The organism is Kitasatospora sp. NPDC054768, assembly GCF_053612025.1.
Genome location: NZ_JBSHBN010000024.1, coordinates 26,714 through 74,623, shown reverse-complemented (window position 1 = coordinate 74,623; position 47,910 = coordinate 26,714). Strand labels below are relative to the sequence as shown.

General features: G+C 74.2%; 37 protein-coding genes and 1 tRNA gene. 29 read left to right on the top strand and 9 right to left on the bottom strand.

Annotation, left to right across the window (positions count from 1 at the left end; genetic code table 11):
* Positions 1 to 67 precede the first annotated feature (67 nt).
* Positions 68 to 1,438, bottom strand: a complete 1,371-nt coding sequence (locus ACWGKU_RS10410; protein WP_401049386.1) for a DUF1015 family protein — start codon at positions 1,436 to 1,438, stop codon at positions 68 to 70.
* A 92-nt stretch (positions 1,439 to 1,530) separates the two neighbouring features.
* Here ACWGKU_RS10410 and ACWGKU_RS10405 point away from each other — a divergent pair, with 92 nt between their 5' ends.
* Both ACWGKU_RS10405 and ACWGKU_RS10400 read left to right on the top strand, forming a co-directional pair.
* Entirely contained in the window at positions 1,531 to 2,244 is a 714-nt protein-coding gene (locus ACWGKU_RS10405) for a tetratricopeptide repeat protein (protein ID WP_452180571.1), read from the top strand.
* 203 nt (positions 2,245 to 2,447) lie between these two features.
* Positions 2,448 to 3,485 carry an HAD-IIA family hydrolase gene (locus ACWGKU_RS10400; protein WP_359899179.1) on the top strand — a complete coding sequence of 346 codons (1,038 nt, stop codon included), beginning with the start codon at positions 2,448 to 2,450 and terminating at the stop codon, positions 3,483 to 3,485.
* A gap of 127 nt (positions 3,486 to 3,612) precedes the next feature.
* Here ACWGKU_RS10400 and ACWGKU_RS10395 read toward each other — a convergent pair whose 3' ends face one another.
* Entirely contained in the window at positions 3,613 to 3,960 is a 348-nt protein-coding gene (locus ACWGKU_RS10395) for an SCP2 sterol-binding domain-containing protein (RefSeq protein ID WP_359899181.1), read from the bottom strand.
* Between the two features lie 199 nt (positions 3,961 to 4,159).
* Between ACWGKU_RS10395 and ACWGKU_RS10390 the strand changes: the two genes are divergently transcribed.
* From ACWGKU_RS10390 to ACWGKU_RS10375, 4 genes are all read left to right on the top strand, one after another.
* Positions 4,160 to 5,059, top strand: coding sequence for a hypothetical protein (locus tag ACWGKU_RS10390; protein WP_452180572.1), 900 nt, complete (start codon positions 4,160 to 4,162; stop codon positions 5,057 to 5,059).
* Entirely contained in the window at positions 5,043 to 5,276 is a 234-nt protein-coding gene (locus tag ACWGKU_RS10385) for a hypothetical protein (protein ID WP_359899185.1), read from the top strand. The genes ACWGKU_RS10390 and ACWGKU_RS10385 overlap by 17 nt, the downstream gene beginning before the upstream one ends.
* Before the next feature lie 35 nt (positions 5,277 to 5,311).
* Positions 5,312 to 6,118 (top strand): TlyA family RNA methyltransferase, encoded by an 807-nt coding sequence (locus ACWGKU_RS10380; protein WP_359899304.1) that lies wholly within the window; start codon positions 5,312 to 5,314, stop codon positions 6,116 to 6,118.
* A 93-nt stretch (positions 6,119 to 6,211) separates the two neighbouring features.
* Positions 6,212 to 7,117 (top strand): NAD kinase, encoded by a 906-nt coding sequence (locus ACWGKU_RS10375; RefSeq protein WP_401048625.1) that lies wholly within the window; start codon positions 6,212 to 6,214, stop codon positions 7,115 to 7,117.
* Between the two features lie 145 nt (positions 7,118 to 7,262).
* Here the strand turns inward: ACWGKU_RS10375 and yczR are convergent, their stop codons facing one another.
* Positions 7,263 to 8,762, bottom strand: a complete 1,500-nt coding sequence (gene yczR, locus ACWGKU_RS10370; protein WP_401048627.1) for a MocR-like transcription factor YczR — start codon at positions 8,760 to 8,762, stop codon at positions 7,263 to 7,265.
* Between the two features lie 210 nt (positions 8,763 to 8,972).
* On the opposite strand from yczR, the gene yczE reads away from it, so the two are divergent.
* From yczE to ACWGKU_RS10355, 3 genes are all read left to right on the top strand, one after another.
* Positions 8,973 to 9,593 (top strand): membrane protein YczE, encoded by a 621-nt coding sequence (gene yczE / locus ACWGKU_RS10365; protein ID WP_452180575.1) that lies wholly within the window; start codon positions 8,973 to 8,975, stop codon positions 9,591 to 9,593.
* Positions 9,594 to 9,681: 88 nt separating this feature from the next.
* Positions 9,682 to 11,415, top strand: coding sequence for a DNA repair protein RecN (recN, locus tag ACWGKU_RS10360; RefSeq protein ID WP_452180576.1), 1,734 nt, complete (start codon positions 9,682 to 9,684; stop codon positions 11,413 to 11,415).
* Between the two features lie 165 nt (positions 11,416 to 11,580).
* The gene (locus ACWGKU_RS10355; RefSeq protein ID WP_452180573.1) at positions 11,581 to 12,759 is read left to right on the top strand and encodes a glycosyltransferase family 4 protein; all 1,179 of its coding nucleotides are present in this window, start codon (positions 11,581 to 11,583) and stop codon (positions 12,757 to 12,759) included.
* A gap of 23 nt (positions 12,760 to 12,782) precedes the next feature.
* Here ACWGKU_RS10355 and ACWGKU_RS10350 read toward each other — a convergent pair whose 3' ends face one another.
* Positions 12,783 to 14,783, bottom strand: coding sequence for a glycoside hydrolase family 15 protein (locus ACWGKU_RS10350; RefSeq protein WP_452180574.1), 2,001 nt, complete (start codon positions 14,781 to 14,783; stop codon positions 12,783 to 12,785).
* 718 nt (positions 14,784 to 15,501) lie between these two features.
* Between ACWGKU_RS10350 and ACWGKU_RS10345 the strand changes: the two genes are divergently transcribed.
* From ACWGKU_RS10345 to ACWGKU_RS10300, 10 genes are all read left to right on the top strand, one after another.
* Complete coding sequence (locus tag ACWGKU_RS10345) at positions 15,502 to 17,181, top strand: CTP synthase (RefSeq protein WP_359899194.1); 1,680 nt, start codon at positions 15,502 to 15,504, stop codon at positions 17,179 to 17,181.
* Between the two features lie 134 nt (positions 17,182 to 17,315).
* Positions 17,316 to 17,963 (top strand): NUDIX domain-containing protein, encoded by a 648-nt coding sequence (locus ACWGKU_RS10340; protein WP_380546813.1) that lies wholly within the window; start codon positions 17,316 to 17,318, stop codon positions 17,961 to 17,963.
* A gap of 320 nt (positions 17,964 to 18,283) precedes the next feature.
* The gene (locus ACWGKU_RS10335) at positions 18,284 to 20,587 is read left to right on the top strand and encodes an AAA family ATPase (protein ID WP_452191401.1); all 2,304 of its coding nucleotides are present in this window, start codon (positions 18,284 to 18,286) and stop codon (positions 20,585 to 20,587) included.
* 260 nt (positions 20,588 to 20,847) lie between these two features.
* Entirely contained in the window at positions 20,848 to 21,963 is a 1,116-nt protein-coding gene (gene ald, locus ACWGKU_RS10330) for an alanine dehydrogenase (protein WP_359899199.1), read from the top strand.
* Between the two features lie 426 nt (positions 21,964 to 22,389).
* The gene (locus ACWGKU_RS10325; protein WP_030245868.1) at positions 22,390 to 23,457 is read left to right on the top strand and encodes a ParA family protein; all 1,068 of its coding nucleotides are present in this window, start codon (positions 22,390 to 22,392) and stop codon (positions 23,455 to 23,457) included.
* A gap of 41 nt (positions 23,458 to 23,498) precedes the next feature.
* The gene (locus ACWGKU_RS10320; protein ID WP_401053129.1) at positions 23,499 to 24,083 is read left to right on the top strand and encodes a hypothetical protein; all 585 of its coding nucleotides are present in this window, start codon (positions 23,499 to 23,501) and stop codon (positions 24,081 to 24,083) included.
* 563 nt (positions 24,084 to 24,646) lie between these two features.
* Positions 24,647 to 25,525, top strand: a complete 879-nt coding sequence (locus ACWGKU_RS10315; RefSeq protein WP_452179665.1) for a segregation and condensation protein A — start codon at positions 24,647 to 24,649, stop codon at positions 25,523 to 25,525.
* Positions 25,526 to 25,911: 386 nt separating this feature from the next.
* On the top strand, positions 25,912 to 26,505 hold the full coding sequence (gene scpB / locus ACWGKU_RS10310; protein WP_452179675.1) for an SMC-Scp complex subunit ScpB: 594 nt from the start codon (positions 25,912 to 25,914) through the stop codon (positions 26,503 to 26,505).
* A gap of 62 nt (positions 26,506 to 26,567) precedes the next feature.
* Positions 26,568 to 27,872, top strand: coding sequence for a pseudouridine synthase (locus ACWGKU_RS10305; protein ID WP_452179666.1), 1,305 nt, complete (start codon positions 26,568 to 26,570; stop codon positions 27,870 to 27,872).
* A 339-nt stretch (positions 27,873 to 28,211) separates the two neighbouring features.
* Positions 28,212 to 29,219: a helix-turn-helix domain-containing protein gene (locus ACWGKU_RS10300; protein WP_401048054.1), complete on the top strand. Its 1,008-nt coding sequence runs from the start codon at positions 28,212 to 28,214 to the stop codon at positions 29,217 to 29,219.
* A gap of 276 nt (positions 29,220 to 29,495) precedes the next feature.
* Here the strand turns inward: ACWGKU_RS10300 and ACWGKU_RS10295 are convergent, their stop codons facing one another.
* The 3 genes from ACWGKU_RS10295 to ACWGKU_RS10285 form a co-directional block, all read right to left on the bottom strand.
* The gene (locus tag ACWGKU_RS10295; protein ID WP_359899209.1) at positions 29,496 to 29,858 is read right to left on the bottom strand and encodes a DUF952 domain-containing protein; all 363 of its coding nucleotides are present in this window, start codon (positions 29,856 to 29,858) and stop codon (positions 29,496 to 29,498) included.
* Between the two features lie 84 nt (positions 29,859 to 29,942).
* Positions 29,943 to 31,490, bottom strand: coding sequence for a mucoidy inhibitor MuiA family protein (locus tag ACWGKU_RS10290; RefSeq protein ID WP_401048052.1), 1,548 nt, complete (start codon positions 31,488 to 31,490; stop codon positions 29,943 to 29,945).
* Between the two features lie 3 nt (positions 31,491 to 31,493).
* Positions 31,494 to 33,761 carry a DUF4139 domain-containing protein gene (locus tag ACWGKU_RS10285; RefSeq protein ID WP_452179667.1) on the bottom strand — a complete coding sequence of 756 codons (2,268 nt, stop codon included), beginning with the start codon at positions 33,759 to 33,761 and terminating at the stop codon, positions 31,494 to 31,496.
* Positions 33,762 to 34,267: 506 nt separating this feature from the next.
* Between ACWGKU_RS10285 and ACWGKU_RS10280 the strand changes: the two genes are divergently transcribed.
* From ACWGKU_RS10280 to der, 3 genes are all read left to right on the top strand, one after another.
* Positions 34,268 to 35,353, top strand: coding sequence for a prephenate dehydrogenase (locus ACWGKU_RS10280; protein ID WP_380546829.1), 1,086 nt, complete (start codon positions 34,268 to 34,270; stop codon positions 35,351 to 35,353).
* 345 nt (positions 35,354 to 35,698) lie between these two features.
* The gene (cmk, locus tag ACWGKU_RS10275) at positions 35,699 to 36,412 is read left to right on the top strand and encodes a (d)CMP kinase (protein ID WP_452179668.1); all 714 of its coding nucleotides are present in this window, start codon (positions 35,699 to 35,701) and stop codon (positions 36,410 to 36,412) included.
* Positions 36,413 to 36,588: 176 nt separating this feature from the next.
* Positions 36,589 to 38,043, top strand: a complete 1,455-nt coding sequence (gene der / locus ACWGKU_RS10270) for a ribosome biogenesis GTPase Der (RefSeq protein ID WP_401054988.1) — start codon at positions 36,589 to 36,591, stop codon at positions 38,041 to 38,043.
* Between the two features lie 107 nt (positions 38,044 to 38,150).
* Here der and ACWGKU_RS10265 read toward each other — a convergent pair whose 3' ends face one another.
* Complete coding sequence (locus tag ACWGKU_RS10265; protein ID WP_452179669.1) at positions 38,151 to 39,023, bottom strand: hypothetical protein; 873 nt, start codon at positions 39,021 to 39,023, stop codon at positions 38,151 to 38,153.
* A 275-nt stretch (positions 39,024 to 39,298) separates the two neighbouring features.
* Positions 39,299 to 40,177, bottom strand: a complete 879-nt coding sequence (locus ACWGKU_RS10260; protein ID WP_452179670.1) for a hypothetical protein — start codon at positions 40,175 to 40,177, stop codon at positions 39,299 to 39,301.
* 589 nt (positions 40,178 to 40,766) lie between these two features.
* Here ACWGKU_RS10260 and ACWGKU_RS10255 point away from each other — a divergent pair.
* From ACWGKU_RS10255 to ACWGKU_RS10225, 7 genes are all read left to right on the top strand, one after another.
* A complete protein-coding gene (locus ACWGKU_RS10255; RefSeq protein ID WP_452179671.1) occupies positions 40,767 to 41,567 on the top strand; it encodes a transglycosylase family protein in 801 nt (266 codons plus the stop codon).
* A 327-nt stretch (positions 41,568 to 41,894) separates the two neighbouring features.
* Positions 41,895 to 42,584, top strand: coding sequence for an alpha-ketoglutarate-dependent dioxygenase AlkB family protein (locus ACWGKU_RS10250; protein WP_452179676.1), 690 nt, complete (start codon positions 41,895 to 41,897; stop codon positions 42,582 to 42,584).
* 140 nt (positions 42,585 to 42,724) lie between these two features.
* On the top strand, positions 42,725 to 43,594 hold the full coding sequence (locus ACWGKU_RS10245) for an acyl-CoA thioesterase (RefSeq protein WP_359899227.1): 870 nt from the start codon (positions 42,725 to 42,727) through the stop codon (positions 43,592 to 43,594).
* 194 nt (positions 43,595 to 43,788) lie between these two features.
* Complete coding sequence (locus ACWGKU_RS10240; protein ID WP_401052213.1) at positions 43,789 to 44,580, top strand: DUF1684 domain-containing protein; 792 nt, start codon at positions 43,789 to 43,791, stop codon at positions 44,578 to 44,580.
* 154 nt (positions 44,581 to 44,734) lie between these two features.
* Complete coding sequence (locus tag ACWGKU_RS10235; RefSeq protein WP_452179672.1) at positions 44,735 to 46,165, top strand: MFS transporter; 1,431 nt, start codon at positions 44,735 to 44,737, stop codon at positions 46,163 to 46,165.
* Positions 46,166 to 46,300: 135 nt separating this feature from the next.
* Positions 46,301 to 46,374: transfer RNA gene (locus ACWGKU_RS10230), tRNA-Pro, on the top strand.
* 892 nt (positions 46,375 to 47,266) lie between these two features.
* On the top strand, positions 47,267 to 47,797 hold the full coding sequence (locus ACWGKU_RS10225) for a hypothetical protein (RefSeq protein WP_452179673.1): 531 nt from the start codon (positions 47,267 to 47,269) through the stop codon (positions 47,795 to 47,797).
* The last annotated feature ends 113 nt before the right edge of the window (positions 47,798 to 47,910 follow it).

Sequence of the window (47,910 nt, the reverse complement as noted above, 5' to 3'; positions counted from 1 at the left end):
CCCTGGAATCCCAGGGAACGGCAGGGCCTCACGGCGTTCCGGCCCGGTGTCCGGCCCGGCGTCGTCGTCAGCCCAGCGCGAGGTTGCGCAGCACCAGCCCAGTGGCCGGCTTCGGCCCGAAGGAGGTGGACTTGCGCGGCATGGTGACGCCCTGTTCGGCCAGCCGTCTCACCACCGACTCCCGGACCGGGTGCAGCAGGACGGCGGTGCCGCCGGTGCGCGCGGCCTCCTGCTCGGCGGCCACGGCGGTGTGCAGGTAGCCGATGTCGTCCGGGCCGTCGGGGACGTGCCAGGTGTGGTCCAGCAGGGTGGCGTGCAGGACGGTGGCATCCAGGTGGCGCCACTCCTCGGGCCGGCCCTGCGGCACGGTGGCGTCGAGCAGGGACTCCTCGGGCTCGCCGAGCAGCCAGTAGACGCCGTCGCCGCCGGTGAGGACGAAGCCGTTGCCGCCGTGCCGCTTCTGCTCGGCGAGGGCCTGGAGCGCGGCGGACAGCGGCCCGGGTACCTCCTTGACCTTCCACTGGTCGCCGAGCCGCTCCAGTGCCTCGGCCATCGGCAGCCGGTACAGCACGCGGTGGATGGCGCGGACCCGCAGCGGGTAGCGGGCGGTGTCCACCAGGAGCACCAGGCCGCGGTCCCAGGGGCTGCGCGGCAGGTGGCGGTGCTCGCGCTGGAGGCGCAGGTACATCTCCCAGCGGTGGTGGCCGTCGGCGATCAGCGCCCGGCAGGTGGCGAGGTCGCGGCTGATCCCGGCGATCTCGGCGGGGTCGGTGACCGCCCACAGCCGGTGGTGGGTGCCGTCGCTGGTGGCGGTGGAGAGCAGCGGCTCGCGCTCGACCGTCCGTTCGATCACGCCGGAGGCGCCGCCGTTGCCCCGGTAGGTGAGCAGCAGCGGTTCCAGGTTGGCCCGGGTGGTGCGCATCAGGCCGACCCGGTCGGCGACCGGCCGCGGCATCACGTCCTCGTGCGGGAGCACCACGCCGCCCTCGCGGCCGCTCACCGCGAGGGCGCCGATCAGGCCGCGCTGGAGCAGTTCGGGGGAGTCGTCGGTGGCCGGCACCCGTTGCTCGTAGACGTAGAGCGCGGGCTCGGGGTCGGCGGCCAGGATGCCCTCGCGTTGCCAGGCGGCCAGGAGCCGGGCGGCGTGCCGGTAGCGGGTGTCGCGGTCGGGGCGGTCGCCGGCGTCCTCGGGTTCGGGCCTGGGAAGGATCAGCCGGACCACGTTGTGCGGGTCGGCGGTCTCCAGGTCGAGCCGGCGGCCCGGATCCACGACGTCGTACGGCGGGGACATCACCGCGGCCAGGGCGCCGACCCGGTCGGGGACGTAGCGCAGGCCGCGGAAGGGGGACAGGGACAGGCCGGCGGTGGCGACGTGCCCGGGATCACCGGGGCCGCCCTCGGGAGTCTCGACTCCGTCTTCTGCACTGGGTGTGCTCATTCTGGGCATCGTAACCGGGTACGCGTTGTTGAGAGATCGGAATGCCCGTGCCGAGTCGTGGGCCGGGTGTGCGACCGAGGGCGAGGTACGGCATGGACGACGGGCAGGAACGGGTGGACGGCGGCGGCCCGGTCGAGTCGGGCGGACCGGTCGGGCCGGTCGGTGCCACCCGCGGGGATGCTCCGGCCGGCGGCGTGCCGGTCCGTGCACCGGGCGACGAAGCACCGGGCGGCGGCGCAGGGGTCGGCAGCGCGGGGGTCGACGGTACCGGGGTCGGAGGGGTGCCGCGGCAGAGCCGTTCCGGGGAGCCCGCCGGGGACGTGTACGACTGGTTCCGAAGGGGTGCCCAGCTGCTGGCCCAGGGGCATCCGGCGGCCGCCGAGCAGCTGCTCGCCCGGGCGGTGGCGGCCGAGCCGCAATCGCGCAGCATCCGGGAGGCGTTGGCGCGGGCCCAGTTCGACGCGGGCTCGTACGCGGCGGCCCTGGGGAACTTCCGTGCCGTGGCGCTCGCGGACCCGGCGGACGACTACGCTCAGTTCGGGTGGGGTGTCGCGGCGGCCCGGCTGGGCGATTTCGAGACTTCCGCCGAGCACCTGGCGCTGGCCGTGGCGATGCGGCCGGAGAGCGACCACTACCGGCAGGCGCTGCGGCAGACCCGCGCGACCCTGGCGGCCCGGGCCGGGGCGTACGGCCCGCTGCTGCCGGGAGCACCCGGGTACGCGGCGCCCCCGGCGGGTGCCGAGGGCCCGGCCGGAGGGTCGGCGGGCGACGCCGGCGCGGGCAACGGTGCCGACGACGGCGCCTGACCGGTCGGCGCGAGGACCGGCCGTACACCGTGACGGACTCCGCGACGGAGACCGTGGCGGACCAGTGACGGAAACCGTGGCGGACCAGTGACGGACGCCGTGACAGGCTCCGCCACGCACGAGTGACGGAAGCCGCGCCGCACGAGGACGTGCGGCGCGGACGACGCAGTGAACGACGACGCAGTGAATGAGGTAGCGCAGCCATGACCGAGACGGCCACCCCCGTGCGACGGACCGCCCCCGGCGGCAGCGAGCGGCCGCTGACCGACGCGTACGACACCGCGCTGCTGGACCTGGACGGCGTGGTCTACGCGGGCGCGCACGCGATCGAGCACGCGGTGGACGCGCTGGACGCCGCCCGCACGGCCGGGATGCGGCTCGCCTACGTGACCAACAACGCCTCCCGCCCGCCGCGGGTGGTGGCGGAGCACCTGACCGAGCTGGGCGTCCCGGCCGAGCCGGCCGACGTGATCAACTCGGCCCAGGCCGCCGCCCGGCTGGTCGCCGAGAAGGTGCCGGCCGGCTCGAAGGTGCTGGTCGTGGGCGGGCTCGGACTGGAGGAGGCGCTGGCCGAGCTGGGGCTGGTCGCGGTCCGCTCGTTGGCCGACGGTCCGCTCGCGGTGGTCCAGGGCTTCGACCCCTCGGTGGGGTGGACGGACCTGGCGGAGGCCTCGTACGCCGTGCAGAGCGGTCTGCCGTGGGTGGCGTCCAACCTGGACCTGACGGTGCCGAGGGCCCGTGGCATCGCGCCCGGCAACGGCACCCTGGTGGCGGCGGTGCGGGCGGCGACCGGGGTGGAGCCGGAGGTGGCGGGCAAGCCGCTGCCGCCGATGCACCGGGAGACCGTGCTGCGTACCGGTGCGGAGCGTCCGCTGGTGGTCGGGGACCGGCTGGACACCGACATCGAGGGCGCGTTCAACGGCGGGGTGGACAGCCTGCTGGTGTTCACCGGGGTGACCACGCCGGAGCTGCTGCTGGCGGCCCCGGTCGAGCACCGGCCGACCTACCTGGCCGCCGACCTGCGCGGACTGCTCGTCCCCCACCCCGCGGTGGCGGCCGTGGACGGCGGCTTCGGGTGCGGCGGCTGGGTCGCGGGCGTCGAGGCCGGTGTGCTGCGGCTGTCCGGGGCGGGGGACCGCTGGGACGGCCTGCGGGCGCTGTGCGCGGCGGCGTGGACGGTGCTGGACGCGGGCGGCGCGCCGGTGGACGGCCGCAAGGCACTGGCCGATCTGGGGTTCTGAGAACAGGTCGGCGGTCGACCCGGGGCCGCCCTCGGCAGCGCCGGGTCCGACGGCCGGGTCCGACGGCACCGGGACGGGTCCGGGACGGGCCCGGCGGCCGAACTCGGGACCGGTTCGGCGGCCCGGCTCAGAGCAGGGTGCGCAGTCGCAGCAGGTCGCGGAAGCCCGCCTCCAGCCTGACCCGGCCGCTCGCCCAGGCGGAGGCGAAGCCGAGCCGCCCGCCGACCAGTGCGACCAGGTCGTCGCTGGTCATGGTGAGCCGGATCTCCGCCTTCCCGGCCGGGGCGCCGGGGGAGACCACCACGTCCTGGATCCGGCCGTCGCGCAGTCGCCCGGTGAAGGTCAGGTCGAGGTCGGTGATCCGGCAGCTGAGCGAACGGTCGAGGGCCGCGGCCTTGCGGACGTCGCCGGTGGACTTCGCCATGTTCCGGCTGAGCTGCTCCAGTGCCTCCCGGCACTCCTCGGCGTTCGCCACGGGGCGGCTCCCTCCCCCGGTCGTTACGGTGCTGACTGCGGGCCACGGTACCTCAGGCGGGTTTTGGCGGTAGCGTCGTCCGTGGGGTGCCCGGACGTCGTCCGTGGGGTGCCCGGAACGGCCCGGGTACTGAGGGCGACGGAGCGACGCGCGTACGCGATTGGGAGGCACCCGGATGCTGCCGAGGACGGTTCGGGGAGTGGTGGAGACCGCCGCCGGAGTGGTCGAGGAGGTCGGCAAGCTGGTCGTCGGGACGGCGACCTCGATCCTGGAGAAGGCCGGGGTGGACGTCGCCGGGGTCGAGCGCCGGCTGGGCGGCCAGTTCCCGCCGTCGGTGGAGACCTTGCAGACCCTGGCCGGGGAGGCGGTCACCGCCGGGCGCGCCGGGGTGGACCTGGCGGTCGGTGTGGCGCGCAACGAGGCGGAGAAGGTCTTCGAGAAGGTCGGCGACCAGGTGACCAAGGTCGGCGTGGTGCTGGCGTACCTGGAGACCAAGCTGCGCGAGGTCGAGGAGGAGGCCCCGGCGGCCGGGTCCGGGCCGGAGTCGTACGAGGCCGAGGAGCCGGTGCCGGCGCCGCGGGCCGGTGACCTGTTCGGGCGCGGCTGGGAGTTCGAGGAGGAGCGCTCGGCGGTCCCGGCGACGGGGGAGCCGATAGTCGCCGAGCGGGTGGAGGTGGACGAGCCGGTCGAGGTCGATCCACCGGTTCCGCCCGTGTCCCGGGCCGCCCCGGTCCCGCCGGAGGCGCCCGCGGCCGAGGAGAGCGCCGCCGGGGAGAGTCCGGCGAAGAAGAGCGCCGCCGGGGAGAGTCCGGCGAAGAAGAGCGCCGCCAAGAAGAGCACACCGAGGAAGAGCGCGGCCGAGAAGCCGGCGACGACGGGGACGGCAGGGAAGGGGACGGCCAGGAAGGGGACGGCGGCCGGGAAGGCCACCGCGAAGAAGAAGACGACGACCGTGAAGAAGACCGCCACCGCCAAGCAGACCGAGGCCCGGTCCGAGGCCGCCACCCGGTCAGGGACGCCCGCGAAGCGTGCCGCGACCAGGAGGACCACCGTCCGCAAGGCCACCAGCACGAAGAAGCCCGATGCCCGGGACGAGTGAACCGCCCGAGTCCGTCCGGGACGCCGGGGCGTCGGACATGATCGCCCCCGTGGAGCCGCTGGGCGTCGAGCCGGTCCTCACCGGCCACCCCGGAGTGGACGCCGGCCTGGCCCGGCTGGAGGCTCTGGACGGGGTCCCGGCCGAGGCACACGTCGCGGTGTACGAAGATGTTCACCAGCGGCTGGTCGACACACTGGCCGCGCTCGATCAGGAATGACCCGCAGGATCCGTAGGAGCTGAACACCAGTGGCAGTGGCACGACGCCGACTCGACGCGGAACTGGTCCGCCGCAAGCTGGCCCGATCGCGTGAGCACGCGTCCGAGCTGATCGCGGCCGGCCGGGTGACCGTCGGCGGCACCACCGCGACCAAGCCGGCCACCCAGGTGGAGACCTCGGCGGCGGTCGTGGTGGCCAAGGACGACAACGACCCCGACTACGTCTCGCGCGGCGGCCACAAGCTCGCCGGCGCGTTCGCGGCCTTCGTACCGCAGGGCCTGGTGGTCGAGGGCCGCCGGGCGCTGGACGCGGGCGCCTCCACCGGCGGCTTCACCGACGTGCTGCTGCGGGCCGGGGCCGCGCGGGTGCTGGCGGTGGACGTCGGGTACGGGCAGCTGGCCTGGTCGCTGCAGAGCGACGACCGGGTCACCGTGATGGACCGCACCAATGTGCGCGAGCTGACCCCGGACCTGATCGGCGGCACCCCGGTGGACCTGGTGGTGGGCGACCTGTCGTTCATCTCGCTGGGCCTGGTGCTCCCGGCCCTCGCCTCCTGCGCGGCCGGGGACGCCGACCTGGTGCTGATGGTCAAGCCCCAGTTCGAGATCGGCAAGGAGCGTCTGGGCAGCGGTGGCGTGGTGCGCAGCCCGCAGCTGCGCGCCGAGATGGTGCGCCAGGTCGCGGGGCAGGCGTGGGAGCTCGGGCTGGGCGTGCGCGCGGTCACCGCGAGCCCCCTGCCGGGGCCGTCCGGCAACGTCGAGTACTTCCTCTGGCTGCGCCGGGACGCCCCGCAGCTGGACCCCGCGGAGGCGGACCGGGCCGTGGCGGAGGGGCCCCGGTAGGGTGCCTTGCGAGCGTCCGGCCCGTCATGCCGTATGGCGCGGCCGCACCGGGGCCAAGGGCGACCCGGCAGGCGTTAGGGAGAGGGCAGCGGCATGAGCGATGAAGAACGTACGGTCTTCCTGATCGCGCACACGGGCCGGGAGGCGGCGCTGCGCAGCGTCGAGGCCCTGGTGCACGGGCTGCTGAAGGCGGGTCTTCGGATCAGACTGCTGGAGACCGAGGCGGTCGACCTGGACCTGCCGGAGGGCGTCGAGAAGATGGCGGAGGGCCCCGGGGCGGCGGACGGCTGCGAGCTGATCCTGGTGGCCGGCGGGGACGGGACGCTGCTGCGCGGGGCGGAGCTGGCGCGCTCGCACGGGCTGCCGATGCTCGGGATCAACCTGGGCCGGGTGGGCTTCCTCGCCGAGGCCGAGCGGGACGACCTGGCCGTGGTGGTGGAGCGGGTGGTGGACGCGGACTACGAGGTCGAGGAGCGGATGACGATCGATGTCATCGTCCGCACCAACGGCGATGTGGTCCACGAGGACTGGGCGCTGAACGAGGCCTCGATCGAGAAGGCGGCGCGGGAGCGGATGCTGGAGGTGGTGACCGAGGTGGATGGCCGCCCGGTCTCCAACTTCGGCTGTGACGGCGTGGTGTGCGCGACGCCGACCGGCTCCACCGCGTACGCGTTCTCCGGCGGCGGGCCGGTGGTGTGGCCGGAGGTGGAGGCGCTGCTGATGGTGCCGATCTCCGCGCACGCGCTGTTCGCCCGCCCGCTGGTGACCTCGCCGGAGTCGGTGCTGGCGGTCGAGGTGCAGCCCAAGACGCCGCACGGTGTGCTCTGGTGCGACGGGCGGCGTTCGGTCGAACTGCCCGCCGGGGCGCGGGTGGAGGTCCGTCGGGGCCGGACTCCGGTGCGGCTGGCGAGGCTGCACCGGGCGCCGTTCACCGACCGGCTGGTGGCCAAGTTCGCGCTGCCGGTGACGGGTTGGCGCGGCCGGGCCGGCCACTGCTAGCACCTCCCGGCAGGAGACCCGCCCACCGGCAGGCCGGTGGGCGGCCGGTCGCGGCTCGTCCGGATGCGCCGAGGCCGGTGCGCGCCAGGGGCTTTCGCCTGTCCCGGGGCCGCGCACCGGCCGATCGCATGTCGCTGACGAGCTGTCAGACCGCCAGCGGCTGGGCCTCGTCGGCCGGTTCGAGCCGTCCGTCGGCCGCCGCCTGGGCGGCCAGGGCGGCGAGGCGTTCGACGGCGGCGGGGACGGTCGCGGCGGGCACGGTGACCGGGAGACGGATATGGTGCTCGAAGGCGCCGTCCGAGCCGAAGCGGTTGCCCGAGGCGATCCGGACCCCGCCGCGCTCCCCGGCCCGGGCCAGCGCGGCGCCGGACAGGCCGCCGGTGGAGACCCACAGCGAGAGACCGCCGGTCGGCATGGTGAAGCTCCAGTCGGGCAGCCGTTCGGGCAGCGCGGCGGCGAAGGCCCGCGCGGTGGCCCGCAGCCGGGTCAGCTGGTGCTCCCGGACATCGGGCAGCAGTTCGCCCAGCAGTTCGGCGGCGATCAGCTGGTCCAGCACCGGGGTGCCGACGTCGCTGTAGACCCGCTCGGTGGCCAGTCGGCGCACCAGCGCCGGCGCGGCCCGGACCCAGCCGATCCGCAGACCGCCCCAGAGCAGCTTGCCCGCCGAGCCGACGGTGACCACCTGGGCGGAGCGGTCCAGTGCGGCCATGGGGCGCGGCAGCGGGGTGGAGGGCGGGACGCCCCAGCCGAGTTCGGCGGTGGTCTCGTCCGCCAGCACGATGCTTCCGGCGGCCCGGGCGGCGGCCAGCAGTTCGCGGCGCTGTTCCTCGTCGATCAGGGTGCCGGTCGGGTTGTGGAAGTCCGGGATCAGGTAGGCGACCTTGGGGCCGGCGCCGCGCAGCACCCGCCGCCACTCGTCGAGGTCCCAGGTGGGCCGCGGAGTCCAGGCGTACGGCACCGGGACCAGGCGCGCACCGGCCAGCCGCAGCGCCTGCAGGGTGTTCGCGTAGCTGGGCGCCTCGACGGCGACCCGGTCGCCGCGGCCGATCAGGGCCCGCTGGAGCAGGTGCAGGGCGCCCATGGCGCCGGTGGTGATCAGGATCTGGTCGGGGGTGGTGGGCAGTCCGCGCTCGGTGAAGCGGCGGGCGACGGCCTCGCGCAGCACCGGGACGCCGGTGGGGTAGTGGCCGTGTCCGGCGGCGTAGTGCGGCAGTTGTTCGACGGCCCGGGCGGCGGCCTGGCCGACCCAGGGCTGCGGGGCGGGCGGGGCGGCGACGCCGAGGTCCAGCATGCGGCTCTGCTCGTCCGGCGGGACGGGGTGCAGGGCCTCGCTGGGTGGCGGGGCGCCCTCGGGCAGGGCGGTCCAGCTGCCCGCGCCGCGCCGGCTGCGCAGGTAGCCGTCGCCGCGCAGGGTCTCGTACGCGGTGGCGACGGTGGTGCGGCTCATCGCGAGGGCGGTGGCCAGCTCGCGTTCGGCGGGCAGCCGGGCGCCGACCGGCAGCCGGCCCTCGGTGACCAGCAGCCGGATCTGTCCGGCCAGGGTGCGGTAGGCGGGGCGGCGGGCGGCGGCCGGCTCGGGGAGCCGGGCGGTGGCGAGCAGCCGCGCCAGGGCGGGCGGGGTGACGGTGGTGTGCCAGTCGACCATGGCTGAATAAGTCCACTTGCTAGAGATTGGCCCTGGAGAAGGCCGCTTTGGACTGGCCATCATGGCAGGGCGGCCGTGCCGGCCGCCACCACCGGGTGTCCCGGTGGTGCAGCACCACCGCAGGAGCAAGCCTTGGCCACCACGACCACACCGACATCGGCCGCCACCACCACCCCCGCACCGGCCGCCGGGCGGAGCCTCGCCGTCCGGGTGTTCGGCGACACCCACGCCCTCGGCCGCCGGATACCGCAGCTGTTCGCCGGCCTCGTCCTGTACGGCGTGAGCATGGCGCTGATGCTCCGCTCCGGCCTCGGCCTCGACCCCTGGGACGTCCTGCACCAGGGTCTGCAGCGCACCGTCGGGCTGTCGGTCGGCGCCTGGGTGACGATCTGCGGCGCCCTCGTCCTGCTGCTGTGGATCCCGCTGCGCCAGCGCCCCGGCCTGGGCACCGTCGCCAACGTGCTGCTGATCGGCGCGGCCATGGACCTCACCCTGCGGGTCGTCGGCGGCCCCGGCGCCCTGCCCGCCCGGATCGCGCTGTCGGCCGGGGCGATCGCCCTCAACGGCCTGGCCACCGGCCTCTACATCGGCGCCCGGCTCGGCCCCGGCCCGCGCGACGGCCTGATGACCGGCCTGCACCGGCGCACCGGCCGTTCGCTGCGACTTCTCCGGACCGGCATCGAGGTGACGGTCCTCACCGCCGGTGTGCTGCTCGGCGGCACCGCCGGGGTCGGCACCGTCGCGTACGCGCTGGCCATCGGCCCGATGGCGCAGCTCTTCCTGCGCTGGTGCACCGTGCCGGTGGCCGCCGAGGACTCCCGGAAGGGATGAACTTCCGGGCACGGAGTTGCCGCGCGCCGTTGTCGTTCGTCGCGCGCCGGGGGCGGAACCTCGTAAGGTCGTCTCCGTGTTGGACGAGATGCGGATACGGGATCTTGGGGTCATCGACGACGCGGTGGTCGAACTCGCCCCCGGCTTCACCGCCGTGACCGGTGAGACCGGCGCCGGAAAGACCATGGTCGTGACGAGCCTGGGCCTGCTGCTCGGCGGCCGCGCCGACCCGGGCCTGGTGCGCAACGGCACCGGACGCGCCGTCGTGGAGGGCCGGCTGGAGCTGCCCGCCGACTCCCCGGCGGCGGCCCGCGCGATCGAGGCGGGGGCCGAACTGGACGACGGCGCGCTGCTGATCAGCCGGACCGTCTCCGCCGAGGGCCGCTCCCGGGCGCACGTCGGCGGCCGGTCCGTCCCGGTCGGGCTGCTCGCCGAGCTCGGCGAGGACCTGATCGCCGTGCACGGCCAGACCGACCAGCAACGCCTGCTGCGCCCGGCCCGCCAGCGCGGCGCGCTGGACCGGTACGCGGGCGCCTCGGTGGCCAGGCCGCTGGCCCGCTACCGGGAGACCTACCGCGTCCTGCGCGAGGTCTCCGCGACCCTGGAGGAGCTGACCACCCGGGCCCGCGAGCGCGCCCAGGAGGCCGATCTGCTGCGCTTCGGCCTGGACGAGATCGCCGCAGCCGAGCCGGTGGCCGGCGAGGACGCGGAGCTGGCCGCCGAGGCCGAGCGGCTCGGCCACGCCGACGCGCTGTCCTCCGCCGCGACCCTGGCCCACGCCGCCCTGGCCGGCGACCCGGTCGACCCGGAGGCGCTGGACGCGGGCACCCTGCTCGCCCAGTCCCGCCGGGCCCTGGACGCCGTGCGCCATCACGACGAGCGGCTGGCCGCCCTGGCCGACCGCCTCAACGAGGTCGGCTACCTGCTCGCCGACGTGGCCGGCGACCTGGCCGGCTACGCGGACGACCTGGACGCCGACCCGGTGCGCCTGTCCGCCGTCGAGGACCGCCGGGCCGTACTGGCCCAGCTGCTGCGCAAGTACGGCGGCGAGGAGAACTCGCTCGCCGAGGTGATCGCCTGGGCCGAGGCCGGGGCGGTGCGGCTCGCCGAACTCGACGGCGACGACGACCGGATCGACGAGCTGGGCGCCCGGGAGACCGAGCTGCGGGCCGAGCTGGCCGAGCTGGCCGCCGAGGTCTCGCGGGCCCGGCACGCCGCGGCCGGACGGTTCGCCGAGGCGGTCTCCGCGGAACTCGCCGAACTGGCCATGCCGCACGCCCGGGTGACCTTCTCGATCGGCCAGGTCGACGACCTGGCCGGGATCGAGGTCGGCGGGCGCACCGTCGCCTACGGTCCGCACGGCGTGGACGAGGTGGAGGTGCTGCTGGCCCCGCACCCGGGCGCCCAGCCGCGCCCGATCGCCAAGGGCGCCTCCGGCGGTGAGCTGTCCCGCGTGATGCTCGCCGTCGAGGTGGTCTTCGCGGGCGCCGACCCCGTCCCCACCTACCTGTTCGACGAGGTGGACGCGGGCGTCGGCGGCAAGGCCGCGGTCGAGATCGGCCGCCGGCTGGCCAAGCTGGCCGAGTCCGCCCAGGTCGTGGTGGTCACCCACCTCCCGCAGGTCGCCGCGTTCGCCGACCGGCACCTGGTGGTGGTGAAGACCAACGACGGCACCGTGACCCGCAGCGGCGTCAAGGTGCTGAACGACGAGGAGCGGGTGCGCGAACTCTCCCGGATGCTGGCCGGCCTGGAGGACTCGGAGCTGGGCCGCGCCCACGCCGAGGAGCTGTTGGCCGCCGCGCGGGCCCCGCGCCGCCGGTAGCCGGCGCCGGCGGCCCCCTCGGACACCGGCGACGCGCCCGGTGGCGCCGACTGTCCAAGAGGGCCGCCGACCTGGCATGGTGGCGCCTGGACACTGGCTTTCCAGCCCCGAGCGCCGCCGGGCGGGCAATCCTCGCGAGGCGGCGCGCGAACCTGATCGAGTCGGATGCGAGACGACGTGGACCATTCCGCCGCCCGGGCCACCGCGGCCGTCCCCGAACCGGGGCAGCTGCACGTGGTACTCGTCCTGGCCGCCAGCACCGGCGGCATCGGTGCGCACGTGCGCTCCCTGGCCCAGGGCCTGGTCGCGCACGGAGTGAACGTCACGGTCTGCGCGCCGGCCGGCGCGGACGCGCTGTTCGGCTTCTCCCGCACGGGTGCCAGGTTCCACACCGTCGACATCACCCCCACCGCGGGCGCCCGCAGCGACGCCACCGCGATCGGCGAGCTGCGCCGGGCCTTCACCGGCGCTGACGTGGTGCACGCCCACGGGCTGCGCGCCGGGCTGCTGTCCGACCTGGCGCTGCGCACCGCCGGCCGCTTCCCGGGCCTGCGCCCGGAGACCCCGCTGGTGGTCACCTCGCACCACGCGCTGCTGGCCACCGGGATGGAGCGCCGGCTGCAGCGGCTGATGGAGCGCCGGGTGGCGCGCGCCGCCGACCTGGTTCTCGGCGCCTCCTCCGACCTGGTCGCCCGGGCCCGCGAACTGGGCGCCACCGACGCCCGGCTGGGCCCGGTGGCGGCCCCGCCGATGCCCGAGGGGCAGCTCGCCCGCACCGAGGCCCGTGCCGCGCTGCTCGGCGCGGACCCGGACCGCCCGCTGGTGCTGGCGGTCGGCCGGCTCGTCCCGCAGAAGGCCTTCGGAGTGCTGCTGGACGCCACCCGGGAGCTGTCCGCGCTGGACCCGGAGCCGCTGGTACTGCTCGCCGGGGACGGCCCGGAGGCGGGCGTGCTGCGCGAGCGGACGGCCGCGGAGAAGCTGTCGGTGCGGTTGCTCGGCTACCGCACCGACGTGCCCGACCTGCTGGCCGCCGCCGACGTGGTGGTGATCTCCAGCCGCTGGGAGGCCCGCTCGCTGGTGGTGCAGGAGGCGATGCGGGCGGGCGTGCCGGTGGTCGCCACCGCCGTCGGCGGCATCCCCGAACTGGTCGGCGACGCCGCCGTACTGGTGCCCCCCGGCGACCCGGCGGCGCTCGGTCTCGCGGTGCGTGCCCTGCTGGCCGACCCGGCCCGCCGCGAGCAGCTGGTGACGGCCGGCCGGCAGCAGGCCGAGACCTGGCCGGACGAGGCCGCCACCGTCGCCCAGGTGCTCAGCACCTACGACGAGCTGGTGCAGCGCGGCTAGACCGGCTCCCGGACGGTGGCCCGCTAGACGGTGGCCCGCTCGACCCGGTCGGCGGCCGGGCCGTCCGGCTGGGCGGACAGGTACGCGGCGCCGCAGGCCGTCAGCCGCAGGGCGGTGTCGATCAGCGGGACGTGGCTGAAGGCCTGGGGGAAGTTGCCGACCTGGCGCTTGAGCCGCGGGTCCCACTCCTCGGCGAGCAGGCCCAGGTCGTTGCGCAGCGCCAGCAGCCGGTCGAACAGTTCGCGGGCCTCCTGCACCCGGCCGATCATGGCGAGGTCGTCGGCCAGCCAGAACGAGCAGGCCAGGAAGGCGCCCTCGTGGCCGGAGAGGCCGTCGACGTTGTTGCCGCTCTCGTCGTGGGTGGGGTAGCGCAGGACGAAGCCGTCCTCGGTGGACAGTTCGCGCTGGATCGCCTCGATGGTGCCGATGACGCGCTTGTCGTCCGGGGGCAGGAAGCCGACCTGGGGGATCAGCAGCAGCGAGGCGTCCAGCTCCTTGCCGCCGTAGTACTGGGTGAAGGTGTTGCGCTCCGGGTCGTAGCCCTTCTCACAGACGTCCGCGTGGATTCGGGTGCGCAGCGCGCGCCAGCGCTCCAGGTGGCCGGTGGTGGGCTCGTCGTCGGGGGTCTGCTCCAGGAGTTTGATGGTGCGGTCGACGGCGACCCAGGCCATCACCTTGGAGTGGACGAAGTGCCGGCGCGGGCCGCGGACCTCCCAGATGCCCTCGTCCGGCTCCTGCCAGTGCTCCTCCAGGTAGTCGATCAGGCGCAGCTGGAGGTGGTGGGCGTGGTCGTTGCGGACCAGGCCGGTCATGTGGGCCAGGTGCAGGGCCTCGACGACCTCGCCGTAGACGTCGAGCTGGAGCTGTCCGGCGGCGCCGTTGCCGACCCGGACGGGCTGGGAGCCCTCGTAGCCGGGCAGCCAGTCCAGCGAGGACTCGGTGAGCTCGCGCTCGCCGGCGATGCCGTACATGATCTGGAGGTTCTCCGGGTCGCCGGCCACCGCGCGCAGCAGCCACTCGCGCCAGGCGCGGGCCTCCTCGCGGTAGCCGGTGCGCAGCAGGGAGGAGAGGGTGATGGCGGCGTCGCGCAGCCAGGTGTAGCGGTAGTCCCAGTTGCGTTCGCCGCCGATGTCCTCGGGCAGGGAGGTGGTGGGGGCGGCGACGATGCCGCCGGTGGGGGCGTAGGTGAGGCCCTTGAGGGTGATCAGGGAGCGGATCACGGCCTCGCGGTAGGGGCCCTGGTAGGTGCACTGGTCGGCCCACTCGTGCCAGAAGTCGGCGGTGGCGTCGAGCATCCCCTCGGCGTCCGGGGGCCTGGGCGGGTCGAGGTGGGAGGCCTGCCAGGTGAGGGCGAAGGCGATCCGCTCGCCGGCGGTGACGGTGAAGTCGGCGTAGGTGGTGAGGTCGCGGCCGTAGGTCTCGGCCTCGCCGTCCAGCCAGACCGAGTCGGGGCCGGCGACGGCGACGGTGCGGTGGCCGCCGTCGGCCTGTTCGACGCGGTGCACCCAGGGCACGATGCGGCCGTAGGAGAAACGCATCCGCACGGCCGAGCGCATCCGCACGGTGCCCGTGACGCCCTCGACGATCCGGATCACCTGGGGGACGGCGTCCTTGCCGGCCAGCGGGCGCGGCGGCATGAAGTCGATCACCCGGACGGTGCCGCCGTCGGTGTCCCACTCCTGCTCCAGGACCAGCGAGTCGCCCCGGTAGCGGCGGCGGTCGGCGGGCACGGCGGGGGCGGCGGCGGTGGGCGGGGGCACCCGCAGGTCGGCGGTGTCGGCGATGCGGGCCCGGCCCGCGTCGGCGGGGGGCGTGGCGGCGGCCGGCACGGGGACCTCGGTCAGGACGGCCTCGGCCGGGCCGATCCGCCAGAAGCCGTGTTCATCGGTGCCGAGCAGGCCGGCGAACACGGCCGGCGAGTCGAAGCGGGGAAGGCAGAGCCAGTCCACCGCCCCGTCCCTGCTGACCAGGGCAGCGGTCTGCATGTCCCCGATGAGTGCGTAGTCCTCGATACGGCCGGCCACGTGGATCTCCAGTTCGCAATGTGGTCAGGGCATCGGCGAGCGGAGGGAGCGAGCGGTCTGCGGGGCCGGAGGTCCACCCCGGGACGTCCGGCCTGCCGGGGGTGGTGGCAGGCCTTGCTGGAGTGTCCGCGGGGCTCGGTCGAGCCCCTGGAGTGGGTGGGGATGGGCTGGAATACGGGGAGGTCCGGTCGCGCATCGGGGACCGGGAGTGTCCTGACCCTCCCACGCCCTCCGCGTGCTCGTGCTGTCGGCGATGCGTCCGAGCAGCTTACGACGGACGAAAGGGGCGAAGCACGCGGGCGCAGCCCGGTGTGGCGCCGCAATTCGGCGGAAATGCCGTGCATCGCGAGGGCGCGGCGCAGGATGGTCCGGAAGGATCACCTCCGGCTGGTCCGGCCGGATGAGCCGTGATGGTCCGGACGGATACCGCGCTCTGGCCCGGTCCGGCGGGTTGTGCGACCGGTGTGAAATATGTGGCGCGTGATGCGCCGGTGGTGCGCCCCGCGCGCGCCCCCGATGCGGCGCGCGCGGCCCGGAACGGCGTCCGGGTCCGGTCGCTGATACCCTGGTATCCCGTGGACCGGCGGGATCAAACGCCCCGGACCAGCCGAACCGACGACCCAACGAGCGCCGCGCACCGAGCCGGCCTCCGTCGCCCGGCGAACCCCGAGCCTCCCGCCCACGTCTGCTTCGACACGCGACCCACGGGAGCCCCCTCTTGGCACAGCCCCATTCCGGCAAGGCAGCGAACGGCCGCGCCGTGACGACCAAGCACCTCTTCGTCACCGGGGGTGTCGCCTCTTCTCTCGGAAAGGGGCTCACCGCCTCCAGCCTCGGCGCGTTGCTCAAGGCCCGCGGCCTGCGCGTGACGATGCAGAAGCTCGACCCGTACCTCAACGTGGACCCGGGCACGATGAACCCGTTCCAGCACGGTGAGGTGTTCGTCACCGACGACGGCGCCGAGACCGACCTGGACATCGGCCACTACGAGCGGTTCCTGGACACCAACCTGCACGGCTCGGCGAACGTCACCACCGGCCAGGTGTACTCGACCGTCATCGCCAAGGAGCGCCGCGGCGAGTACCTGGGCGACACCGTCCAGGTCATCCCGCACATCACCAACGAGATCAAGTCCCGGATCCGCCGGATGGCGACCGAGGACGTCGACGTGGTGATCACCGAGGTCGGCGGCACCGTCGGCGACATCGAGTCGCTGCCGTTCCTGGAGGCCGTCCGCCAGGTCCGCCACGAGGTCGGCCGGGACAACGTGTTCTTCGTGCACGTCTCCCTGCTGCCGTACATCGGCCCCTCGGGCGAGCTGAAGACCAAGCCCACCCAGCACTCCGTCGCCGCGCTGCGCAACATCGGCATCCAGCCCGACGCGATCGTGCTGCGCGCCGACCGCGAGGTCCCGCAGGCGATCAAGCGCAAGATCTCGCTGATGTGCGACGTGGACGAGGAGGCCGTGGTCGCGGCCATCGACGCCAAGTCGATCTACGACATCCCCAAGGTGCTGCACGGCGAGGGCCTGGACGCCTACGTGGTGCGCCGCCTGGACCTGCCGTTCCGCGATGTGGACTGGACCACCTGGGACGACCTGCTGCGCCGCGTCCACGAGCCGCAGCACATCGTCAAGGTCGCCCTGGTCGGCAAGTACATCGACCTGCCGGACGCGTACCTGTCGGTGACCGAGGCGCTGCGCGCCGGCGGTTTCGCCAACAACGCCCGGGTCGAGATCAAGTGGGTCACCTCGGACGACTGCGAGACCCCCGAGGGCGCCCGGGCGCAGCTCGGCGACGTCGACGCGATCTGCATCCCCGGCGGCTTCGGCGACCGCGGCGTCAACGGCAAGGTCGGCGCGATCACCTTCGCCCGCGAGAACAAGGTCCCGCTGCTGGGCCTGTGCCTGGGCCTGCAGTGCGTGGTCATCGAGGCGGCCCGCAACCTGGCCGGCCTGCCGGAGGCCAACTCCACCGAGTTCGACGCCGCCGCCAAGCACCCGGTCATCTCCACGATGGCCGAGCAGCTGGCCATCGTCGACGGCAAGGGCGACCTGGGCGGCACCATGCGCCTGGGCCTGTACCCGGCCAAGCTCGCCGAGGGCTCGATCGTCCGCGAGGTCTACGACGGCGAGCAGTACGTCGAGGAGCGCCACCGCCACCGCTACGAGGTCAACAACTCCTACCGCGCGGACCTGGAGAAGACCGGCCTGGTGTTCTCCGGCCTCTCGCCCAAGGGCGACCTGGTCGAGTACGTCGAGTACCCGCGTGAGGTGCACCCCTACCTGGTGGCCACCCAGGCCCACCCGGAGCTGAAGTCCCGCCCGACCCGCCCGCACCCGCTGTTCGCGGGCCTGGTCAAGGCGGCCATCGAGATCAAGACCGCGGCCTCCGAGTAGTCCCCGGTCGTTGCGGTCGGCTGTCGTCGGCCGCGGTCGTCGACAGCGCTCGTTCACCGGACGGCGGCCCCGCGATTCCCGCGGGGCCGCCGTTCGGCGTTAGATTGTGTCGTACTGACGAAAAGGGGAGAGCGATGGACGAGCAGGGCCGCCAGGGGATCTTCGACGTGGCCGAGGAGTGGGAGGTCCGGGAGAGCGGAACGCCGTTCCGGGGCAAGGTCACCGGGGTGCGCAGCGAGGAGGTCCGGATGCCCGACGGCAGCTGGGCGCGCCGCGACTACCAGACCCACCCCGGCTCGGTCTCGGTGCTCGCCCTGGACGACGAGCAGCGGGTGCTGGTGCTGCGCCAGTACCGCCACCCGGTGCGCCAGCGGCTGTGGGAGCTGCCGGCCGGCCTGCTCGACGTGCCCGGCGAGAACCCGTGGCGCGCCGCGCAGCGCGAGCTGTACGAGGAGGCGTACTGCAAGGCCGGCACCTGGCGGATCCTCGCCGACTACTACACCTCCCCGGGCGGCACCGACGAGGCGCTGCGGATGTTCCTGGCCACCGACCTGGCGCCGGCCGAGGGCGAGCGCTACGCGGCCGAGGGCGAGGAGCAGGAGATCGAGGTCGCCTGGGTGCCGGTGCCGGAACTGATCCGGCTGATCCAGGCCGGGAAGCTGCACAACCCGACCCTGGTCACCGGCACCCTCGCGGTGCACGCCGCGCTCACCGGCCCGGACGGGCTGGACGCGCTGCGCCCGGCGGACTCGCCCTGGCCGGCCCGTCCCTTCGAGGCCTGAGGCGGTCCCGGCGGGTTCCGGGGTGGCCGGTTGGGCTCCGGGGCGGGGCGGGGTGGTCGGTCCGGGGTGGTCGGTCCGGGTCCGGGGTGCAGACGGGGGACGAGAGGGCCGGTCGGGGGACAGCCGGGCGCCGTGCGTTGAGTCGTTGGGGTGATTTGCCGATTCGTACGACCGGATGTCACCTCGGCTGAGCCGGACGGTCGAACTACGCTTCGCAGACAGGGCGCCCGTCCCGGGCCGCCTCCGCTGAGCTCCGGAGGCTGGGCACCGGATGCCGAGCGTCGGATGCCGAGCGCGCGATGACGTCGGGAGTGGCACGGGTGGCGAGGAAGACGGCGACGATGGACCCCGGCCCCGGCGCGCCCGCCGGGGCCGTCCCGGGCCTTGAGCGGCTGCCGGCCGGGCCCGCGCTGTTCGTCGGGCGGCGCGCCGAGCTGGCCGCGCTGCGGGCGGCCGCCGCCCGCCCGGCGAGCGGACGCTGCCCGGTGCTGGTGCTGGCCGGGCGTCCCGGCTCCGGCCGGACCGTGCTGGCGGCCCGCTTCGCCCGTACCGTCGCCGCCGACTACCCGGACGGCGTGCTGTTCGTACGGCTGTCCGCCCCGGACGGCGGCCGGGTGCCGCCAGCCCGGGCCGCCCGGCTGCTGCTGGAACAGCTCGACCCGCAGGCCGTCGTGCCGCTGCCCGGCGCCGGCGAGGACGGGCGGGACGAGCCGGGCTGTGCGGCGCTGCGCGAGGCGCTCGCCGGGCTGCGGGTGCTGCTCGTGCTGGACGACGTCCGGGACGCCGGGCAGGTGTGGCCGCTGCTGGCCGACGAGCCCGGCTGCCTGGTGCTCGCCACCACGGCCGGACCGCTCACCGGGATCGAGGACATCGACCCGGTGATCCTCGGCGGGCTGGACCGGCAGGCCTCCGGCGAGCTGCTGGCCGACCTGGTCGGCGGCACCCGGATCTCCTGCGACCCGGTCGGCGGTGCCGACCTGGCCGAGGCCTGTGCCGCCCGGCCGGCCGCGCTGCGGCTGATGGCGGGGTGGCTGCGCGGGAACCCGAAGATCGCGGTCACCGAGGCGGCGCGCGAGCTCAACCGGGTGGTGGGGGAGGAGACGACGGTCACGGCGACTTCGGTGGACCCTGCCGGGGGCGCCGGGGTCGAGGAGAAGGACAGGCAGAAGGAGAAGGAGAGGGAGAAGCAGAAGGGGCCGGGCAGGGCACCGGGGAAGAGGGAAGGGGAGCGGGAGCGGGCGGCGAGGTCCTCCGGGGCTGCTCCGGCCGGGGCCGCCGGGGCCGCTGGTGCCACAGGGGTGATGGGGGCCACAGGGGCGGTCGGGGCGGCGTCGGGTCCGTCGGGCAAGCAGGGGGCCGGCAAGCCCGTCCCGGGGAAGGCGGTCCCGGGGACGGGGACGGCGGCGGCGCAGGGCCGGGCCGGTGAGTCCGCTCCCGGTGCCGGTGCGGCTGTCTCTCGCGGTGCCGGTGCCGCTTCCGCTGCCGCGGTGACGGAGTCGGCCGGTGATCCGGCGGCCTGGGTGAAGCCCGGCCCGGAGCCGGCCGAGCCGGTGCCCGTCCCCGACAACGACCCGCTGCTCGGCGCGTTCACCCTGCTGTACCGCGGGCTGCCGGCCGCCCAGGCGCGGATGCTGCGCACCCTCACCCTGGCCCCGGCGCAGACCGCCGACCCGCGCACCGCCTCCGCGCTGGTCGGTTGCCCGGTACCGGACGCGGCCGTGACGCTGGCCGCGCTCGCCGAGCGGGAGCTGCTCGGCGAGGAGGCGCCGGCCGCCGACGGCACCGCGCGCTACCGGGTGCCCGGGCGGCTGTACCCCCGGCTGGTCCGGCTGCGCGAGCAGGAGGACCGGCCCACCGAGACCGAGCTCGCCCGGGCCCGGCTGCTGGAGCGGATGGTCCGGCTCACCGAGTCGGCCCGCGCGCTGCTCGACCCGGCGGTCGGCCCCGTCCCGGAGCCGCTGCCCGCCCCGCTGCGGCTGCGGTCGGCCGCGCACGCCCGCGAGTGGCTGCTCGGCGAGCGGGAGCTGCTGCTCGGCGCGGTGGCCGACGCGATCGGCCAGGGCGACCTGGACGGTTCGGCCGGGCGGCTGGTCACCGCGCTGCTGCGGACGCTGCCGCTGACCGGAGCCGCCGCCCCCACCGACCTCTACCGGCTGCACGAGCTGGTGCTGACCGTCGCCGAGCGCGCCGGCCGGCCCCGCCGGGCCTCGGCCGCACTGCTCAACCTGGGCGACCTCCAGGCCTCGGCGGGCCGCTGGGAGCCGGCCGCCGTCCACTACCGGGCCGCCCTGGAGCACGCCCGAAGGGCCGACGACGAACCGCTCTGCGCCCGCGCTCTGGAGAGCGCCGCCAACTGTCACCGGGCGCTCGGCGACGCGGTGCGGGCCGCCGACTGGTACGGGAGGGCGCTCGGCCTGCGGCAGGCCCTCGGGGACCACGCGGCCGAGGCCCGGCTGCTGGCCCGGGTGGCCGAGGCGCACACCGCGCAGCGCCGTTTCGACGAGGCCGACCGGGAGTACCGGGCCGCGCTCGCGGTGCTGCGCCGGCTGGGCGACGAGCGGGGCCGGGAGGCCGTCGGCGGGGCCCTCGCGGACCTGCGGGAACGCGTGGATGCCGGGTGGTGATAGGCATTTCGGAGGTATTGTCGAAGATGCCTGGTTGGGACGTCTTTGGCGGGTAAGTCGCAGGGGAAGCCTACGAACCTGCCAATGTGTGCGGGAAAATTATTCACTTTGGAAGGCTGACACGCCGACTGGGCTTCATTACACTCGGACTCAGTCGCGCAGCGATCCCGCCCCGGGCTGCCCCGGAGGCTTCCCCACGTGCGCGTCGCCCACCGGTCTTCTCCGGTCGGGACCCCCATGGCAAGAGGACGTGTTTAGCCGTGAAGGTCGGCATCCCCCGCGAGGTCAAGAACCACGAGTACCGCGTGGCCATCACGCCCGCCGGCGTGCATGAGCTGGTCCGTAACGGACACGAGGTCTACATCGAGGACAACGCCGGTGTCGGCTCCTCGATCCCGAACGAGGAGTACGTGGCCGCCGGCGCCACCATCCTCCCCACCGCCGACGAGGTGTGGGCCACCGCCGACCTGCTGCTGAAGGTCAAGGAGCCCATCGCCTCCGAGTACCACCGGCTGCGCAAGGGTCAGACCCTCTTCACGTACCTCCACCTGGCGGCCGACCGGGCCGGCACCGACGCGCTGGTCGCCTCGGGCACCACCGCCATCGCGTACGAGACCGTGCAGCTGTCGAACGGCGCGCTGCCGCTGCTCGCCCCGATGTCCGAGGTCGCGGGCCGCCTGGCCCCGCAGGTCGGCTCGTACCACCTGATGCGCCCGGCCGGCGGCCGCGGCACCCTGCCGGGCGGCGTGCCCGGCACCCACCCGGCCAAGGCCGTCGTCATCGGCGGTGGCGTCTCGGGCTGGCACGCGGCCACCATCGCCGTCGGCATGGGTTACGAGGTGACCCTGCTGGACCGCGACATCAACAAGCTGCGCGAGGCCGACCGCATCTTCGGCACCAAGGTCAAGACCATCGTGTCGAACGCCTTCGAGCTGGAGAAGGCCGTCGTGGAGGCCGACCTGGTCGTCGGTGCCGTGCTGATCCCGGGCGCCAAGGCCCCGAAGCTGGTCACCAACGAGCTGGTCTCCCGCATGAAGCCGGGCTCCGTGCTCGTCGACATCGCCATCGACCAGGGCGGCTGCTTCGAGGACTCGCACGCCACCACGCACGACGACCCGACCTTCACGGTCCACAACTCGGTCTTCTACTGCGTGGCCAACATGCCGGGCGCCGTCCCGAACACCTCCACCTACGCGCTGACCAACGCCACCATGCCGTACGTGCTGGAGCTGGCCAACCGCGGGTGGAAGGAGGCGCTGCGTCGCGACGAGGCGCTCGCCAAGGGCCTGAACGTGCACGAGGGCCAGATCACCTTCCCGGCCGTGGCCGAGGCCTTCGGTCTGGAGTCGGTCTCCCTGGAGAGCGTGCTCGCCTGAACCCCCTGACCGCCCGGCGGTCGTTCGCCCCCGACCCGATCCCTTCGGGCCGGGGGCTTCGCCGTGCCCGTGATCAGCGGGTGGACCGGGCAGGTCGCTCTGTCGTCAATATCTGTCGGTCACGTCACCCGCCCGCAGAAACGTTGGGGCCGGTGACCCTCTCATCCCTTGACAGCAGCCCGCTCGATACTCGACACATCCTGCCCACTACCGTGGATTGTGTTGCTGCGAACGCCTTGAACGGCCTAGAGTCGCAAACCGTCGGCATGCTGCCACGCTGACGAATCGACATAGAGTCCTGGATGACCCAAGGAGGTAAGACGACTTGTGAATGAGTCGACAATTGCTCCCGGGGGTGGTCAGCCAGGACTGGCGGAGCTCACCGCCGGCCAGCCGAGTGAGGAGTCCGGGGCCCGGCAGCCCTCCGTGGGCTCGGCCGAGGTCGGCTCGGTCGCACTCCGTACTTTCGAAGCACGCCAGAACACAGCACAGGTGACCACGGTGACCGATCACGACGCCGACTTGGCGGCCTACGGCCTGGCCTACGGCGAGTTCGCCTACGGCGCCTACGACGACCCGGACGCCGAGTACGAGCCGGACCCGGAGTACGCCGCCACGCTGGCCCCCGACGCCGCGCGGCAGCGCCGCGAGCGGGTCGGCCCCACCGGCCGTCCGCTGCCGTACTTCCCGATCCCCGCGCCGGTCGCCGAGCACGGCCCCGCCCAGATCATCGCCATGTGCAACCAGAAGGGCGGTGTCGGCAAGACCACGTCGACCATCAACCTGGGCGCGGCGCTGGCCGAGTACGGCCGCCGGGTGCTGCTCGTCGACTTCGACCCGCAGGGCGCGCTCTCGGTCGGCCTCGGCGTCAACCCGATGGAGCTCGACGTCACCGTCTACAACCTGCTCATGGAGCGGGGCCTGACGGCCGATGAAGTGCTGCTGAAGACGGCGGTCCCGGGAATGGACCTGCTGCCCTCCAACATCGACCTCTCCGCCGCCGAGGTCCAGCTGGTCAGCGAGGTGGCCCGGGAGTCCGCGCTGGCGCGCGCCCTGAAGCCGCTGCTGCCCGACTACGACTACGTCATCATCGACTGCCAGCCCTCGCTGGGCCTGCTGACGGTCAATGCGTTGACGGCCGCTCACAGCGTGATCGTCCCGCTGGAGTGCGAGTTCTTCGCGCTGCGCGGTGTCGCGCTGCTGACCGAGACCATCGAGAAGGTGTGCGAGCGGCTCAACCCCGAGCTGCGCCTGGACGGCATCCTGGCCACCATGTACGACTCGCGCACCGTGCACAGCCGCGAGGTGCTGGCGCGCGTCGTCGAGGCGTTCGGCGAGCACGTCTTCCACACCGTCATCGGGCGGACCGTGCGCTTCCCGGAGACCACCGTCGCCGGCGAGCCCATCACGACGTACGCGACCAACTCGGTCGGTGCCGCCGCCTACCGCCAGCTCGCCAGGGAGGTGCTCGACCGGTGCCGCCCCGCCGAGTGAGTCTCCCGGGTGCCGACGAGCTGTTCCGGACCACGGGAGGGATGGCGCTGTCGCCCTCCCTCGCGCCGCGTCCGGCCGCCGAGGCAGCCAGACCGGAGACCGCGCGGACCGTCAACGGCCAGCCGGACGGCGCCGAGGGCACCGAATCCGCCCAGGGCGTCCAGGACGACCGGCAGGTGACGCCGGGGCAGCAGGCGCCCGCCTCGGTGCCGGCGCCCGCGCAGCCGCCCGTCCAGCGCTCCGGCGCGACCGTCGGGCCCGTGGCCGCAGGCGCCGCCGGGGCCGGGAAGACCGTCCAGGGCGGCCGCGGAGCCGGTTCCGCCCCGGCGGCCCGGACGCACCAGGGCGCCGCCGAGGAGCAGCCCGGTGCCGCCGGACGCGCCCGGCCGCGCGGCCGCGCGCCGCGCCGGCCCACCGGGCGCGAGCGGCACGACGAGAAGATCACGGTGTACGTGTCCGCCGAGGAGCTCATGGACCTGGAGCACACCCGGCTGGTGCTGCGCGGCGAGCACGGCCTGGCCGTGGACCGCGGGCGGATCGTCCGGGAGGCCATCGCGGTCGTCCTGGCGGACCTGGAGCAGCGCGGCGAGGCCTCGATCCTGGTTCGGCGCCTGCGCGGCCGGTAGGCGGCGCGGAAGGGCGGCCGGCCGTTGGCGCCGGGCGTCGAGGGGGGCGGTCCGTACCGCCGGCTTCGTGGGGGCGGTTCGTACCGCCGGGTGTCGAGGGGCCGCGGGCCCGGCGTGGGGAGGCCGCCGGGCGGGTGGCGTGGCACCGCAGGCGCGCGGGCGTCGGAGGGGGCGCGGAGCGTCGGGAAGGCGCCGAGGGGCGCGGGGTGGGGCCGGGGCGGGGTCCCGGTGTCCGAGGACCGTGTCGGGCTCCGGAGGGGCGTTCCCGGGGATCCGGGGCCGGTCTACGGGTCGGCTGCTGCGCCGAGGGCCTCGTACGGGCCCGGGTGCGCCGGGCGGAGGCCTCGTGGAAGGCGGGCGGAAGGCCGGCGGAGGCTGGTCCGGGGCCCGGCGGAACGGCGTGTCGGTGGGCCCGAGGCCGGGCCGGGGGCGGGGCCGGGTGAAGATGGACCGTCATGCCCAGTACCGCCGAAACCGCTGAAACCGCTGAAGCCGCTGAAGCCTCCGGAACCTCCGAACCACCGGCCGCCACCGCCGCGAGCGCGACCGTCACTGCTACCGCCATGAGCGCGACCGCTACCGCTGCTGCCGTGAGCGCGGCCGAGAACGAGTCGCGGGGCGGCTTCCGGGTACGGCTGGACAACTTCGAGGGCCCCTTCGACCTGCTGCTCAGCCTGATCGCCAAGCACAAGCTGGACGTCACCGAGGTGGCGCTGGCCACCGTCACGGACGAGTTCATGGCGTACATCCGGGCGATGGGCCCGGACTGGGACCTGGACGCGGCGACCGAGTTCCTGGTGGTGGCCGCCACCCTGCTCGACCTCAAGGCGGCCCGGCTGCTGCCCGTGGCGGAGGTCGAGGACGAGGCGGACCTGGCCCTGCTGGAGGCCCGGGACCTGCTGTTCGCACGGCTGCTCCAGTACCGGGCGTACAAGCGGGCGGCCGCGCTGTTCGGCGAACGCTGGGCGGCCGAGCTGCTGCGCCGGCCCCGGAGCGCCGCCCTGGAGCCCCGGCACGCGGAACTGCTGCCGGAGGTCGTCATCAGCGTCGGGCCCCAGCGGCTCGCCGAGCTGGCGGCCAAGGCGATGGCGCCCAGGCCCGCGCCGGTCGTCTACGTGGACCACATCCACACCCCGCCGGTGAGCGTGCGCGAGCAGGCCTCCCTGGTGGTGGGGCTGCTCACCGAGCTGGGCGAGGCCTCGTTCCAGCGGCTGGTCGAGGACGCGCCGGACGACCTGGTGGTGGTCGCCCGGTTCCTGGCGCTGCTGGAGCTGTACCGGGAGCGGGTGCTCGCCTTCGAGCAGCCGGAGGCGCTCGGCGAGCTGGTGGTGCGCTGGGTGGCCGAGGAGGGCCGGGTGGCGGTCGAGGTCACGGACGAGTTCGACCGGCCGGCGGGCGAGGGCGGCGGGGTCGGCGAGGGCGAGGAGGGCGAGCGCCGATGAGCGGCGGGAACGAGGGCGGGCGGCCGGTGCGGCGCCCGCTGGGGCTGCCCGGGCAGCCGCGGGCCGAGGAGTGGCTGGAACCGGCCTTCGAGCTGCTGCCGGAGCCGGTGGACCCGGTCCGGCCGGTGGAACCCGCGGAGCGCGTGCAGCGCGCTGAGCGTGTCGAGCCGGTCGAGCCTGCGGCGCCGGTCGAGCGTGCGGCGCCGGTCGGGCTGGTGGAGTCGGGGGAGCGCGCCGGGCCGGTGGAGCCCGCAGTACCCGAGGGATCGGCGGGGGGTGGGGCGGTGGCGGAGGCCCGTCTCGTGCGTCAGAAGTCGGCCCAGCCGACTTCCGGTGCCGAGGGGGCCGCCGACGCCGGGCTGAGGGCCGAGCTGGAAGCCGTCCTGATGGTCGTCGACGAGCCGGTGGCGGAGGAGCGGCTGGCAGGGGTGCTGGAGCGGTCCCGGGCCGAGGTGGCGGCCGCGCTGCGGGAGCTGTCCGTCGAGTACACGGCCCAGGGCCGCGGTTTCGACCTGCGGCTGGTCGCGGGCGGCTGGCGGTTCTACAGCCGGGACACCTGTTCCGCGGCCGTCGACCGCTTCCTCCTGGACGGCCAGCAGGCCCGGCTCAGCCAGGCCGCGCTGGAGACCCTGGCGGTGATCGCCTACCGGCAGCCGGTGTCCAGATCGCGGGTTTCCGCCGTCCGCGGTGTGAACTGTGACGGCGTGATGCGTACCCTGGTACAGCGAGGACTGGTGGAAGAGGCCGGATCCGAGCCCGAAACAGGTGCGATCCTGTATCGGACGACGAACTACTTCCTGGAACGGATGGGGCTCCGCGGCCTGGACGAGCTGCCGGAGCTTGCTCCCTTCCTGCCCGAGGTCGACGACGTGGAAGCGGAGTCCCTGGAGGGCACGATGATCGCGGAGGCGGTCGCCGCCGCTGCCGCGCAGGCCGCGGACGGCAGTGGCGAGGCCGATCGGGCCGGGCCCGATCGGTAGGGGGCGGTGAGGTCGGCCGAAACGACCGCACATCCCAGACGGAACGACGTACGGACACTTTGATGCGTAGCAGTGGCAACGGCAGGAACAGCAGCGGCGGCGGGAGCGGTCGCGGCGGGCAGGGCGGGGGCCGGGGCGGCAGCTCCTACGGCGGCGGCAGCAGCGGCGGCGGCTCGGGCGCGCGCGGGGGTTCGGGCGCGCGCGGAGGTTCGTACGGCGGCGGCGGTGGCCGCGGCGGCTCCGGCTCCGGCTCGGGGTCGGGCTCGTACGGCGGCGGTGGCCGGGGCGGCTCCGCTTCGGGGTCGGGCGCGCGCGGCGGCTCGTACGGTCGTGACGACCGGCGCGAGGGCCGCCGGGACGACCGGCGTGACGACCGCCGCTACCCGGACCGCCCGCTGCGGCCCGAGGAGCGCAAGTACGACCGCCCCGAGTACGGCGGCGGCCCCAACGCCACCCCGGCCCGCGGCGGCTACACCGGCCGGCGCCCCGGCCCGGCCCCGCGCCCGCGCCGTGAGGGCCAGCCCGCCCCGGGCGACCCGCGCCGCCAGCCGCAGCGCTCGCGCGAGCTGCAGGCCAAGATCGAGGACGCCGTCCTCGCCCGGCACGACAAGCCGGCCGTCAAGCTGCCCAAGACCTTCGGCGAGCCCGAGGGCGAGCGCCTGCAGAAGGTGCTGGCCCGGGCCGGCGTCGGCAGCCGCCGCGCCTGCGAGGAGCTGATCGAGCAGGGCCGGGTCGAGGTCAACGGCAAGCGCGTCACCGAGCAGGGCAAGCGGGTCGACCCGCAGAACGACGAGATCAAGGTGGACGGCCTGACCGTCGCCACCCAGTCCTACCTGTTCTTCGCGCTGAACAAGCCGGCCGGCGTGGTCTCCACCATGGAGGACCCGGACGGCCGCCAGTGCCTGGGCGACTACGTGACCAACCGGGAGACCCGGCTGTTCCACGTCGGCCGGCTGGACACCGAGACCGAGGGCATCATCCTGCTCACCAACCACGGCGAGCTGGCCCACCGCCTCACCCACCCGCGCTACGGCGTGACCAAGACCTACCTGGCCGCCATCCAGGGCCCGATCCCGCGCGACCTGGGCAAGCAGCTCGCCAAGGGCGTGGAGCTGGAGGACGGCTACGCCCGTGCCGACAGCTTCAAGGTGATCTCCAACGTCGGCAAGAACTACCTGGTCGAGGTGACCCTGCACGAGGGCCGCAAGCACATCGTCCGCCGGATGCTGGCCGAGGCCGGCTTCCCGGTCGAGAAGCTGGTGCGCACCCACTTCGGCCCGATCGCCCTGGGCGACCAGAAGTCGGGCTGGCTGCGCCGCCTGACCAACCCGGAGGTCGGCCAGCTGATGCGCGAGGTCGGCCTGTAGGCCGTCCCCGTCCGCTCTGCCGGAGCCCCCGGCCGCACGTGCTGCGGCCGGGGGCTCCGGCGTTCCCGGGGGATGCCGGGCCGGGGCGCGCGGGTGTCGATGTGCGGGTGTCCACGTGTGGGGTGTGTGCGGGCGGGCGCTGCGAACGTCCACGTTTCGGACGAGTGGTGTGAGCCGGGACGCAACCGCTGGTCACGGCCTTGTCAGCGTCATGATCCGTGGCCGAGGATGGCCACCGGCGCACCACGCCGCGGTGTGGCGGGACTGCGCCAGCACGGGGCGCGCGGGTCGGGGCGGGAACGAGCCAACGGGAACGGGCGAGCAGGGGGAGAGGGCGTCGTGTCCGATGCAGCACTGGGACGGGCCGGCGGACAGGCCCTCGGCGCGCTGGGACTGGCGGAGCCGGACGGGCAGGTCTACGCGGCACTGGTGGCCAACCCGCAGTCCACGGCGGAGGAGCTGGCGGAGAGCTGCGGGCTGACGTTCCAGCAGAGCGTGCGCGCACTGGACCGGTTGGCACAGCAGGGCATGGCCACCCGGGCGCCAGTGGACCGGCACCGCTACCTGCCGGTCCCGCCGGACGTCGCGATCGGCACGCTGATCGGGCATCGGGAGTCGGAGCTCCGCTACGCCCGGGCCGAGATGCACCGGCTGATGGACGCCTTCCGGGAGGCCTCGCGGTACACCGACCCGGCGCACTCGGTGGAGGTGCTGACGGGCGGCGAGGCGATCGCCCAGCGGCTGGAGCACATCACCGAGACCAGCCAGTACCAGGTGCGCGGCTTCGACCGTCCGCCGTACATCCAGGACCCGGTGGCGCCGATGCCCCTGCAGCGGCGGCGGCTGCGCGAGGGCGTGAAGTTCCGGACGATCTACGACCGGGAGGCGGTGGCCTGGCCGGGGCGGCTGGAGAAGAACATCCTGGCCGGGGTCGAGGACGGCGAGGAGGCGCGGGTCCGGCCGGCGCTACCGATGAAGATGATCATCTCGGACGACCGGATGGCCATCATCCCGATCAGCGTCGGCGACAGCGTGCTGGACGCCGCGTACGTGATCCACCCCTCGGCGCTGCTCCAGGCGCTGGACACGCTGTTCGAGGCGGAGTGGGAGCGGGCCGTGCGGTTGCGGGCGGAGGCCGGTTCGGAGGACGGTGCGTCGGGACCGGAGGCCGACCACCGCAAGCTGCTGGGCCTGCTGGCGGCCGGGCTCACCGACGAGTCGATCGCCCGTTCGCTCGGCTGGAGCGCCCGGACCACCCAGCGCCGCCTCCAGAGCCTGATGCGCTCGCTGGGCGCCACCACCCGCTTCCAGGCCGGGATGGCGGCCAGGGAGCGGGGGTGGCTGTAGGGAATGTTGTGACAATTCTTGGTGTCGTGACGGCGCGACGGTCCGTGGAGTCGTGGCCATCCGCATTGTTATGACATTTGGCGTGCTCCGCGTGCTCCATGTGTTCCGCGTGCTTCATGTGTTCCTTGTGTTCCGCGGCTACGGCGGGGAGCGTGGGAGCTGCCGGCTCCTCGGAACCGCGTGGACCCCAGGATTCGCATGAACCCCAGAGCGGCGTGAACCCCGAGACTCGCGTGAACCCCGGGAATTGTCATAACTTTCCCCGGTCGTGCCCCGTCAGCTCCAGGGGCTGAGCGCGGCCCAGCGGCCGTCCGGGCCGCGCTCGACCTTCTCCAGGCCGACCACGGCGGTGCGGTTCAGCCGCCCGTAGATGTGCGGGAACAGCACACCGGGGGTGGCCCCTGGTGGCGGGGCGCCGTTCGGGGCCTCCCACTTCACCATCGGCTCCACCAGCGATTCCTCGATCAGCAGCACCATCAGCGGTTCGGGGGTGTCGGCGAAGAAGGCGTTGGCCACCGCGAGCGCCGTCTGCTCGTCCGCCGAGCAGTGGATGAACCCGTCGGTGAGCAGCGACGCGGTGGCGTACGGGCGGCCGGGGTCGGCCAGCCAGTCGTCCAGGGGAGCAAGGTGGAGGATCATGCTTCCTTTTCTACCCGTTGTCTCCGGTTTGGTCCTGAGCGGCCGTCATCGGCACGGCGGTGTCCGCCGTGCCGACCGCAGCGGTCAGAGTCCGGCCACCTTGGCGGACGCGGACACCTCGTACACCAGGGTGAGGGTGCGCCGGGCGCCCGGGGCGAGCGGGACGTCCCAGCGGACGATGCCCTCGGTGTCGAAGGAATCCGGCGCCGGGGCGCACTCCTCCTTGCGCAGCCGTACCTCGACCGCGGACACCTCGCTGACCGGAACCCGCTCGCGCACCGTGACGATCCGCTCGTCGCGCTCCTCCGGGCCGGAGAAGCGGGACAGGTGCAGTCGGACCGTCCGGGTGGTGGTCTGGCGGCCGGTGAGGCCGGCGGTGGCCTGGCGCTCCTCGGTCTCCCGGACCACCCGGTAGCCGTCCGAGCTGCCGAAGGACAGTTCGGCCTCGGCGCCGGCGGCGGTGAAGCGGAGCTCGCCGCGGCCGGTGAAGCCGCTGCCGCGGACCAGTTCGACCGGGCCGGACAGCAGCGGGTGCCCGGCCGTGTTGCGGAACCGGACCACCTGGGTGACCAGCGGGGACAGTTCCGGGGCGCAGGCGTACTCGCTGCTCGCCAGCCCGGTGAAGGCGCCCAGCGGCACCCGGTGGGCGCGGCCGTCGGAGGGCACGGTCGCGGGAGCGGGGGCGGGCAGCACCCGGACCTCGCCGCCGTCGTCCACGCCCGGAACCCGGGAGTCCGCGCCCAGGGTGGCGACCGCTTCCTCGCGCAGCTCGACCTCGACCGTGCGGCGCTCCTCGTCGGTGCGCTCGCGCAGCACCAGGACGTCCTCGGCGACCGCGGGCGGGGCGGTGGCGAGGGCGGAGCGAGCGGTGGAGAAGGTGAGCCGGGCGTTCGTCCAGTCCTCGTTGGTGCGCTGCCAGACCACCGCCTCCGACTCCAGGCGCAGGTCGGCGCCGGCCAGGGTCGCCCGGTAGGAGGGTCGCCACAGCGCACAGGGCACCAGGTGGGAGACGGTCAGTTCGGCGGGGCCGGGCCGCGCCGCCTCGACGGTGAGCTCCAGGTGGGCGGTCAGCTCGGCCGGGTCCTCCTCCGCCTGGTCCAGAGCGGTCAGGGCCTGTGAGCGTTCCTGCTCCAGGCGGCGCAGCCGGGAGTGGGTGGCGCGCAGGTCCTCGCCGTAGCGCTCGCGTTCGGTGTCCACCCGGCCGAGCTCGCGGGCCCAGCGGTTGGGTTCGAGCTCGCCGAGGCCGGCGCCTTCGCCGATCTCGCGCAGCAGGTCGGCGGAGAGCTGGGCGAGCAGTGCCAGGCGGGCCTCCAACCGGGCCCGGGTCTGGTCGGCCAGCCGCGTCTCGGCGTCCAGCCGGTGCAGCCGGTGGCGCAGTTCGGAGTCCTCCGGGCCGGGCGGCAGCGGGGCGCGCGGGGTCCAGTCGCGCACCAGCCGGGCGTCCAGCACCCGGACGCCGTCGGTGGCGGATTCGGCGCGCAGGGTGCGGTCGACGGCGAGGGCGGTGAGCGGGCCGAGGCGCAGCCGCTGCACGCCTGCGGCGAGCCCGACCGTCGTGGTGCGCTCTACCTGGCTGCGGTCCTCCAGGCAGGTCACGGCGGTGACGGGGAGGGGAAGGGTCTCGACGGTCATCGCTCAGTTCCTCCGGTTTCCGCCGACGATGGCCTTTCCGGCCGGGATCTTGATCAGGTAGCCGCCGTCCAGCTCGGTGCGCCCGCCCGGCGGCAGGTCGACGCGCCAGAGCCGGGTGCTGGGCGGGCAGTCCGGTGCGGAGACGGTCGGGGCGTGCCAGTCGGCCCGCTCCTCGATCCGGATCTCGGCGTCGGAGGTGACCGGCACCCGCTCGCGGACCTCCACCGTGACGGCGCGTGCGAGCCGGTTCGCCAGCCGGACGTGCACCCGGTGGTCGAGGACGGTGCTGTTGCCCTTCAGCATGCCGGTGGTGGACTCGTGCAGCTCGGTGCGGCGCGCCACCTCGATGCTCTCGGCGACGCCGATGCCCAGCCGCCGGGTACCGCCGGGCGCCAGGGTGGGCAGCGCGGCGGTGAGCAGGAACTCGTCGTCCACGGTGACCTCGGCCGGGCCGGCCAGGACGGCCTGGTCGGTGCGGTTGGCGAGCACCAGGGTCGCGTACACCTTCTCCTCGACGGCGGGGACGGTGACGTACTCGGGTCGGACGGCGAGGGGGATCTCGCCGACGGTGACGGTGTGCCAGGTGCCGTCGGACGGGATGTCGGCGGGGGCGGCGGCGTCGAAGCGGTGGTCGAAGGAGCCGGCGGACTCGCGGGGCGGGACGGCGTGCCGGGGCAGGGCGAGGGTGCGCAGCTGCGTGGTACCGCTGCCGTCGGGCAGGGGCCAGGCCTGCTCCTCGCGCTCGATCCGTTCGGGGCGGGCGTGCAGGGTGCCGCGCCGGGCGGGGGGCTCCTCCGGGCCGGCCAGGACGAGGTCGGGGTAGTCGAGCAGAGTGGCGTCCGGGGCGAGGCCGGGCGGAGGCGGCGGTGGGGTGGCGTGGCCGACGCGGCGGCGGGCCTCCCCGGGCGGGAGGCCGCCCGGAGCCTGCGGCGGCGGTGCGTAGGCCGCGACCGGGGCCGGGGACAGGAGCGGCGGCGGGGCGCCGTAGCCGGCGAAGCCACCAGGGCCGCCCGGGGGCGGGGGCATCGGCTCGTCGGCGCTCAGCAGGCCGCCGCCGTACGGGCCGGCCGCGGGGGCGATCTGCTCGTCGGCCCCGAAGGCCTCGGCCCGGGGACCGCCCGGACGTGCGCCGCCGAGACGGGCCGAGCGGGCGGCAGGGGCGGCGGAGACGGGCGTCGGGGCGGGGGTGACGATCGGGCGGGATGCGGTGCGGTGGGGTCGGTGGTGCGGGGCGGGGCGGTCGGCGTCGGCCGCGTCGTAGCCGGTGAAGAGGTCGGTCAGGCCGGCCGGGGGCTCGCGCCAGCCGGAGGGCGGCGGGGCGGGCTGGCTGCGTCCGATCCGCAGCGAGGCGAGCCGGGGCAGGTCGGTGCGGCGGTCGAGGTCGGCGGTGGACAGGGCGAGCCGCACGCCCGTCCAGTCCTCGCCGGTGCGCTGGGCGACGGCGGCGCGCAGGACCAGGTGGGCGGTGTCGGAGCCGGTCCGGTAGGACAACCGGTAGGCGGGCACCCAGCGGGCGGCGGGGACGCCGTACTCCAGTTCCAGGTCGAGGTGGTCACCGCCGGGGGCGGTGTCCTCGGTGGTGCCGGGGGTGGTGAGGGCGGCGGTGCCCGCGGTGGCGCCGGGGGCGGTGCCGGGAGCGGTGAGAGTGAGCAGGACGGTGGTGCTGGTGCCGATCGGCTCGGCCCGGTCGGCGGTGGACGCCCGTTCCAGCCGGTCGGCAGCCAAGTCGAGCTCGTGATCGGCGAGTTCCAGCTCCCGGGTGAGCTGCTCGGCGCGCTCCTGGAGCCGGGCCAGCCGCTCGTCGACGAAGTCGGCGAGCTCCAGCCACGCGTCGGCGGGCGTGCGGCGCAGCGGCTCGTCACGTCGGCGCTGCGGCGGGACGGCGCGCAGTGCGGCGGTCTCGGCGATCGAGGCCAGGACCAGCCGGTGGCGCTCGGCGAGCGCGCTGCGGCGCTCGGTGGCCTCGTCCAGCGCCCGCTTCAGGTCCGGGAGTTCATCCGGCTCGCGGAGTTCGGCGAGCAGTTCGAGCCGGGCCTCGGTGACGGCGGTGCCGGCCGGTCCGGAGAGCACCCGGGCGCGCAGCGAGCGGCCGTCCACGGCGGCGGGCAGACCGGTCAGCCGCAACCGTCCCCCGGGCGGGACCGGGACGGTGGCCCGTCGGCGGCACACCGCGCCTTCGGCGTACACCACGACGGAGTCCAGGGCCGACGGGTGGGCCGGTACGGCCGGCGGTTTCGACTGCCCGCTCCGGCCGTTGTGCTGATCGTCCATGCGCAACCCCTTCGTTCGCGTGTTCCCCGAGGTGTTCCCCCGCCGCGTGGCGTCGGCGGTGCGGTGCTCGTCGTGCGGCGTTCGTTGTGTGGCGTTCGTTGTGCGGTGTTCGTCCTGCGATGCTCGTTGTGCCGTGCGGGCCTCCGGCTCGCCCGCATGCTTGCCCTGTTCGCCTCTGCTTGCTGTCCTGACTGTCCTGAACTGTTCTGCTGCCGGTCCGTTTCTTCTGCGTTGCCCAGGTTCCGTGCGGCCCGTGCCTTTCTCCGGGCGGCCAGTCTGCCCCGCTTCGGGGCGGGCGTCGCAGGATTTCCGGGTCCGACGTGCGCACTGTGTGGGACGGGGCGGGTCCGTGGCGGTTGCCGGTGCCGGAAGCTGCCGGGGCTGCCGTGCGGGTTGCCGGGCAGTGGGTGGGGACTTCGGCGGGGTGGATGAGGGAGGATGGGGCGCGGGTGCTCCCGAACGGTCCCGGCACCTGTCGAGATTCGTGATGAGGAGAGCGACCCGCCATGCGCACTGCCGTCGTCGTCGGCACCGGACTGATCGGCACCTCCGCCGCGCTCGCGCTGACCGCTCGCGGGCTGACCGTCCATCTGGAGGACGCCGACCCGGACGCGGCCCGTACCGCCGAGTCGCTCGGCGCGGGCATCACCGACCCGGTCGACGGCCCGGTGGACCTGGCGATCATCGCCGTCCCGCCCGCGCTGGTCGGCAAGGTGCTCGCCGACTGCCAGCGCCGCAACCTGGCGCACTGGTACACCGACGTCGCCAGTGTGAAGGCCGGCCCGAGCGGCGAGATCGCCGAGCTCGGCTGCGACACCGTCCACTACATCGGTAGTCACCCGATGGCCGGCCGTGAGAGGTCCGGCCCGCTGGCCGCCCGCGCCGACATCTTCGAGGGCCGCCCCTGGGTGCTCACCCCGACCGCGGACACCGACACCGAGACGCTCAACGCCGCGCTGGAGCTGGTCGCACTCTGCGGCGCGGTGCCGATCGTGATGGACGCCGCCGAGCACGACCGGGCGGTCGCCCTGGTCTCGCACGCCCCGCAGCTGGTCTCCTCGCTGGTCGCGGCCCGGCTGGAGAACGCCGACGAGACCGCCATAAGGCTGTCCGGTCAGGGCGTGCGCGACGTCACCAGGATCGCCGCCTCCAACCCCGGCATGTGGGTCGACATCCTCTCCGCCAACGCGGGCGCGGTCGCCGACGTCCTGGAGGGGGTCGCCCGCGACCTCGCCGAGACGGTCACCGCGCTGCGCGCCATGGAAGCCGTCGAGGAGGACGAGCGCCAGGCCGGAGCGGCCGGGATCGAGGCCGTCATGCGGCGCGGCAACACCGGTCAGGCCCGGATCCCCGGCAAGCACGGGGCGCCGCCCACCCGGTACGAGACCGTGGCGGTCGTGCTGGGCGACCAGCCGGGCGAGCTGGGCCGGCTGTTCGGGGAGGTCGGCGACGCCGGGGTCAACATCGAGGACGTCGTCATCGAGCACTCGACCGGGCAGCAGGTCGGCTTCGTCCAGCTGTCGGTCGCGCCGACGGCGGTGAAGCGGCTGACCAAGGCGCTGCGGGCGAGCGGCTGGAGCGTCCGGGACTGACGTTCCCCGGCGAGCGGCCCGGCCTGTGCCCGGTATACCGGGTGTACCGGGTGTACCCCGTGTACCAGTACACGGGGTACCGGCGTACCGGCATGCTGGGAGTTCGACTGGTCCGAGTCGAACGGTCGGTATCGATTAGTCTTTACCGACCAATCCGTGTCGACTGGCCGAGGTCGACCGGTTCACGCCGCCCGGTCCGTCTCGACCGCCCGGTCCGTCTCGACCGGTCGGGCCGGACAGCGGCGGAGAGTGTCACGGCGGCGGTCCATTAACCTTGAGGGAGACAATCCCCGGCCGTCCGCCTGCCCAGGCTCCGGCTCCCATGCTTCGAGAGAGGTTCGCCCCGTGGACACTGCCGACCGAGCGCACGCCCCGGTCGTCGTCGCCATCGACGGACCCTCCGGCTCCGGCAAGTCGACCGTCTCGCGGGCGATCGCCGCCCGGCTGGGCCTGAGCTTCCTGGACACCGGCGCCATGTACCGGGCGATGACCTGGTGGATGCTGGTCAACGAGGTCGATGTCGACGACCCGGAGGCGGTGGCCGTCGCGTGCGGCAAGCCGGTGATCGTCTCGGGCACCGACGCCGACGGCCCCACCATCACGGTGGACGGCCAGGACGTGTCGGGCCCGATCCGCGGACCCGAGGTGACCGCCAAGGTCAGCGCCGTGTCCGCGGTCCCCGCCGTACGGTCCCGGCTGGTGGAGCTGCAGCGCGGCTGCGCCGAGGTCGCCGAGCGCGGCATCGTCGCCGAGGGCCGGGACATGGGGACCGTGGTGTTCCCGGACGCCACCGTCAAGGTCTTCCTGACCGCCTCCGAGCAGGCCCGGGCCGCGCGCCGGGCGGCCGAGCTGCGCGCCAAGGGCGTGGAGGAGGCGACCATCACCGCGATGGCCGCCGACCTCGCCCGCCGCGACGCCGCCGACTCCTCCCGGAAGACGGCCCCGCTGGCCCAGGCCGCGGACGCGGTCCTGGTCGACACCAGCGACCTCACCCTGGAGCAGGTGATCGACCGGATCGCCGGGCTGGTGGAGGAGCGGGCCGGACTGTCCGCGGTCTGACCGGCGGCCGCCGGTCCGATCATGACCGGTCCGAGCGCACTCGGGCCGACCAACGACCGAAGTGAACCGCGGGCCGTCGAGGTGCCGCGGAGACAACCATCGCGCTGCCCCGAGCGGGGCAGGTACGCACGGCACGCCCCTGGGAAGGGCCGGGCCGGGAAACGGAACAGACGAACATGACCGCAGAGCACGCCGCCACCGGCCACGGTGAGCTGGACGCCGCCGACTACGCCGAGTTCATGGCACTCGCCGCCGAAGAGGGCTTCGACCTCGACGGCTTCGACGCCGTGGACGGTGCCGAGCACGTCCGACTGCCGGTGCTGGCCGTCGTCGGCCGCCCGAATGTCGGCAAGTCGACCCTGGTGAACCGCATCATCGGCCGCCGCGAGGCCGTCGTCGAGGACAAGCCGGGCGTCACCCGCGACCGGGTCACCTACGAGGCCAGCTGGAACGGCCGCCGCTTCAAGGTGGTCGACACCGGCGGCTGGGAGATCGACGTCCTCGGCATCGACGCCATGGTGGCCGCCCAGGCCGAGCTGGGCATCGAGCAGGCCGACGCGGTGCTGTTCGTGGTGGACGCCACCGTCGGCGCCACCGACACCGACGAGGCCCTGATCAAGCTCATCCGCCGGGCGGGCAAGCCGACCGTCCTGTGCGCCAACAAGGTCGACGGCCCCTCCACCGAGGCCGAGGCCGCCTACCTCTGGTCGCTCGGCCTGGGCGAGCCGTTCCCGGTCTCGGCCCTGCACGGCCGCGGCTCCGGCGACCTGCTGGACGCCGTCATGGACGCGCTGCCCGAGGCCCCGCCGCAGACCTTCGGCGACGCCGCCCCCGGCGGCCCGCGCCGCATCGCGCTGATCGGCCGGCCCAACGTCGGCAAGTCCAGCCTGCTGAACAAGGTCGCCGGCGAGGAGCGCGTCGTCGTCAACGAGCTGGCCGGCACCACCCGTGACCCGGTCGACGAGATGATCGAGCTCGGCGGCAAGACCTGGAAGTTCGTGGACACCGCCGGCATCCGCCGCCGGGTCCACCTGACCGCCGGCGCCGACTTCTACGCCTCGCTGCGCACCTCCTCCGCGCTGGAGAAGGCCGAGGTCGCGGTCGTCCTGATCGATGCCAGCGAGACCCTCGCCGAGCAGGACACCCGGATCATCTCGATGGCCGTCGAGGCCGGGCGCGCCGTCGTCATCGCCTACAACAAGTGGGACCAGCTGGACGAGGAGCGCCGCTACTACCTGGAACGCGAGATCGAGCGCGACCTCGTCCAGGTGCAGTGGGCCCCGCGGGTCAACGTCTCGGCCAAGACCGGTCGGCACATGGAGAAGCTCGTCCCGGCGGTCGAGAGCGCGCTGGAGGGCTGGGAGACCCGCGTCCCGACCGCGCGCCTGAACGCCTTCCTCGGCGAGCTGGTCGCCGCCCACCCGCACCCGATCCGCGGTGGCAAGCAGCCGCGCATCCTGTTCGGCACCCAGGCCGGCATCCGTCCGCCGCGCTTCGTGCTGTTCGCCTCGGGCTTCCTGGAGGCCGGTTACCGGCGCTTCATCGAGCGCCGCCTGCGTGAGGAGTTCGGGTTCGTGGGGACGCCGATCTCGATCTCGGTGCGGGTCCGGGAGAAGCGCAAGAAGAAGTAGTTAGTAGTAGGTAGAAGGAGTGGTCGGTCCGCCGACCGACGGCCGGAGGGCCTCGCCGCAGTGGTGGCGGGGCCCTCCGGCGTTTTCGGGCGCGGGCCCGGCGGGCGTCAGCGGTGGTCGACCGTGGGACCAGGGGGCAGCGAGAGCATCTGGCGGTGGCGGCCGCCGGTGGACCGGGTGGGGGCGACGCCGGAGACCGTACCCATCACCGGGGAGGGTGCGGGCGGTGCCGGGGGCTGGGGCGCGGGGACCGGCACCGGCATCTGCGTGGGGTGCGGGGACGAGCCCAGGTAGCCGGTCGCGACCCAGCCCTGGCCGTTGGTGAACTGGGCGGCGGGGAGGGCGGGTTGCTCCTGGGCCGGGGTTGCGGTGGCGTGGCCCGGGCCGTCGCCGGCGGGTGTGGTGGCGGTGGGCTCGGGGTGGCCGCCGGAGTGGCTGCCGGGGTGGCCGTGGTGACGGCCGGTGGTGAGGCTTGCGGCGTGGGCGCCGGTGTGACCGCCGACGTGGCTTCCGGCGGTGTGCGCGCCGTTGTGATCACCGGTGTGACTTCCGTGGTGACTTCCGGTGTGGGTGCCGGTGTGAGCGCCGCTGTGGCCGTGTTGCTGGGCACCGGCATGGCCGTGCTGGTGGCCGCCGGTCGGCCCGGACGCGTGGTGCTGGGAGCTCGGCATGAACTGGGGGAGGCCCGGGGCCTGGCCCGCGAGGGTGTGGAAGGCCTGCTGCTGGGGCGGGTACGGGCGCTGCTCGCCGAGCACCGGGTAGCCGTCGCGGACCGCGAAGCCGGTGAACTTCAGGTCCTCCTCCCCCGAGCGGTCGCCGGGCAGGGCACGGAAGAGACGCCGGTACTCGGAGTACAGCTCGTCGTAGATCGGCGTGGCGGAGTGCGGGTGCTCGGCGTCGTACGACGGGCGCATGCCCGGGATCGAGCGCGAGGCGGTGGTGGACCGGCCGGGGGCTGCGGAGACGTCGTAGCTGTACACGTAGGAGCCAACGAGTGAGAGGGGCGGGGGGATGCGGGGCGCCGGGGTGTGGGTGCGCCCACACGCCGGAGCGTGGAGGGGGAGGGCGCGCCGGGCGGAGTACGGGGGCGCCGGGGTACGGGCCGGGCGGTGCCGCCGGGGTGTTGGGCGTATCGGGGCGTTGGGGCGCTGGGGCGTTGGGCGCGCGCCCGCCCGCCGGAAGACGGCCACGGGGGAGGAGGCCGCATTCCGGCGGGTACGGGGCGGGACCGGGCGGGACCGGGCGCCGGGACGGATCAGGTGCCGGCGAGCGGGAGGGAGGCGGCGACCACCTGGCCCAGTGCCACCGCCCGCTCCAGCGCCTGGCGCAGCAGGTCCTCGCGGGGCTGGCGCCCGACCATGCCGGCCGGCACGGCGTACATCGTCACCTCGGACAGCTGGTTCGCGGCCATCCGCCAGGCGTCGGTGACCTGGAGCGGCTGGTGCGCCTGCCACCAGCCGGTGCTGCCGCCGGCCGCGGCGGGCTGGAGGACCGCGTGCAGCTTGCCCATCGCGACCAGGACGGACCAGCCGGGCAGCTGGTCCGGGGTCTCGTCCAGGTCGGTGACGGGCTGGAAGCCGGCGTCGTGGAGCAGGTCGAGGAACTCGTCCTCGCCCGAGGTGCTGCCGGGGCGGCCGACCGGCCCGGTCGGCTCGACCACCAGCGAGGCGTGCCCGACCTTGCCGTGCAGCACCAGCCCGCAGGTGATGCCGAGGATGGCGGCCTGGCCGGGCGCGGCCGGCTGGGTCGGGGCGGGTCCGCCGGGCGCGGCCGGGGCCGGTGCGGTGGCGGAGGCGGGGACTGGTGCGGGGGCGCCCGGCGCGGCGGCGGGGACGGCCGGGTCCGGGCCGCCGGGCTGGGACTGGCTGATGCTGCGGACGGCGCCGACCAGCTGCTCCTCGGAGACCGGGACCACCTGGGAAGGGATGCAGCGGGCGTGCGCGAAGGCGAGGACGGCGGTCTCCTCGCCGACGAACAGCACGGTGCTGGTGGGCTCCACGTGCGTGTCGCCGGGGGTCCGGCAGGAGGTGCACTCGTAGCTGTCGGGGGCGCGGTCACCGCCTAGCAGCCGGTCGGCCTCGTCGTCGCCGATCTCGGACCGGACCTCGTCGCTGACGTCGAGCATGCGCGGCACAGGGTCTCCTCGGATGGGTGCGGATGGGGGTTCGGGGCGGACACAGGGAGGTCGCCATGCCCAACGGGCCCTTGTGTCAGGCGTCACGGGTGCCCGTCGAGGCTGACGGGAATTGCGTCTGATCCGACCGCGTGGCGTGTTCCCGTGGTCGCAATCTGTCGATGTCGGTGCCGGGACTGCCGGAATCAAACAGTGAGGTGGGTCACGCCGCACGGATGTTTGATCTAGGAATCAATGGCCAAAGCGGACATTTCGGTCACGATTGCATGGTCGTTACCATCGGTAACCCCCGGCTGACCTGGGCAGATCGTTGAAGTTTTGGCTTCCCCGTCGGCCGGCTCGTAGCTTCTTGGTCGGCGCAACGAGCGCCACCCGGGTTCACCCCCGACGCACAGCCCCCCGGTCCGCCGGGTGCGGCAGGTGCCCGCCGACGCGATCGCTCGAACAGGTCGTCGGCGAGCGGCTGGGTGGCCGGGGCGGCAGCGGCACGTCCGACACGTGCACGGCCGTCCGACGGACGCGGCAAGCGAACGCGGCCCTTCCAGGGCCTGGTTCCGCATGTCCGCCCGGGGCTGTCGAGAGGAACCCCATGACCTTCCGTAACGAGACCGCCGCTGCCACCACCTCCACCGTCACCAAGCGCAACCGCGTTCGGATGGCGGTCGTGGCGGGCGCCGTTGTCGCGGCCCTGCCGGTGGCCGGCCTCGTCACGGCCACCTCGGCCTCCGCCGCCTCCGTCTCCACCTGGGACGCCGTCGCCCAGTGCGAGAGCGGCGGCAACTGGGCCATCAACACCGGCAACGGTTTCTACGGCGGTCTGCAGTTCACCTCCAGCACCTGGGCCGCCTTCGGTGGCACCGCCTACGCCCCGCAGGCCAACCAGGCCACCAAGGCGCAGCAGATCGCCGTCGCCGAGAAGGTCCTCGCCTCGCAGGGCCCGGGCGCCTGGCCCGTCTGCTCCGTCAAGGCCGGTCTGACCAAGGGCGGCGCCCCGGCCGCCGTCGACACCTCGGCGGGCTCCACCTCCGGTTCGACCGCCGCCAAGCCGGCGCAGACCCCGAAGGCCGCCGCCAAGCCGGCCGAGGCCCCGAAGGCCGCCCCCAAGGCCCAGGCCGCGCCGAAGACCGACGCCGTCGCGCCGAAGGCTGCCGCCCCGAAGGCCGACGCCCAGAAGTCCGCGCCGAAGGCCGACCAGGGCGCCAAGTCCTGGAACCGCTCGAACGACGCCAAGCCGGCCGTCAAGGGTGACTACACCGTCAAGGCCGGTGACACCCTGAGCTCCATCGCCGCCGCGCAGGGCCTGGACTGGCACGACCTGTACCAGAACAACGCCAAGGTCATCGGTGGCAACCCGGACCTGATCCTCCCGGGCCAGACCCTCAGCATCTGAGGTCTCTCCGAGCGCTGAGGTCCCGTGCGTAGCCGGCATCGGCTGCCGGGCTTCGCGGCGCCGATGCCCGACCGGGCGGCGATGCGCCGACCTGTCGAGGTGCTGACGAACCGATGTACCGACGTGCCGACGTACGGACATCAGGACGTGCGGACGTGCGGACGTACCGATGTACGGATGTACCGACGTACGGATGTGCTGACGTACCGATGTGTCGATGTGCACGGCTTCCACGGCCGCTTCTCCGTCGCGCGGGTTCTTCCCGCCGACCGGGGGAGCGGCCGTCGGCGTTCGTGGGCCGGCGCGGTGCGGGAGGATGGTGGGGTGATCCAGGGTGAGCTGTTCGGCGACCCGGGTGGGTGCCCGGACGGGCGCGAGCGCTCCGAACCGGCTCCCGGCGCCGTCCTGCTGCCCGGCTGGCTGGACCTCGGCGCTCAGCAACGCCTGGTCGCCGCCTGCCGGGAGTGGGCCCGCCCGCCGGCCGGCCTGCACGCCGTGCGGATGCCCACCGGCGGGATGATGTCCGTCCGGATGGTGAGCCTCGGCTTGCACTGGTACCCGTACGGGTACCGGCGGGTCGCCGAGGACGGTGCGCCCGTCAAGCCGTTCCCGCCGCCGCTCGGGGAGTTGGCCCGCAGGGCCGTCGCCGAGGCGTACGGGGCCGCGCTGGGGGAGATCGCGGGCGCGGCGTCGTACGAGCCGGACATCGCGATCGTCAACCACTACGCGCAGGGCGCGAAGATGGGGCTCCACCAGGACCGCGACGAGCGGGCGGACGCGCCGGTTGTCTCGTTCTCGCTGGGCGACGGCTGCGTCTTCCGGCTCGGGAACGCCGAGACCAGGACCCGTCCGTGGACCGACCTGGAACTGCGCAGCGGGGACCTGCTGGTGTTCGGCGGTCCGGCCCGGTTCGCGTACCACGGGGTGGTGCGGACGTTGTCGGGGACGGCCGATCCGGCGCTGGGGCTGGTCGGGCGGCTCAACATCACGGTCCGGGAGTCGGGCCTGGGGGAGTAGCCCCGGGAGGCGGGACCGTCGCTCGTCTACTCGTTCGAGTGAACCGGGGGTTCCGGACTGCTGCGCGGGAATGACCCGGGTCGCCGGAGAATTCGAGTGAGCTGGAGAATGCATTCGGAGTCCGGAGAGGAAGCGTGCGCATGGGTACCCCCGTCGACGACCTGGTCGATCTGCTCGACCTTGAGCAGATCGAACTCAACATCTTTCGTGGGCGCAGTCCCGAGGAGGCGCTGCAACGGACGTTCGGCGGCCAGGTCGCCGGGCAGGCACTGGTCGCGGCAGGGCGCACGGTGGACGACGCGCGCCCGGTCCACTCGTTGCACGCCTACTTCCTGCGCCCCGGGGTCCCCGGCGTGCCGATCGTCTACCAGGTCGACCGGATCCGCGACGGCCGCTCCTTCACCACCCGCCGGGTGCTCGGCATCCAGGGCGGCCGGTCGATCTTCGCGCTCACCGCCGACTTCCACAGACCCGAGGAGGGCGGCATCGAGCACCAGTACCCGATGCCGGCCGTCGCCGCCCCCGAGGACCTGCCCAGCGCCCTGGACGAGGTCGGCTCCCGGCTCGGCGAGCTGCCCCCGTTCATCAGCCGCCGCCAGCCCTTCGACATCCGCTACGTCGACCGGCTGCGCTGGACCGAGGAGGAGCTGGAGGGCGTCGAGGCGCGCAGCGGCGTCTGGCTGCGCACCAACGGCCGACTGCCGGACGACCCGCTGATCCACGTCTGCGCCCTCACCTACGCCAGCGACATGACGCTGCTGGACGCCGTCCGCGCCCCGGTCGAGCCGCTGTGGGGCGAGCGGAACTTCGACATGGCCTCGCTCGACCACGCGATGTGGTTCCACCAGCCATTCCGGACGGACGACTGGCTGCTGTACCAGCAGGAGTCCCCGATCGCGCACGGCGCGCGCGGCCTCGCGCGCGGACAGATCTTCGACCGGCACGGCCGGCTGGTGGTGTCCGTGATGCAGGAGGGACTGTTCCGTCCGCTGAAGCGCCGCGACGGGTAGGTGACCGGTAGGCGATGTGTGCGGCCGGTTCCGTGCCCCGGGTTGTGCCGCGTGTCGGCGCGTTGCCGCCGTGTTGCGGTTTCGGCGGTTCCGGGCCGACGGGAATGATCCGTCCGAGCGGACGGTGTTGTGGATGACCGAGAGGGGCGGCCCGAACGGCGGGCCGTCCGCGAACCGACCGGGAGGGTGGACCGATGACGGCGACAGCCGCGGAGGACTGGAAGCACTGGAGCGACGGCCGGGCGGCGTCGGTGAGCGCGGAGCACGGCCAGCTCGCACTCACCGGCACGCACTGGCTGGAGCCCGAGCCGGCCGAGATCCCCGGCCTGCCCGGGCACTGGTGGGCCGACGCCGAGGGCGTGCGGGTCCGGGCCGCGGCCTCCGACGGCATCACGGTCGCCGGCGCCGGCGCGCCCGTGGACGGCGAGGTGCTGCTCCGCCCGGACAGCGACCCGGCCGCCGACACCGCCACCCTGGGCGCCCTGCTGCTCGTCCCGATCGAGCGCGAGGGCGAGCTGGCCCTGCGGGTCTTCGACCCGGCCGCACCCCGCCGGGTCGCGTTCGCCGGCATCTCCGCCTACCCGTACGCGCCCGAGTGGGCCGTGCCCGCCGTTTTCACCCCGTTCGAGGACGACGACGCGCGGTCGGTCGTCGTCCCGAACGCCGACGGCCGGGAACGCCCGCTGGCCGTCTCCGGGCAGATCGCCTTCACCGTGGCGGGCGAGCACCGCACCCTGACCGTCAGCGGGTCGGGCGAGCGGCTCAGCGGCGTGATCGCCGACGCGACCAGCGGCATCGACACCTACCGCTTCCGCTTCATCACCCTGCCGGCGCCCGACGCCGAGGGCCGCACCGTCCTCGACCTCAACCGGGCCTACCTGCCGCCGTGCGCCTTCTCGGACCACTTCATCTGCCCCTTCCCGCCGCCGGGCAACCGGCTGGACTTCGCGGTGGAGGCGGGGGAGAGGCAGGTGCTGAGCCGGTAGCGGCCCGGCCCGGCCGGGGCGAGGCCGGGCGGGGCGGGCCCGGGCCGCGGTCCGGCTCGGGCGTCTACCGGCTCGGGCGGGCCCTGGTTCGGGCGGGCCCCGGCACGGGCCCCGGTGGGAGAGCGTCCGGGGGTGGAGCGGAGCATGGGGGACTATGTCGAACAATCAACATTCCACGCCGTCCCCGTCGTCGCCCCGGTCCTCGTCGCCCGCCCCGTCCACCTCGCACGGCTCGGCCCCCTCGGCGGCCACGCCCTCCCCGGCCCCCTCCACCCCCTCGCACTCCGCCGCCGAGTCAGAACCCGATCCCGGGCCGGGAGGCGGACCCGGGCCGGGACCGGCGGCCGGCTCACCCTGGTACCGGCGGGCGTTCGCCGACCTCAGCCCGCTGCGCGACCACCCCGACTACCGCCGGGTCTGGGCCGGGCAGGCCATCTCCTCCATAGGCCAGCAGATGACGGCCGTCGCCGTCTCCGTCCAGGTCTACGAACTGACCGGCTCCGCCTTCGCGACCGGCCTGGTCGGCATCTTCTCCCTCGTCCCACTGGTCGCCTTCGGCCTCTACGGCGGCGCGATCGCCGACACCGTCGACCGGCGCAGGCTGGGCCTGATCGGCTCGGCCGGTCTGGCCGTCGTCTCCGCCGCCCTGGCCGCGCAGGCACTGGCCGGCCTCGGGCTGGTCGCCGTCCTGTACGCCGCCGTCGCCGCCCAGGCCGGGTTCTTCGCGATCAGCTCGCCCGCCCGGTCCGCGATGATCCCCCGCCTGGTGCCCAGCCACCAACTCCCGGCGGCGAACGCCCTGAACACCGTCAGCATGAACCTCGGCCTCACCGTCGGCCCGATGCTCGGCGGCGTCCTCATCGGCACCTACGGCGCCCAGGCCGCCTACCTGATCGACACCGTCGCCTTCACCGGCACCCTCTACGCGATGTGGCGCCTGCCCGCCATGCGGCCGCTCGGCGAACGCAAGGGCCGCGCCTCCGTCCTGGACGGCCTCCGCTTCCTGCGCGACCAGCCCAACCTGCGAACCAGCTTCCTCGCCGACCTGGCCGCCATGGTCTTCGGCATGCCGCGCGCCCTCTTCCCGGCCATCGCGGTCACCTTCTACGGCGGCGACGCCGGCACCGTCGGCCTGCTGGTCTCCGCCCCGGCTGTCGGCGCCCTGATCGGCGCGCTCTTCTCCGGCTGGGTCGGCCGCGTGCACCGCCAGGGCGCCGCCATCCTCGCCGCCGTCGCCGCCTGGGGCCTGGCCATCGCGGCCTTCGGCGCCCTCCACAACCTCTGGCTCGGCCTCCTGCTGCTCGCGGTCGCCGGCTGCGCCGACACCGTCAGCATGATCTTCCGCAACACGATGATGCAGGTCGCGGCCCCGGACGAGATGCGCGGCCGCCTCCAGGGCATCTTCATCGTGGTCGTGGCCGGCGGCCCCCGCCTCGGCGACTTCGAGTCCGGCACCGTCGCCGCCCTCACCAACCCCGCCACCTCCGTGATCACCGGCGGCCTCGCCTGCGTCGCCGCCGTCCTCCTCCTCGCCGCCCGCCGCCCCGCCTTCCTCACCTACGACGCCCGCCACCCCACCCCCTGACCCACCCACCCCCAAACCTGGCAGCGAGCACCCCCCGACGTGCTGTATTGTTTTCCACGTCGCCGGGACAACCGGAGACAAGGTCGAGAAGCCCACAGCAGAGCCCCCCAGGCCCCGCTGCAGGCGGCGAGACCACGGGACGTGGCGCAGCTTGGTAGCGCACTTGACTGGGGGTCAAGGGGTCGCAGGTTCAAATCCTGTCGTCCCGACAGTGATGTCGGAAGGCCGTTGGCCGGGTTAACGCCCAGGTCAACGGCCTTTTCTGTGACGGTGCATCAGATTCGGCGAGCATTCGTTCGTATGCGCTTGGGGGCCAGTTGGGGACCAGGTGGTCCCGAAGTGGTTGAATCCGGGGGGTGAGGCGCCTCCGAAGGGGCGTTTCCGGCCCCGAAATTGACCACCCACAGTGACCGATATCAAATCTTGACCAACGATTTTTCGACACCCTATGACGCAATCCGGCCATGTTTTCGGGCAGTTGGGCGACTGTCTTCGAATCTGTCAAGACGTCAGCCGATTTCGTGACCTCGTGTCGGAGGTGTCGCGCGGATCCTCCCCGGACGCGTCTGTGTGCCCGTCGGGGTCTGCCTGCTACCCGTGATCATCTACGCACAGTGATCATCGTCGAGACGGTGCGGGTGGGCGAAGCGGCCTACGACCACGAGTGCGCGGAGGGTGCAGTATCAGACGAGGTCCGAGCCGCCTGCCCGGCCGCCCGGCCGAGGTGGCCACGCGATGGCTTGGTCCGCACATACCCGGGCCTCGGGCTCGCCGGTGAGGACCTGGTGCCTACGCTGCATGCGGCCGAGGGCGGGGCCGGCTGGTGATCTGAGTCGGAGGCTTGCCGTCGGTCGGGCACGAGTCGTCCCGGACCTTGTTCGCGACAGGCCTCGGACTCCTGTGGTACCCAGGAGTCCGTCGATCATGGCCCGGAGCGGGCCGCAGTACGAGGGGGACTCTGTGACCGGGCCGTCCATGCCAAGCCGTCCTTCCGGGCCGCCGCCCGCACCCGGGACACCGTCGCGGCCGACCGCCCCGCCGGCGCCGACGGCCGCCCCGGTCCGTCGCGGCGGGATCGATCTCCAGGGGTGGAGCGCTGTGGTGACCGCCGCCGTCGCGGTCGTCACCCTCGGCGCCGGCTTCGCGGGCGGCTTCTACACCCAGGCCCAGGTGACCGACGGCTCCCGGCCGCAGCCGGCCGTCACGGTGACCGTGCCCGGTCCGACCGTCACGGTGACGGGCCCCACGGTGACCGCATCCCCGGCGGGCAGTCCGGGCTCCGCGCCGGTCCTGAACCCGTTGCCCAGTGGGATGGCCGGCAGCCCGACACCGACCGTGGTGCGGGTCATCAGTGCCTCCCCGGACGGCGGTCAGGGCGGAACGAAGTCGGTCCTCACCGGCCGGGGCTTCCCGCCCAACGAGGTCGTCCGGGTGTCCTTCATCATCAAGGGCGACCTCGGGGAGGACTACAAGACACGCGACCTGCGCGACACCATGACGGACGCCACCGGGGCGTTCTCCGTCGAGGTGGTGATCCCCTCCGACCTGAAGTACGACGCGAACCTGAACGCGTACCTGCGTGCCCGCACGACTGCCACGAAGACCGAGACGGTGTTCGACCTCATCGCCTGATCGGTGCAGGTCGGGCCGCCGAAGCCGTCCTGCCGGCTCGTCCTGGGCCACGCCACGTTCCAGTGCCCAGACGCCCCCGGGTAGAACTCGCCCCACGGGTCCGACCACACGCA

What these genes read in the sequence shown, in the direction of transcription:
- ACWGKU_RS10245 (WP_359899227.1), top strand. Translation starts at nt 42,725, where the DNA reads ATGGGTACCCCCGTCGACGACCTGGTCGATCTGCTCGACCTTGAGCAG.
- ACWGKU_RS10305 (WP_452179666.1), top strand. Translation starts at nt 26,568, where the DNA reads ATGCGTAGCAGTGGCAACGGCAGGAACAGCAGCGGCGGCGGGAGCGGT.
- recN (WP_452180576.1), top strand. Translation starts at nt 9,682, where the DNA reads ATGCGGATACGGGATCTTGGGGTCATCGACGACGCGGTGGTCGAACTC.
- ACWGKU_RS10340 (WP_380546813.1), top strand. Translation starts at nt 17,316, where the DNA reads ATGGACGAGCAGGGCCGCCAGGGGATCTTCGACGTGGCCGAGGAGTGG.
- ACWGKU_RS10410 (WP_401049386.1), bottom strand. Translation starts at nt 1,438, where the DNA reads ATGAGCACACCCAGTGCAGAAGACGGAGTCGAGACTCCCGAGGGCGGC.
- ACWGKU_RS10280 (WP_380546829.1), top strand. Translation starts at nt 34,268, where the DNA reads ATGCGCACTGCCGTCGTCGTCGGCACCGGACTGATCGGCACCTCCGCC.
- ACWGKU_RS10400 (WP_359899179.1), top strand. Translation starts at nt 2,448, where the DNA reads ATGACCGAGACGGCCACCCCCGTGCGACGGACCGCCCCCGGCGGCAGC.
- ACWGKU_RS10290 (WP_401048052.1), bottom strand. Translation starts at nt 31,490, where the DNA reads ATGACCGTCGAGACCCTTCCCCTCCCCGTCACCGCCGTGACCTGCCTG.
- scpB (WP_452179675.1), top strand. Translation starts at nt 25,912, where the DNA reads ATGGTCGTCGACGAGCCGGTGGCGGAGGAGCGGCTGGCAGGGGTGCTG.
- ACWGKU_RS10355 (WP_452180573.1), top strand. Translation starts at nt 11,581, where the DNA reads ATGCGAGACGACGTGGACCATTCCGCCGCCCGGGCCACCGCGGCCGTC.
- der (WP_401054988.1), top strand. Translation starts at nt 36,589, where the DNA reads ATGACCGCAGAGCACGCCGCCACCGGCCACGGTGAGCTGGACGCCGCC.
- yczR (WP_401048627.1), bottom strand. Translation starts at nt 8,762, where the DNA reads ATGGTCGACTGGCACACCACCGTCACCCCGCCCGCCCTGGCGCGGCTG.
- ACWGKU_RS10315 (WP_452179665.1), top strand. Translation starts at nt 24,647, where the DNA reads ATGAGCGCGACCGCTACCGCTGCTGCCGTGAGCGCGGCCGAGAACGAG.
- ACWGKU_RS10240 (WP_401052213.1), top strand. Translation starts at nt 43,789, where the DNA reads ATGACGGCGACAGCCGCGGAGGACTGGAAGCACTGGAGCGACGGCCGG.
- ACWGKU_RS10285 (WP_452179667.1), bottom strand. Translation starts at nt 33,761, where the DNA reads ATGGACGATCAGCACAACGGCCGGAGCGGGCAGTCGAAACCGCCGGCC.
- ACWGKU_RS10235 (WP_452179672.1), top strand. Translation starts at nt 44,735, where the DNA reads ATGTCGAACAATCAACATTCCACGCCGTCCCCGTCGTCGCCCCGGTCC.
- ACWGKU_RS10295 (WP_359899209.1), bottom strand. Translation starts at nt 29,858, where the DNA reads ATGATCCTCCACCTTGCTCCCCTGGACGACTGGCTGGCCGACCCCGGC.
- ACWGKU_RS10385 (WP_359899185.1), top strand. Translation starts at nt 5,043, where the DNA reads ATGCCCGGGACGAGTGAACCGCCCGAGTCCGTCCGGGACGCCGGGGCG.
- ACWGKU_RS10405 (WP_452180571.1), top strand. Translation starts at nt 1,531, where the DNA reads ATGGACGACGGGCAGGAACGGGTGGACGGCGGCGGCCCGGTCGAGTCG.
- ACWGKU_RS10375 (WP_401048625.1), top strand. Translation starts at nt 6,212, where the DNA reads ATGAGCGATGAAGAACGTACGGTCTTCCTGATCGCGCACACGGGCCGG.
- ACWGKU_RS10255 (WP_452179671.1), top strand. Translation starts at nt 40,767, where the DNA reads ATGACCTTCCGTAACGAGACCGCCGCTGCCACCACCTCCACCGTCACC.
- ACWGKU_RS10320 (WP_401053129.1), top strand. Translation starts at nt 23,499, where the DNA reads ATGGCGCTGTCGCCCTCCCTCGCGCCGCGTCCGGCCGCCGAGGCAGCC.